General features: G+C 59.5%; 39 protein-coding genes and 1 pseudogene. 18 read left to right on the forward strand and 22 right to left on the reverse strand.

Translation table 11 applies throughout. From position 1 onward, the window contains the following. Positions 1-409: pseudogene (locus ABJP42_RS17460) on the forward strand (methyl-accepting chemotaxis protein); the annotation flags it as partial. A 138-nt stretch (positions 410-547) separates the two neighbouring features. Here the strand turns inward: ABJP42_RS17460 and ABJP42_RS17465 are convergent. Next, positions 548-2,761 (reverse strand): NADP-dependent isocitrate dehydrogenase, encoded by a 2,214-nt coding sequence (locus ABJP42_RS17465; RefSeq protein ID WP_348342639.1) that lies wholly within the window; start codon positions 2,759-2,761, stop codon positions 548-550. Between the two features lie 367 nt (positions 2,762-3,128). Between ABJP42_RS17465 and ABJP42_RS17470 the strand changes: the two genes are divergently transcribed. Continuing rightward, a complete protein-coding gene (locus ABJP42_RS17470; protein WP_348342641.1) occupies positions 3,129-4,448 on the forward strand; it encodes a glycosyltransferase in 1,320 nt (439 codons plus the stop codon). Positions 4,449-4,497: 49 nt separating this feature from the next. Here the strand turns inward: ABJP42_RS17470 and ABJP42_RS17475 are convergent, their stop codons facing one another. From ABJP42_RS17475 to ABJP42_RS17490, 4 genes are all read right to left on the reverse strand, one after another. Further along, complete coding sequence (locus ABJP42_RS17475) at positions 4,498-5,325, reverse strand: ABC transporter permease (protein ID WP_348342644.1); 828 nt, start codon at positions 5,323-5,325, stop codon at positions 4,498-4,500. Next, the gene (locus ABJP42_RS17480) at positions 5,318-6,085 is read right to left on the reverse strand and encodes an ABC transporter ATP-binding protein (protein WP_348342646.1); all 768 of its coding nucleotides are present in this window, start codon (positions 6,083-6,085) and stop codon (positions 5,318-5,320) included. The genes ABJP42_RS17475 and ABJP42_RS17480 overlap by 8 nt, the downstream gene beginning before the upstream one ends. A 79-nt stretch (positions 6,086-6,164) precedes the next feature. Then, positions 6,165-7,184, reverse strand: coding sequence for an ABC transporter substrate-binding protein (locus tag ABJP42_RS17485; RefSeq protein WP_348342648.1), 1,020 nt, complete (start codon positions 7,182-7,184; stop codon positions 6,165-6,167). A 43-nt stretch (positions 7,185-7,227) separates the two neighbouring features. After that, entirely contained in the window at positions 7,228-7,893 is a 666-nt protein-coding gene (locus ABJP42_RS17490; RefSeq protein WP_348342650.1) for an FCD domain-containing protein, read from the reverse strand. 177 nt (positions 7,894-8,070) lie between these two features. On the opposite strand from ABJP42_RS17490, the gene ABJP42_RS17495 reads away from it, so the two are divergent. Continuing rightward, positions 8,071-9,234, forward strand: a complete 1,164-nt coding sequence (locus ABJP42_RS17495; RefSeq protein ID WP_348342652.1) for a metallophosphoesterase family protein — start codon at positions 8,071-8,073, stop codon at positions 9,232-9,234. Further along, the gene (locus ABJP42_RS17500) at positions 9,231-11,843 is read left to right on the forward strand and encodes an AAA family ATPase (RefSeq protein ID WP_348342654.1); all 2,613 of its coding nucleotides are present in this window, start codon (positions 9,231-9,233) and stop codon (positions 11,841-11,843) included. Before ABJP42_RS17495 ends, ABJP42_RS17500 begins: the two co-directional genes overlap by 4 nt. A 48-nt stretch (positions 11,844-11,891) precedes the next feature. Here the strand turns inward: ABJP42_RS17500 and ABJP42_RS17505 are convergent, their stop codons facing one another. Then, positions 11,892-12,344, reverse strand: coding sequence for an SH3 domain-containing protein (locus ABJP42_RS17505; protein ID WP_348342716.1), 453 nt, complete (start codon positions 12,342-12,344; stop codon positions 11,892-11,894). 261 nt (positions 12,345-12,605) lie between these two features. Between ABJP42_RS17505 and ABJP42_RS17510 the strand changes: the two genes are divergently transcribed. The 7 genes from ABJP42_RS17510 (at position 12,606) to ABJP42_RS17540 (ending at position 22,255) form a co-directional block, all read left to right on the forward strand. Then, on the forward strand, positions 12,606-13,592 hold the full coding sequence (locus ABJP42_RS17510; protein ID WP_348342656.1) for a 2-hydroxyacid dehydrogenase: 987 nt from the start codon (positions 12,606-12,608) through the stop codon (positions 13,590-13,592). 169 nt (positions 13,593-13,761) lie between these two features. Next, the gene (locus ABJP42_RS17515) at positions 13,762-14,526 is read left to right on the forward strand and encodes a hypothetical protein (protein ID WP_348342658.1); all 765 of its coding nucleotides are present in this window, start codon (positions 13,762-13,764) and stop codon (positions 14,524-14,526) included. Between the two features lie 81 nt (positions 14,527-14,607). Next, a complete protein-coding gene (gene ggt / locus ABJP42_RS17520; RefSeq protein ID WP_348342660.1) occupies positions 14,608-16,407 on the forward strand; it encodes a gamma-glutamyltransferase in 1,800 nt (599 codons plus the stop codon). Positions 16,408-16,578: 171 nt separating this feature from the next. Continuing rightward, positions 16,579-17,982 (forward strand): FAD-binding oxidoreductase, encoded by a 1,404-nt coding sequence (locus ABJP42_RS17525; RefSeq protein WP_348342662.1) that lies wholly within the window; start codon positions 16,579-16,581, stop codon positions 17,980-17,982. 94 nt (positions 17,983-18,076) lie between these two features. Then, the gene (locus ABJP42_RS17530) at positions 18,077-19,123 is read left to right on the forward strand and encodes a VOC family protein (RefSeq protein WP_348342664.1); all 1,047 of its coding nucleotides are present in this window, start codon (positions 18,077-18,079) and stop codon (positions 19,121-19,123) included. A 108-nt stretch (positions 19,124-19,231) separates the two neighbouring features. Further along, the gene (locus tag ABJP42_RS17535) at positions 19,232-19,537 is read left to right on the forward strand and encodes a hypothetical protein (protein ID WP_348342666.1); all 306 of its coding nucleotides are present in this window, start codon (positions 19,232-19,234) and stop codon (positions 19,535-19,537) included. 207 nt (positions 19,538-19,744) lie between these two features. Further along, a complete protein-coding gene (locus ABJP42_RS17540; protein ID WP_348342668.1) occupies positions 19,745-22,255 on the forward strand; it encodes a GcvT family protein in 2,511 nt (836 codons plus the stop codon). Positions 22,256-22,334: 79 nt separating this feature from the next. Here the strand turns inward: ABJP42_RS17540 and ABJP42_RS17545 are convergent, their stop codons facing one another. The 13 genes from ABJP42_RS17545 to xdhA form a co-directional block, all read right to left on the reverse strand. Then, positions 22,335-22,673 (reverse strand): carboxymuconolactone decarboxylase family protein, encoded by a 339-nt coding sequence (locus ABJP42_RS17545; protein ID WP_348342670.1) that lies wholly within the window; start codon positions 22,671-22,673, stop codon positions 22,335-22,337. Positions 22,674-22,761: 88 nt separating this feature from the next. Then, on the reverse strand, positions 22,762-23,421 hold the full coding sequence (locus ABJP42_RS17550) for a DUF938 domain-containing protein (RefSeq protein WP_348342672.1): 660 nt from the start codon (positions 23,419-23,421) through the stop codon (positions 22,762-22,764). Next, positions 23,421-24,500 carry an NAD(P)/FAD-dependent oxidoreductase gene (locus ABJP42_RS17555; protein ID WP_348342674.1) on the reverse strand — a complete coding sequence of 360 codons (1,080 nt, stop codon included), beginning with the start codon at positions 24,498-24,500 and terminating at the stop codon, positions 23,421-23,423. The genes ABJP42_RS17550 and ABJP42_RS17555 overlap by 1 nt, the downstream gene beginning before the upstream one ends. Continuing rightward, positions 24,497-25,444 carry an aldo/keto reductase gene (locus tag ABJP42_RS17560; protein ID WP_348342676.1) on the reverse strand — a complete coding sequence of 316 codons (948 nt, stop codon included), beginning with the start codon at positions 25,442-25,444 and terminating at the stop codon, positions 24,497-24,499. Before ABJP42_RS17560 ends, ABJP42_RS17555 begins: the two co-directional genes overlap by 4 nt. Before the next feature lie 162 nt (positions 25,445-25,606). Then, positions 25,607-25,798: a hypothetical protein gene (locus ABJP42_RS17565; protein WP_348342678.1), complete on the reverse strand. Its 192-nt coding sequence runs from the start codon at positions 25,796-25,798 to the stop codon at positions 25,607-25,609. 100 nt (positions 25,799-25,898) lie between these two features. Continuing rightward, positions 25,899-26,090, reverse strand: a complete 192-nt coding sequence (locus ABJP42_RS17570) for a hypothetical protein (RefSeq protein ID WP_348342680.1) — start codon at positions 26,088-26,090, stop codon at positions 25,899-25,901. 98 nt (positions 26,091-26,188) lie between these two features. After that, entirely contained in the window at positions 26,189-27,262 is a 1,074-nt protein-coding gene (locus tag ABJP42_RS17575; RefSeq protein WP_348342682.1) for a BMP family ABC transporter substrate-binding protein, read from the reverse strand. 79 nt (positions 27,263-27,341) lie between these two features. Beyond that, entirely contained in the window at positions 27,342-28,262 is a 921-nt protein-coding gene (locus ABJP42_RS17580; protein ID WP_348342684.1) for an ABC transporter permease, read from the reverse strand. Continuing rightward, a complete protein-coding gene (locus ABJP42_RS17585; RefSeq protein ID WP_348342686.1) occupies positions 28,262-29,341 on the reverse strand; it encodes an ABC transporter permease in 1,080 nt (359 codons plus the stop codon). Before ABJP42_RS17585 ends, ABJP42_RS17580 begins: the two co-directional genes overlap by 1 nt. 66 nt (positions 29,342-29,407) lie before the next feature. Beyond that, positions 29,408-30,925, reverse strand: a complete 1,518-nt coding sequence (locus ABJP42_RS17590) for an ABC transporter ATP-binding protein (protein ID WP_348342688.1) — start codon at positions 30,923-30,925, stop codon at positions 29,408-29,410. Then, on the reverse strand, positions 30,922-31,884 hold the full coding sequence (xdhC, locus tag ABJP42_RS17595) for a xanthine dehydrogenase accessory protein XdhC (RefSeq protein WP_348342690.1): 963 nt from the start codon (positions 31,882-31,884) through the stop codon (positions 30,922-30,924). The genes ABJP42_RS17590 and xdhC overlap by 4 nt, the downstream gene beginning before the upstream one ends. Positions 31,885-31,886: 2 nt before the next feature. Beyond that, a complete protein-coding gene (gene xdhB, locus ABJP42_RS17600; RefSeq protein ID WP_348342692.1) occupies positions 31,887-34,244 on the reverse strand; it encodes a xanthine dehydrogenase molybdopterin binding subunit in 2,358 nt (785 codons plus the stop codon). Continuing rightward, entirely contained in the window at positions 34,241-35,602 is a 1,362-nt protein-coding gene (xdhA, locus tag ABJP42_RS17605) for a xanthine dehydrogenase small subunit (protein WP_348342694.1), read from the reverse strand. Before xdhA ends, xdhB begins: the two co-directional genes overlap by 4 nt. A 116-nt stretch (positions 35,603-35,718) precedes the next feature. On the opposite strand from xdhA, the gene ABJP42_RS17610 reads away from it, so the two are divergent. Both ABJP42_RS17610 and dnaE read left to right on the forward strand, forming a co-directional pair. After that, complete coding sequence (locus tag ABJP42_RS17610) at positions 35,719-35,904, forward strand: hypothetical protein (RefSeq protein WP_348342696.1); 186 nt, start codon at positions 35,719-35,721, stop codon at positions 35,902-35,904. Between the two features lie 135 nt (positions 35,905-36,039). Beyond that, on the forward strand, positions 36,040-39,552 hold the full coding sequence (dnaE, locus tag ABJP42_RS17615) for a DNA polymerase III subunit alpha (protein WP_348342698.1): 3,513 nt from the start codon (positions 36,040-36,042) through the stop codon (positions 39,550-39,552). Positions 39,553-39,671: 119 nt separating this feature from the next. Here dnaE and ABJP42_RS17620 read toward each other — a convergent pair whose 3' ends face one another. Continuing rightward, positions 39,672-40,301, reverse strand: a complete 630-nt coding sequence (locus tag ABJP42_RS17620; protein ID WP_348342700.1) for a hypothetical protein — start codon at positions 40,299-40,301, stop codon at positions 39,672-39,674. A 144-nt stretch (positions 40,302-40,445) separates the two neighbouring features. Next, entirely contained in the window at positions 40,446-40,640 is a 195-nt protein-coding gene (locus ABJP42_RS17625) for a SlyX family protein (protein ID WP_348342702.1), read from the reverse strand. A gap of 113 nt (positions 40,641-40,753) precedes the next feature. On the opposite strand from ABJP42_RS17625, the gene ABJP42_RS17630 reads away from it, so the two are divergent. From ABJP42_RS17630 to hisG, 4 genes are all read left to right on the forward strand, one after another. Beyond that, the gene (locus tag ABJP42_RS17630) at positions 40,754-41,581 is read left to right on the forward strand and encodes a crotonase/enoyl-CoA hydratase family protein (protein ID WP_348342704.1); all 828 of its coding nucleotides are present in this window, start codon (positions 40,754-40,756) and stop codon (positions 41,579-41,581) included. Positions 41,582-41,774: 193 nt separating this feature from the next. Continuing rightward, the gene (gene hisS, locus ABJP42_RS17635; protein ID WP_348342706.1) at positions 41,775-43,274 is read left to right on the forward strand and encodes a histidine--tRNA ligase; all 1,500 of its coding nucleotides are present in this window, start codon (positions 41,775-41,777) and stop codon (positions 43,272-43,274) included. 4 nt (positions 43,275-43,278) lie between these two features. After that, entirely contained in the window at positions 43,279-44,367 is a 1,089-nt protein-coding gene (locus tag ABJP42_RS17640) for an ATP phosphoribosyltransferase regulatory subunit (RefSeq protein WP_348342708.1), read from the forward strand. After that, positions 44,364-45,056 carry an ATP phosphoribosyltransferase gene (hisG, locus tag ABJP42_RS17645; RefSeq protein WP_348342710.1) on the forward strand — a complete coding sequence of 231 codons (693 nt, stop codon included), beginning with the start codon at positions 44,364-44,366 and terminating at the stop codon, positions 45,054-45,056. The genes ABJP42_RS17640 and hisG overlap by 4 nt, the downstream gene beginning before the upstream one ends. 136 nt (positions 45,057-45,192) lie before the next feature. Here the strand turns inward: hisG and ABJP42_RS17650 are convergent, their stop codons facing one another. Continuing rightward, positions 45,193-45,624: a DUF1489 family protein gene (locus ABJP42_RS17650; RefSeq protein WP_348342712.1), complete on the reverse strand. Its 432-nt coding sequence runs from the start codon at positions 45,622-45,624 to the stop codon at positions 45,193-45,195. A 189-nt stretch (positions 45,625-45,813) separates the two neighbouring features. On the opposite strand from ABJP42_RS17650, the gene ABJP42_RS17655 reads away from it, so the two are divergent. Beyond that, on the forward strand, positions 45,814-48,108 hold the full coding sequence (locus ABJP42_RS17655) for an adenosylcobalamin-dependent ribonucleoside-diphosphate reductase (RefSeq protein WP_348342714.1): 2,295 nt from the start codon (positions 45,814-45,816) through the stop codon (positions 48,106-48,108). Positions 48,109-48,433: the final 325 nt, after the last annotated feature.

The raw sequence follows: 48,433 nt of genomic DNA on the forward strand, positions 1-48,433 counted from the left end.
CGAGGCCCTCGACAGCATTGTCGGCCAGGTCAGCCATATCTCGAAACTGGTCTCCGGCATTGCCGAAGGCGCGGTGGAGCAGTCCACTGGCCTGAACGAGATCAACACCGGCGTCACCCAGCTCGACCAGGTGACCCAGCAGAACGCGGCCATGGTGGAAGAAGCCACTGCCGCCGGCCATATGCTGAACACCGACTCGTCCAAACTGGCAGAGCTGATCGCGGTGTTCAAAGTGGACGGCAGCGCACCAATGGCGCAGATGCCAACCGCCTCGGCCCCAGAAGCTCCGGCCGCCGCGCCATCTGCCCATGGGGATGACAGCTGGGAGATCGAGGAAGCAACGCCAACCCCAGCGCCAGTCGCCAGCGCCGATGGCAATGCGGCCAAGGACATGTGGCAGGACTTCTGATCCCGCCCGTCATCATTTTTCCCAAAATATTCCGGGGGAGCGCCCCTTAGGGGCGCGGGGGCAGCGCCCCAAAACAAGCACAAAAAAGCGCCCGGCAGTTCTGCCGGGCGCTTTTTCGTTTCTATCTCATGGGACGCTTTACCCGATAATGGCGTTCAACGTTGCCGAAGGGCGCATAACCTTAGCTTTCAGCTCCACAGAGGGGCGGAAATAGCCACCGATCTCAGCTGCTGGGCCCTGGGCCGCAGCCAGTTCCGCGAGGATTGCCGCTTCACCTTCGGTCAGAGCTTTGGCAATAGGGGCAAATTCGGTAGCCAGATCGGCATCATCGCTCTGCGCTGCCAGCGCTTCGGCCCAGAAACGGGCAAACCAGTAGTGGCTGTCGCGGTTGTCTGGCTCGCCGACCTTGCGCGAGGGCGATTTGTTCTGGTCCAGAATGCCCTGGGTTGCGACCTCTGCCGCAGCGCCCAGCACACCAGCCTTGGCATTGCCCTTGCTGTCAGCCAGGAAGTTCAGGCTTTCGCCAAGGGCGCAGAATTCACCCATCGAGTCCCAGCGCAGGTGGTTTTGCTCCACCAGTTGCTGCACGTGCTTGGGGGCAGATCCACCGGCACCGGTTTCAAACAAGCCGCCACCCTTCATCAGCTTCACGATCGACAGCATCTTGGCAGAGGTGCCAAGTTCCAGGATCGGGAACAGATCGGTCAGGTAGTCGCGCAGCACGTTGCCGGTGATGGCAATGCTGTCCTTGCCTGCGGTGATGGTCTTCAGCGATTGGGCTGTTGCTTCGCGTGGGGCCATGATCTGGAAGAGATCTGTCTTGCCAGCAGCTTCCAGCGCCGGGGTGACATATTTGATCAGCTCTGCATCATGGCCACGGTTGGCGTCCAGCCAGAAAATCGCTTCCGTCCCGGTCAGACGCTGGCGGTCCAGAGCCAGTTCGATCCAGTTCTCGATTGGCGCTTGTTTGGCGGTGCAGGAACGCCAAATGTCGCCAGCTTCGACCTCGTGAGAATGCAGGGTTTCACCATTGGCCAGAACCACACGAATGGTGCCATCGGCTGGCGCCTCAAAGGTGGTGGGGTGCGAGCCGTATTCTTCGGCTTTTTGTGCCATCAGACCAACATTGGCGACAGAACCAGCAGTGGTCACATCCAGGGCGCCATTGGCTTTGAAGAAGTTGATGGTCTCATCATAGATGGTGGCATAGCAGCGGTCAGGGATGACGCAATTGGTGTCACCCTTGTTGCCAGCTGCATCCCAGCCCTTGCCGCCTGCGCGGATCACGGCCGGCATCGAAGCGTCGATAATGACGTCCGAGGGCACGTGCAGGTTGGTGATGCCCTTGTCGCTGTCGACCATATACATGGCAGGGCGTTCAGCCGTGATGGCCTCAATCGCTGCCATGATATCGGCGTTGCCGGAAACGCGGTCCAGCAGATCGCCCATGCCGGAGTTGGCATTGACACCCAAAGCGTCCATCTCAGCGCTGAACTTGTCGAATACAGGGGCCAGCCAGGCTTTGACCGCGTGGCCAAAGATGATCGGGTCAGAGACCTTCATCATGGTGGCCTTCATGTGCAGCGAGAACATGGTGCCATCTGCTTTGGTGTCCTCAATGGCCTCGGCTAGGAAAGCACCCAGAGCCTTGGCGGACATGAAGGTCGCGTCGGCAATGGTGCCAGCTTCCAGGGGCCAGCTGTCCTTCAGCACGGTGGTTGCGCCATCTGCACCAACAAATTCGATCTTTGCGTCACCTGCCTGCGCGGCGGTGATTGTTGCGGAGACTTCGTTGGCATAGAAATCATTGCCAGGCATCGACGACACCTTGGTCTTACTGTCAGCACCCCAGGCCCCCATCGAATGCGGGTTGTTCTGGGCGTAGTTCTTCACAGCACGCGCGGCACGGCGGTCCGAGTTGCCTTCGCGCAGAACCGGGTTCACCGCCGATCCTTTCAGACCATCGTAACGCGCGCGGGCGTCTTTTTCGGCATCTGTTGTGGGCTCTTCAGGATAAGACGGAATGTCATAGCCCTGGGCCTGCAGCTCTTCGATGGCGGCAACCAGCTGCGGCACCGAGGCCGAGATATTGGGCAGTTTGATGACATTGGCATCAGGGGTTTTGACCAGTTTGCCCAGCTCGGCCAGATCGTCTGTCTGACGTTGGTCTGCACTCAGCTTCTCTGGGAAGGCAGAGATGATGCGGCCAGCCAGGGAAATATCCTTGGTGCCAACGCTGACATCGGCTGCGGCAGCGAACTTGCGGATGATGGGCAGAAAGGACGCCGAGGCGAGCTCGGGGGCTTCGTCTACGATGGTATACAGAATGTCGGGGTTTGATTTTTCTGTCATGTTTCTCAACCTTTCAGCGATAACGGAAGCTTTGGTAACTTGCAGTAGCGGCGCTACATCTCATACGAGATCGAATTGAACTGGGCCACAGATCACAACAAAAGAGATTCCGGGCCACAGAGGATTATGGCCCTCATGTAGAGCAGGAGCGGCTCTGGTGCAATCACCTGCTTGCGCATTTGGCTCGGCAGATTGACGCGGCGCAGCATTTTGCAGCAATTCTGGGGGTATCCCTATCCTTTTGGCTCAGGATTGGATGCTTTTGCCACCCTGCTCTCTGCCAAGGCGGCTTTGGGGATTCTGGTAAAGGGCTCTTAACCTTGAAGCCAAGGAGGCAGTGTGACCTTCGCAGACAAGGAGATCCACGATGCCTCTTACTGAAAATCTGCCCAGCCTGCTGATCTACGCCCCCGTGCCGCTGCATCTACACGACGGAGAATTCTTTATTGAGCGACAGGCCGTCAACGGGTTGCGCCTTTGGGCGCAGCATTTTGGGGCGGTAACTGTGATGATGCCGGTGAGCGGGGAAGCCCCCCCGGCGGGATGGGTTCCCATTGGGGCGCACCTAAAGGACCTCGCTCGCGTTGCCATCGAACCGCTGCCAATGGCCTATCGTCCAGACCAGTTTCTGCGGGCCTTGCCGCAAACTCTGCGTCGGATCCGGGCCTTGATCGCGCAGTCTGATTACCTCAGCTTTGCAATTGGCGGGCTATTTGGTGACTGGGGTTCGGTTTCTTGTTTGACGGCTAATCAGATGCGGCGGCCCTTTGCTGTCTGGACCGATCGGGTGGAATCCGAGGTGATGCGGCTGTCACAGCAGGCAGATGCCGACAATGATCAGGGCCAGGGCAACTGGCGTAGTCGCCTGCGTGGCCGGTTGTATCACCGGCCCATGGCGGCCTTAGAGCGGGCTGTCATACGCCGCGCCAACCTTGGCCTGTTTCATGGTGCAGAGACCTTTGCAGCCTACCAAGGCTTTTGCAAAAACCCACAGCTAGTGCATGACATTCATATCGCCGAAAGCGATCACATCAGTGATTTCGAGCTGAGTCAGAAAATGCGTCGGGTGTCTCAAAAGGCGCCCTTGCGCCTAGTCTATACCGGGCGGGCGGAGGCGATGAAGGGGCCAATTGACTGGACCACAGTTCTGGAGCGGCTCAAGGTTTTAGGTGTGGATTTCCAAGCCACCTGGCTGGGGGATGGCGCCGCCTTACCGCAGATGAAGTCTCGTATTAAACGGGCAGGTCTGGCGGATTGCGTTGATTTTCCTGGCTTTGTTGAGGATCGCAGCGAGGTTCTGCGCTGCCTGTGCCGGGCGGATGTCTTTATGTTCTGCCACAAAACACCGGAATCGCCGCGTTGCCTCATCGAGGCCTTGACCTGCGGCACGCCGATTTTAGGCTATGGCGGCGCCTATGCGCGGGACCTGATCTCGGGCCATGGCGGCGGAGCCTTGGTGCAGCGCGGTGATACCGAAGCCCTGGCGCAGCAGCTTGCCTTGCTTGACGCTGATCGCAGCAGGCTTGCCGAGATGATCCAGCAGGCCTGCGCCGACGGCATGCCCTTTAGCGATACTCAGGTCTTTGCCCATCGGGCGCAGGTCCTGAAGCAAAATCTCCCAGGGCGGCGACAGCCTGTACAATCCAACCCTGGGCTTGGCGCGGGCCAGACCTTGTTCGATGGCTAGGGGGCTGGACCCTGGGCCAGGGGAGTTGGGCAGAGCAGTGGCGACCTTTCTATTGGCGCCAGTTCAGTACCCGGCGTTCAATGAGGCCAATTACGGCGCTTAGGGTTACTCCCAGTAGCGACAGAATGGCGACACCGGCAAACAGGCGCTCCAGATCATAAAGAGAGCCAGCCTCGAGTATATAGGCACCTATGCCGTATTCCGCGCCAAGCATTTCGGCGGCAACCAGCAGGATGATGGCAATGGCCAGGCTGATGCGCAGGCCTGACAGGATGCCGGGCATGGCGCCGGGCAGGACAATTTTGCGCACGATTGAGATCCAGGACAGGTTGAAGCTTTGCCCCATACGGATCAGGCTGCGGTCTACATTGTCCACCGCGCCATAGGTGGCCACCACTGTGGGGGTGAAGGTGCCAAAGGCAATGAGCGCATATTTTGATCCTTCATCTATGCCAAACCAGATCACAAACAGCGGCAAAAGCGCAATTTTGGGAATAGGAAACAGCGCGGCCGTCAGTGGTACCAACCCGGCGCGCACGTAGGAAAACAAGCCGATCAACACGCCAACAGCCACGCCCAGGCTAGCACCAAGGGCGGCTCCGACAAACAGTCGCGTCAAGGAAACGCTCAGATGTTCCCACAAAAGACCCGAGGCATAAAGCTCGCCAAAGGTTGCCAGAACATCGCTGGGTAGTGGCAGGGTCAGCGGTGAAATCCAGCCTTGACGGGTGCCAAGCTCTGCCAGGGTCAGAAGAACGATAAAAACTGCGACCCCAATCCAGCGATGGCTAGCCGGGGCAAAGCCGCCACCGCGAAAGACAACCTGCTGGGCGGCGGGCGGCGCGGGGCGGGACGCAGGGGCGTTCAAATCAGACATGCATCAGCTCCGCATCTGCAGCCCGCGCTTCTTCGCGCATCAACTGCCACAGGTATTTTTGTTGTTCTTCCAAATCACTGTCGCCGTATTGGCGTTGATCCAGCGGTTTCTCCAGGTGCACCACTTCGCGGATCTCTCCGGGGCGGCGCGACATCACCACGATCGAATGGCCCAGACGCACGGCCTCGGCCAGATTATGGGTCACATAGACGGCGGTAAAAGGCGTGCGGGTCCAGAGGCTGATCAGATCATCCATCAGCAACTCGCGGGTCTGGCTGTCCAGCGCCGATAGCGGCTCATCCATCAACATCACAGCCGGGTTCACCGCCAATGCGCGGGCAATGGCCACCCGTTGTTTCATGCCGCCAGACAATTGCTTGGGCAGGGCCTTGGCAAAATCGCTGAGTTTGGTGCGGGCGAGAACATCGGTGATGATCGCATCTGCACGCGCTCCGCGAATGCCGTGGTCCTCAAGCACCAAGGAAATATTGCCGCGCACCGAGCGCCAGGGCAGCAGGGCAAAGTCCTGAAAGATATAGGTCAGTGGGTTGAGGCAATCCTTTGGCGGGGTGCCGATCTGCAGAACCTCGCCCTTTGTGGGTTTTTCCAGGCCGCCGATAAACCGCAAAAGGGTGGATTTCCCACAGCCGGAGGGGCCAACGATACAGACGATCTTGCCGGAAGGGATCTCCAGCGAAATATCGCGGAGCACCTCAAAATCGTCATAGGAATGGCTGACGCCAGAGAGGCGAATATCCATAGGGAACTCCAAAACTGGCTGGCAGGTGGTTTTCTTTGGGGCGCAGTCTGTGCTGCGCCCCAAGATTGAGCAGGGGGGGTTACCCGTTGGTCTGCACGTAGCTCGGGTCGATCACGGTTTCCAGGCTGATGCCCTGATCCACCAGACCTTCGGACTGGAACCAGCTCAACTGATCCTGCAACGAAGCAGTGTTCATCGCCGCACCTTCATTCAGGCGCATGGTGCCGTTGATGATCGACTTGGCTGCCTTTTCGCGCGGGCGATCCGCATAGACATATTTATGGATCAGATCAACCAGCTCCTGCACACCTGCATCGCCCTTAGCCTTGTCGATCATGGTGCTGTTATACTCGCTGACGCCTTTGGAGTAACCGGCCAGGAAATCGCGGGTCATTTGCTGCTCGCCAGAGGCGTTCTTGGCCGAGGTGAAGACCGTGGTGACCTGGTAGTCAGGCAGGTAGTCCGAGACATTGCCGATGATATGCACCTTGCCGGAACCGGCCAGTGGCTTGGCGAGATGGGGTACGATGGACCAGGCGTCGATCTGGCCGGATTTGAGCGCGCCGATGATGGCGCCGACCTTTTGCAGCGGCTTGAACTTCAGTTCGATGCCTTCAGCCTGGGCCATTTTTGATCCCATGTAGTGGAAGGAAGAGCCCGCCGAGGTGATGCCGTAGCTTTTTCCTGCCAGCTGCGCCGGGGTGGTGATGCCGGCCTGATAGGCGGCGTCAGAGACCAGATACTTCTGGCCGTCGATGCCCGCCTCTTCGGACAAGGCGCCACCGATGACTTTGACCGCGCCTTTGTCCGCCAGGGAAACCAGACCACCGGACATCGCCGTCACGGCGTAGTCCACGTCGCCAGAGGCAATGGCAACCGCCATTGGTGTGGCCGCCTGAAAGAATTTGAATTCAACGTCGAGGCCGGCCTCGGCAAAATAGCCGCGCTCAAATCCGATGAAGCTGCCAGAGTGGCTGGTAAAGCGCAAAGCCCCCACGGTGATCTTGCGGTTCGAGGCCAGGGCTGGGCTGGCCAATCCGGCAGCAGCGGCGCTGCCCCCCAAAAGAGCCAAGGCCTTGCGGCGGGTAAATACAGTCATGTTCATTCCTCCCTAGTTTTAGCAGTAGGCCTGTTCTTATCCCTCAGGCCTGCATCTCCGTTGTGATTAGAACCTCCAGCCCGCCCAACGCAGTGCAGATATCGCGGGCCAGAACGGCCTCGAGCAGGGCGTGGTGTTGAGCGGCCCGGTCTTGGAAATCCAGCCGTCCTTCGCGCAGCAGCGTCAGCCGAAACCGCCGGGATTGGTCGTAAAACTTCTGCTGCGTATCCAGCAGACGCGGCGAACCTGAGGCCTCGCAAAGGCTGTAGAAAAAGCCGCGACAGGCATTGTCCCACTCCAATGCGGCAAGGTCGCTCAGGTCATTCTGCACAACTGTCTCGCAGTGACGCATGGCATGATGCGCAGCCAGAACGCGTCCCTCCCAGGCAACGTCCCCCAGCTGGAGCGCCTTTTCCAGCGCCATTTTTTCCACCTGAATTCGCATGAACAGAATGTCCTGCAGGTCCGCCTCGGTGGCCGAGGTGACGCGAAAACCACGCTGCGCGGTTGCTGCCACCAGCCCCTCGGCGCTGAGTAGGCGCAGAGTTTCACGCATCGAATGGTTCGAGCCGCCATAGCGTTGCCGCAGGGCGTTTAGCTTCAGCTTTTCATCGGGCCTGAGCAAGCCAAAAGAGATGTCGCGACGCAGAACCGAGGCCAGCATGGCCACCACGGTTTCGTCTTCATCCTGTTTTGAACCAAATATCATTTGAACCCGATTTTCAAAAATGTTGGATATTTCTGCCGCAGCGCCCTCTCCCTGTCAATCACCAGTCTGAGCCGGGTGTCGCGTTGACCCTTCCGCGCGGCTCTGCCACTCATGGCAGGGCAAGTGATGCTGTCCTCTTGACGGAGAGGGTGGCCAATGGACTGACCCGGAGCTTTGATGACCCCCTTTCGCTTTCTTCACACTTCGGATCTGCATCTTGGCAAACGGTTTGGGCAGATGTCGGAAGAGACGCGGGGGGACCTGCAGCAGGCCCGGCAACAAATCCTGGGGAGGCTTGTGGAGGTGGCGCGGGCCAATGATGCACAGCATGTGCTGATTGCTGGCGATATGTTTGACACGCAAACCCCGTCAGAGCGGCTGTGGCGGCAGGCTTTGGCCTCCATGGGGGCGGCTCCAGATCTGCAATGGTGGATCATTCCAGGCAATCACGACAGCGCGGCCGCGGAAACCCTTTGGGCGGGCATGGCAGCGCATGCCTCTGACAATACCCATCTTTTGATGCAGCCCGCGCCTGTTCTGATGGCACAGGGCGTGCATCTGCTGCCCGCACCCTGTTTGCACCGGTTTGCCGGGCGGGATCTGACCGCCTGGATGGATGGCTGCGAAACACCTGAGGGCGATCTGCGCATTGGTCTGGCGCATGGGGGCGTGCTGGAGTTTGGCAGCGATGAGGCGGGTAGCGAAGTGATCTCCCCCAAGCGTGCTGAGATGGCGAGACTGGACTATCTGGCGCTGGGCGATTGGCATGGCGCCTTTTCGCTGGGCGCACGCAGCCGCTATAGCGGCACCCCCGAAACGGATCGGTTCAAACATGCAGGTCGCGGCCAGTGCTTGCTGGTTGAGATCAATCCAGGCGCAGAGCAGCCGGTAGTCACCCCGGTTGAAACTGGCAGCTACCATTGGCAGGAACTAACTTTGCAGTTGACACCTGCCTCAGATGTGTCGGCGTTGTTGAAGGACATTCTGCCGACAGAGCGAGCTGATTGGCCTCAGCATTTGATACGGATCAGGGCCGGGGGCTGGATCACCGCGCCGCAGCGATTGAGGCTTCAGCGGGCGGTGGCGGAAGTTGCCCCGGAATTTTGTTTTTGTGCCTTGGATGAGGCTGATCTGCGCAGCGAGCATCAGGTCGCTGACCTGGACCTCATTGCAACCACTGGCGCGCTGCGGGCAGCGGCCGAAGAGTTGATGCATTCTGCCGAAGATAGCGCCTTGGCACAGGGCGACCGGGAGATCGCATCGGCGGCTTTGAACCGGCTGTTTGCCTATGCACAGGAGCTGTCCCCAGTCGAGTATGCGCAGCCGGAGGGCGCGCCATGAAGATCAACGCCATTCGTCTGGAAAATGTCCGACGGTTTGTCGACCCGGTTGAAATCACCGGTATCGGCGGCGGGTTGAATGTGCTGGCTGCGCCAAATGAGCAGGGGAAATCCACCATATTTGATGCGCTGCACGCGCTGTTCTTCAAGGACGTGAAATCCTGGGACAAGGACATTCGCGCTTTGGCACCTCGTGTTGGTGGCGAGCCCCGTGTCGAGGTGGAGATCGAGCGGGACGGGCAGGCCTACCGGGTGGCTAAACAGTTCCAAAGGGCCTCGGGCAAGGGGGATGTTCGCATCTGGCAGGGCGAGACCCTGTTTCTGCAATCGGATGCGGCAGAATCCTGGCTGCAGGACCTGATCAAATCCCCAAAACAAGGCGGACCTGCCGGATTGTTGTGGGTGCGTCAGGGTCTCACCAATTTTGCCGATGCCAAAGAAACTCTGGCAGCACGTCAGGATCTGATGTCCTCGGTTGCGGGCGAGGTGGACATGATCACCGGCGGGCAGCGCATGGATGCAATCCGTCGCGATGTGCGTCAGGCCCTGGACCGGCAGGTGACCACGCGAGGCGCTAAAAAAGGTGGCCCTCTCGATCAGGCGATCGCGACAGTGGCGGCACTGCAGGAGCGCGAGCAGCAGCTGGCAGCCAAGGTTCAAGAATTGCGCGCCCAACTGGATCAGCGTCAAGACCTGCGCCGGGCGCTCGCTGAACTCCAAGACCCGGAGGCACAACGCGATTTGGAAGCCCAGCTGCGTCAAAGTCAGCAGGATCTCGCTCTGGCAGAGCGATATCAGGAAAAACTGAACGCAGCGCAGCAGGCAGAGCAGAATGCAGACCTGTTGCTGACCGCCCACAATGGCACCCTCGCGGCTTTTATCGCCCGGCAGCAAGATCATGCAGAGGCGCGGCAGATCTGCGTTGAGGCTGCGGACAGGCTAAGTCGGATCACTCAGGATCTGGACTCCAGTCGTGCCCGGTTGGAACAAGTCGACGCTGAATTTGAAATGTCCAGGGCTAAGGTGAAATCTGCAGAAACGCGGCTGACGCGGCTCCAGCGCCATGAACGGCAGGCGCAGGCGGCAGGGCAAAGGCAGGCTTTGCAAAAGACCCTTGCGCAGGCCCGTGAGGTGATGCAGCAGATTGCGGACCTGAAAGAGCAGGCCCAAAGCGGCCCAAACCAGGCGGCTCTGGAGAAGATCGAGGGGGCGCGGGATGCGCATGCCCTGGCAGTGCAGGCGCAGCAGTTGGCGGCCTTTGCTCTGACAGTCACCTATGACGTGGGCCAAGAGGGGCAGCTGCGGCTGGATGGCAGCGCCATTGAAGCGGGCAAACGGATCGCCCTTCCCCAGGGTGGCCGGATTGAGGCGCCAGGGATCGGCCATATTGATTTGCATCCAGGCGCAGGGGCTGGCGAGGATCAGCTGAAGGCGGCCAAGCAGGCTTTGGCAGCGGCACTGGAGGCCGCAGGTTGCGAGGAGGTTGCGCAGGCGCGTTTGGCGCATCGCAGATGCCAGGACGCTGCCATTCGCCTCCAGGAGGCGGAGGTCCAGTTGCGGGTGCTGGCCCCCGGCGGGGTCATGGCATTGATGCAGCAGCTGGATGCCCTGCCAGAGATGAGTTCTGGAGAGGAAGAACCCTCAGAACCTCTCAGCGTTGAAGCCCTGGAGGACGCACTTGCTGGTAGCCGGTCCAGATTGGATCATGTGACGGCCAAGCTGGAAGCCGCAAAACAGCATGAAGCTCAGCTCCGGCTTGGGTTCGAACGGGAAAATGTGCAGCATCAGGCGGCGGTCCAGCGGTTAGAACGCGCCGAGGCTGATCTGTCAGGGCAGGGGGACGAGACCGAGCAACGCGCAGCTTTGAAGCTGCGTCAGACTGAATTGCAGCAGGGGCTCGCCACCGCAAAAACGCTACATCAGAGCCTGCAGCAGGCGGCTCCGGATCTAGATGCTGCGCGGGCGCGATCAGCGCGGGGCAAATCGCAGCAATTGGCCGTGCGGGAAGGGGTACAAGCCCATGTCCGGGACCTGGCAGTGCTGGACAGCCGGATTGCAGTGACCGCCGGCGCGGCAGTGGAAGAAGAACTGGCAGAGGTGCGCGACCAGCTTACTGCCGCCGACAAACGCCTGGCGGCGGTAGAGTTTGAAGTCGCCGTGCTGCGGCGTCTTGATCTGGCGCTGGACCAAGCCCGCAGCGCGGCACAAGAGGCCTATGTCGGACCGGTTTTGAAAGAGTTGCAGCCGCTTTTGCGCCTGCTCTGGCCCGAAGCGCGTCTGGGACTGGATGCGGGGCAGGTGCTGCCAGAGCATCTGCAGCGCGAGGGCAGCGCAGAGGCGTTTGACAGCCTGTCGGGGGGGACACAGGAACAGATCGCTCTCTTGGTACGGTTGGCTTTTGCCCGGCTTTTGGCCCGTGCGGGTCAGGCCGCACCGATCATTCTGGATGACGCCATTGTTTACACGGATGATGCCCGGATCGAAAAGATTTTTGACGCTCTCACCCTGCAGGCCGATGAGATGCAGATCCTGGTCTTTACCTGCCGTCAAAAGAGCTTCCGCAGCCTTGGGGGTACGCAGTTGCAGATCCGGCAGGCTACCGGAGTTTGACCCCCATGGGGGCCGGGGCATCGAACCTCTAGCGTCCTTCGTTGTAGCCTAGTCGCGGATTTCTTCGGGCATCACACCCCAGAGCTTGACCTTGGGGGCCCAGCCGCTGAACCCGCCAGCGGTGACTTCGCACCAGGCTGGGGAGCATTCTCCCAAACGCGCCACCACACCGTATTCCAGCGCCGCAGTGACTGGCGCTTTGTCATCGGCCTGGGCATGCAGGGTCAGCATGTCTTCCTGTACCAGAACCGTGCGTGACCCAGAGAGCAGCGCATAATGGACCCATCCGCCGGCGCCGTCCTGATCACGGACCCGACGCCAATGGCCAAATTCGGCGGTGATTTCCAGTGGCATGCCGCGCCGCTTGAAGACCCAATCGATCCGATGGGTGAGCGAGGGGCCGCGCCGGACATTGCCCTCGGCTGCCTTCATCGAGACATAGCGGGGCAGCGGCAGATTGGTGACTGGCCCACGTTCTGCGGCCTCTGCCAGAGAGGTCATCAATGTGGCACCAAAAACCACACAAAACGCCGCCGCAAGGCCACGCCATCCCACAATTGTTTTAATCACTGCCTGCTCACTTCTGCTCGCGGTTAAGCCTGCCCAAACTTTGCTCCGAAATCCTGCGTGGTTTTGACCTCTCAAGAGGCAAAAAGCCGCGTCACTTGTTCCGGTTCTGGCGGATCGGTTCTTGTGCCCGGTTCCGTCCTGCGCCACCATGCCATCAAGGCAAGTAGATTGAAAAGCCAGGGGAGAGCGAAAGTGGCAAGAGAACGTCTGAGTGTTGTTGTTACGCGACGGTTGCCAGAGCCGGTAGAGACACGGTTGAGCGAGCTGTTTGATGTGCGTCTGCGCAGCGATGATACACCGATGAGCCGCCAAGAGCTGGCTGCAGCCCTAAAAGAAGCGGATGTGCTGGTGCCGACGGTCACTGATACCATTGATGCGGCCCTGTTGGGGCAGGCCGGTGAAAAGTTGAAGCTGATTGCAAACTATGGCGCCGGTGTGGACCACATCGATGTGGCCACCGCCCGCCAGCGCGGTATTCTGGTGTCCAATACGCCGGGGGTGTTGACCGATGATACCGCCGATATGGCGATGGCGCTGATCATGGCGGTGGTGCGCCGTATCCCTGAAGGTCTGGCAGTGATGCAAAAGGGCGACTGGCAGGGCTGGGCGCCCACCGCGATGCTGGGTGGACGTCTAGCCGGGCGCCGGTTGGGTATTTTGGGCATGGGGCAGATTGGCCAGGCCGTGGCCCGACGGGCGCGGGCCTTTGGCATGCAAATCCATTACAACAACCGCCGCCGCCTGCGTCCCGAAATCGAAGCCGATCTGGAAGCCACCTATTGGGAGAGCCTGGATCAGATGGTGGCGCGGATGGATGTGATTTCGGTAAACTGTCCCTCCACACCTTCGACCTTTCATCTGCTGAATGCACGCCGGTTGAAGCTGCTGAAACCTTCGGCAGTCTTGGTGAATACTTCGCGGGGCGAAGTGATCGACGAACACGCGCTCACCCGGATGCTGCGCAACGATGAGATCGCCGGGGCAGGCCTGGACGTCTATGAAAAGGGCACCGATATCAACCCACGCCTGCGCGAGCTGCCAAATGTCGTGCTTTTGCCCCATATGGGCTCGGCGACGCTTGAAGGGCGGATCGAAATGGGAGAGAAGGTGCTCCTCAATATCAAGACATTTGAGGACGGCCACCGACCACCGGATCAGGTTGTTCCCGCAATGCTCTGATATCAACAACCAGATTTTCGGAGCCTTTATGCGCGGCCTTTTCAACTTAGTTCCTTTTGTGCTGGCGGCTCCTGTCGCCGCGCAGGACCTTCCCTTTGCAGCCGAGCTGGATCTTTCGCTGTCCCAAAACTCCCGCAGTGGCAGTGCTGTCAACAGCTCCTTTGGGCCGATGGCTGAGATTGAAGATTTCAACCTGACTAGGCTGAATGGTCGAATTGCGGTGCCGACCCCGGGTGGGACCCGTCTGGAACTGGGCGTTCTACATGACGGAAGCGATGCAGAAACCGAGATTGGCGGCGCCCCCAGCGATGACACCTACCGCGCGGCCCGCCAGTATTCGCTGCAGTTTGGCATGGTCAACGAAGCCCGCTATCTCGGCCTCTTTGCTGCCGATGGGGACGTGCGGTTCAACCCTTCAGATGCGGATCAGGATGCTGACTTTTCCGCCTGGGGGCTGACAGGCCAGTGGCAGTTGGGAGACTTCAGTCTTGGCGGCCAGGCCGGGCTTTTGGATACCCAGGCGGACAATCCAGAAACCCTGTCAGACGCTGGGTTTATCGCTGCAAACCTGTCCTATTTCCTCGATGAAAAGACCCGTTTTTCCGCCCGGGCGGCCTATGCCTCGGGGGATCAGGATACGGACAGCAGCTCTGCTCCGGATCCGATTGATCTGGTCGCCTTTGGGCTAGAGGTTGAGCGCAGTTTTGCCCTTGGTTCGGGGCGCCATGCTGCAAGCATTTATGGTACAGTGGATTGGATCAATGTGCGCGAAGGCAGCAGTTTCGGCTCGGTGGACGAGGTTTCGGATCTGGCGATAGGGGTTGGCATCCGTATTGTTTTTGGCGCCGGGTCAAGCCGTGACAGCGAAAGGGCCTTTGCGCCGCGCCTGCCGCAGTTCACCCGCTGGATCGGAGCAGTTCCCGCCGTCGACTGATCCGCGAGCGGGGGGTTTCCAAATCAACTTCCAGGAGGCAGAGTTCCGGGACACAATTTTCGATGTTCTAGAGGACGTGTCATGAGACTGGATCTACCCTGCCTTGCCCTGCTGATCAGCACAGCATCCTCCCCCGTAATCGCGCAGGAGGCGGCTGATGCTGTCGCCCCGGAAGGCGCAAGTTCCGGTCAGGTTGCAGCGCTTTCTGAGGCGGTTGCCGCTGCCCTTGCCGCCAAAGAGGCCGGAACGCCGGTTGAGGCTGAAAACTGGATGGTCGCTGCCGCCAACCCGATTGCGGTTGAGGCCGGAGCTGAGGTGCTGCGTGAGGGCGGTACGGCAGCAGATGCCATGGTGGCAGTTCAGACCGTCCTGGGGCTGGTGGAGCCGCAATCCTCGGGTCTTGGCGGTGGCGCCTTTCTGGTCTGGTACGATGCAAAGTCCGGTGAGATCACAACATTGGATGCGCGGGAAACCGCGCCTTTGGCTGCAACGCCGCGATTGTTTCAGGACGAGGCTGGTGAGCCACTGAAGTTCTTTGACGCCGTGGTTGGCGGCCGATCTGTGGGCACCCCCGGTACGCCCGCATTGTTGGAAGCTGCCCATCGCAAATGGGGGCGGGCCAATTGGGGATCCCTCTTTGACGCGGGCATTTCATTGGCCGAAGAGGGCTTTGCGGTTTCCCCGCGCATGGCGGGATCCATTGCAAGTGATGCAGAACGCCTAGGGCGTTTTGCGGCAACGGCCGAGTATTTCCTACCCGGTGGGGTACCGCTGGAGGCGGGTTCGATCCTGACCAACTCCGCCTATGCGGATGTGCTGCGGACCCTCGCCGCCGAGGGCGCCGAAGGTTTTTATACCGGGCCAATCGCTGCCGATATCGTGCGGGTGGTGACCGGGGCCGAGGGCAACCCCGGTGTTCTGTCTGAATTCGACTTGGCGCTCTATCAGGTCAAGGAACGCCCGGCGAGCTGCGCCAGCTATCGTGCCTTTGAGGTCTGCGGCATGGGGCCGCCGTCGTCAGGCGCGCTTACAGTTGGACAGATCCTTGGCATGTTGGGGGGCTATGATCTGGCGGCCTTGGGCGCGGAAAACCCCGAGGCCTGGCGGCTGATCGGCGATGCCTCGCGGCTCGCCTTTGCCGATCGTAGCCGCTACATGGCCGACAGCGACTTTGTGCCTGTTCCCGCCAAAGGACTGGTGGATGCCGATTACCTGGCAGCGCGCGCAGAGCTGTTGGGCGGAGAGACTGCTCTGGCCGAAGTCGCCCCGGGCAAGCCTGAATTTGACCATGCAGGTCTGCCTCCCCGCTGGGCCGACGATGCCTCGATTGAGTTCCCCTCGACTTCGCACCTGTCCATCGTCGATCAATATGGCAATGTGCTGTCGATGACCACGACCATTGAAAATGGTTTTGGCTCACGTCTGATGAGCAATGGGTTTTTGCTCAACAACGAGCTGACGGATTTCTCCTTTCGCAGCCATCGTGATGGGGTGCCAATCGCCAACAGATTGGAGCCCGGCAAGCGGCCGCGCTCGTCAATGGCGCCATCCATTGTCCTCAAAGACGGCGCGCCAGTTCTGGCCATTGGTTCACCAGGGGGCAGCCGGATCATTGGCTATGTGGCCTCGGCGATTGTGGCCTGGGCGGATTGGGGCATGGATGTTCAGCAGGCGCTGGACCTGCCGCATGCGGTCAATCGTTTTGGCACCTATGATCTGGAGGCAGAGACAGCAGCAACCGGCATGGAGGCCACGCTTACTGAGATGGGATATAAGGTCAATATCCGCGATCTGAATTCCGGCCTGCATGCCATTGAGATTGGCGAGACCTTGAAGGGCGGCGCTGATCCGCGCCGCGAGGGCATCGCTCTTGGTGAGTGATATCTGCAAGATCGGTTTGGTCTGATGCAACTATGTGAAGCAAAGGTGGAGGACGGAGGCATCACTTGCTTGCGCCCCTTTTTTGCGCGATAAGTTTAATCGTGTTGTCATGACAACACGGAAGAAGCGCCGGTGCTATCCGGCGTCGCAGGCAAGCAAGAGGATAGAGAAATGGTGCAAGCAACAGCATTGCCACGCAATGAGGCGGGGATTGAGGCGGCAATTGGCGTCTTGAAGCAGCAGTTTGGAGAGCAGCTGCAGACCGGTCAGGCGATCCGTGAACAGCATGGCCATACCACTACCTGGATTGACAATCAGGCCCCGGATGCGGTGGTTTTCCCGACCTCGACCGCTGAGGTTGCCAGCATCGTAAAGACCTGCGCCGAATATGGCGTTCCGGTCATTCCCTTTGGCACCGGTACCTCCCTGGAGGGGCATGTCAACGCCCCGGCCGGCGGCATCTGCGTTGACATGATGCGGATGGATCAGATCTTGGCCGTCCATGCCGAGGATCTGGATGTTGTGGTGCAGCCTGGTGTCACGCGTGAACAGCTCAATACCTTCCTGCGCGATCAGGGGTTGTTCTTCCCGATTGACCCTGGCGCCAATGCCTCGCTTGGCGGCATGGCCGCAACCCGCGCGTCCGGAACCAATGCGGTGCGCTATGGTACCATGAAGGACAATGTCCTGGCGCTGGAAGTTGTGATGGCGGATGGCGAAGTTGTCCGCACCGCACAGCGGGCCAAGAAATCCTCGGCTGGCTATGATCTTACGCGTCTGATGGTCGGCTCTGAGGGCACATTGGGCCTGATCACCGAAATCACCCTGCGCCTGCAAGGTATCCCAGAAGCAATCCGGTCCTCCCGCTGTTCCTTCCGCACTGTAGATGATGCCTGTCGCGCAGTGATGATGACCATTCAATATGGTATTCCAGTTGCCCGCATGGAGCTGCTGGACGAGATGAGCGTCGCGGCGGCCAATAACTATTCCAAACTGACCCTGCCAGAAACACCGCTTTTGCTGCTGGAGTTCCATGGCTCGGACGCCGGTGTATTGGAACAGAGTGAGACTTTTGCCGCCATCGCGGATGAATTTGGTGGCTTCGATATCGAGGCGACCTCGACGGCGGAGGAGCGCAACAAGCTCTGGCAGGCACGCCATGATATGTACTGGGCCTGCATGCAGATCCGTCCCAGCGCCAAGGGCATTTCGACCGATGTCTGCGTGCCAATCTCCAGACTGGCGGAATGTGTCGGGACCACCCAGGCCAAGGCCGAAGAGCTGGGGCTGGTTGCGCCCATCGTTGGCCATGTGGGGGACGGGAATTTCCACTCTTTGGTGCTGGTCGACATGGAGAATGCCGAGGAGCGCCAAAAGGCCGATGAATTTATCAGCTGGCTGAACGAGATGGCGATTTCGATGGATGGGACCTGCACTGGTGAACATGGCATAGGCCAGGGCAAACGTCCCTATCTGGTGCAGGAACTGGGCGCCACGACCCGTTACATGGCGGCTATCAAGGCGGCGCTGGACCCGGAAAACATCCTCAACCCTGGCAAAATTCTCGAGATTTGACAGGGCCGACGAAAATTCCGCAAGAAATGTCCGTTTCTGTTGGGCTGGAGCGTGCCTAGATCTAAGCTACCATCAGCAACAGGACGTTTATCTTATGACCATTGGCCATTTTATCTGGACGGATCTCTCAACTTTTGACATGGCACTGGCGCGCAAAACCTACGCGGCGCTATTCGACTGGGGGTTCACCAAAGATTCGGATTATGATTTTGCCTCGGATCACGCTGGGGAAGGGGATCAGGTGGCGGCGGTCTTTCCGATGCCCTCCTTCCTGGTCAAGATCAACATGCCATCCTTCTGGATGTCCTACGTCCATGTGGAGGATCTGGATGACAAGGTCGCAAAGGCTCGTGCCCATGAAGGCGTGATCATCGAGATCGAACCTCAGGATTTTGGCAAGGGCAACCGCATCGCACTGGTCCGCGACCCTTCCGGGGCGGGGTTGACCATGGTCGAAGGTGGCGGCATCACGCCGCCCTCTGATCCGGTGCAGCCGGGGCATGTCTTGCAACGCTATCATCACCTGCCGGACATCGAGATGATCCGCAGTTTTTACCAGGATCTATTTGGCTGGCATTTTGAAAAGCGGCGCGAAACACCCTGGCATTGCTACGATATCCTACACCCCGATGGCAGTCTGGTCGCCAAGGTCGAAGAGGTCCCTGAAACCGTGCGGGGCAAGTTTCGCTATTGGGTACCTTGCTTTGCCGTGGGTTCGATGCCGGAAACACTGGCCAGTCTGCAGGCACTCGGCGGTGAAATGGCGACCGATTTGGGGGATGGCCGTCAAATCCTTATGGATCCGCAGGGAGCTGCTCTGATGGTGCAAGAATGCGAGAGCTTGGCAATACCCGAAACGCCCCTCACGGCACAGACCGAAGGTAGACCGGTGCCGTGGAAGGCAGGCCTAGGGCTGGCCTGCATCTGGCTGGCCGTCGTGTTGGATGCAAAACTGTTCTGGGGCGTCTTGTTTCTGATGTGGAGCTGGCCTGCCCTGCGGACCGGGCGGGTGGATTTTGTCGAACCCGTCTACCGCGATTTGCATCCGCTGTTCTACTGGGGGCTTGTGGGGACTTGGATGGGTCTCAGCCTTTGGGTGATGGGAGAAGCGCTGGGCCTGCTCGGCGCTTATTCTGGCTGATAGGGCCGCAGGAGCTGGTGCCGCCAATTTCCCTTGAGGCCCCAATTTTGCCACCATGACCTGCTAGCTCCTGACTTGGCTCGAAAGGGTATTCTAGGGGAGTTGCAGGTGGTCATACGCAAAGTCATTGGAATTCTGTTCCTATCTGTCCAGGCTGTTGTTGGGGCAGATTATTACTTTCAGACACGTGACGCCGGGCTGCAATGGGGCGAGATGAGTGCCGCTGACTATGCTCAAATCATCCAGCGCCGTTTTGATAAGGCACATAAAGCCAGCGAGCATGGGGTTGGGGAGCAAGTGGCATTGGGTGGGGGCACTCAGCTAGCGCAACCCAGCTATCGGGAAGACGAGAGCCAAGAGAGCCAGGCCGCAAAGATCTGCGTTCGGCGCGGGACTGCCCTGAACTGCCAGTAGTCAACGTCTCGCCCGGTTCGGGCCTTGATTGCAGAGCAGGAGCCTTGATCCAAGGCCAAAGCGGGGACCTTCCTCAGAGATTTGCAATGCAGCGGTGAAAAAAGGTCGGTTTTGACTTTTTTTGGGTCGGATGGATTTAGCCTGATTTCCTGGGGGTTGGGCATAACCATTGCAGAAACCGAGTCACTTGTTCCGGAGAACGGCCTCATGAAAACCCAAGTCAAAGCATTGGTCGTCGGCGGCGGCGCCGTTGGCACTTCAATTGCCTATCACCTCGCCAAAGCAGGCTGGGACGATGTCATGCTGATCGAGCGTGACGAGCTGACCTCCGGCTCCACATGGCATGCGGCGGGACTTTTGCCGCTGTTCAACATGTCCTACGCGACAACCCATATCCACAAATACTCGGTTGATTTCTACAAGTCGCTTGAGGCCGAAACCGGTTTGAACGCTGGTTTTGCGGTGGTCGGCAACCTGCGCATGGCCCAGACCGAAGAGCGCATGGATGAGTATAAGCTCTATGCATCAACTGCGGAAACCTGCGATGTCGATTATGAATGGCTGTCTCCGGATCAGATCAAAGAGCGTTGGCCGCTGATTGAAACCGGTGACCTCAAAGGCGCGATCTACCATACCGAAGACGGCTATATTAACCCCGCAGACGTGACCCAGGCCATGGCCAAGGGAGCCCGCCAACGCGGCGTTGAAATCCACCGCAAGATGCAGGCTGATGCCTTTCACTGGACCGGAACCCACTGGGAAGTCACCTGCACCAAGATGGTCGAAAAAGGCGGCAATCTGGTGCCTTCGGACGAGCAGGTGGTGATTACGGCTGAACATGTTGTGACCGCTTCAGGCAACCACGCGCAGCGCACCGCCAAGATGCTGGGCATCAAGATGCCGGCGATCCCGGTCGAGCATACATTCATCGTCATGGACAAAGACCCAGAGCTGGTCAAATGGCGCGAAGCAGGCAACCCCGAGCACCCCGTTGTGCGCGACGCCGACAATGAATCTTATGCCCGCGAAGAGCGTGGCGGCTGGATCCTCGGCATCTATGAGCGTGGCGCCCCTGCGCAGTTCGAACACGGTGTGCCTGACAGTTTCCGCGCTGACCTGTTCCCGCTGGATCTGGACCGCATCGCTGAACAGTATATGGCGATGGCAGAGCGGGTGCCCTCCTGTGCAGACTCTGGTCTCAAGGATGATTTTAACGGCCCGATCTGCTACACCCCCGATGGCAACCCGTTGGTGGGTCCCGCACCGGGGCTGCGCAATATGTGGCTGGCCGAGGGCTTTTCTTTCGGCATCACTGCTGCAGGTGGCACCGGCTATTATCTGGCGCAGATGATGGCCGATGGCGAAGCCGAGATCGACATGGCTTCGCTCGACCCGAAGCGCTATTCCTCCAATTGGATGACCACCGAATTCGCGGCCCGCAAGAACGAAGAATGCTACGAGCACGTCTACATCCTGCACCACCCGGATGAGGAACGTCCCGCCGCGCGTCCGCTGCGCTGCTCGCCTGCTTTTGATCGTCAAAAAGAGCGCGGTGCGCAATTTGGCTGGGTCAACGGCTGGGAACGCCCCAACTACTATGGCCCACTGGATGCGCCTGAAACCTTTGACCACGACGCGCGCTCCTTCCGCCGTGGTGGCTGGTGGAACTATGCGGTTGAAGAAGCCAAGGCGATCCGCGAAGGCGTGGGCCTGGTAGATGCAACCGCCTTTACCAAACATGTGGTCAAGGGCCCCGGTGCCACCCAGTTCCTGGATTGGTTCACCTGCAACAAACTGCCCAAGATCGGCCGCATCAACCTGACCTATGCGTTGACCTCGGCGGGCACCACCCGCACCGAATACACCATCGTGCGCAATGGCGAGAACAACTACTATCTGGTCTCTGCCGGGGCCTGGACGGAATATGATGCAGACTTCCTGCGCAAAGCCGCCGAAGACAAGATGGAAGAGTTCGGCTACATCGAGATCCAGGATGTCACCACCCAGTGGGGCGTCTTTGCCATCGCCGGGCCGAAATCCCGCGATGTTCTGAAAGAGGTGATCAATGACGCCGACCCGGAAACCGCGCTGAGCAACAAGCGTTTCCCCTGGCTGTCGGCGCGCCAGATCGAACTGGGCATGTGCCCGGTCAATGCAATCCGTGTGGCCTACACTGGTGAGTTGGGCTGGGAGCTGCATCACCCGATCGAGATGCAGAACTACCTGTTTGATCTGCTTGAAAAAGCTGGTGAGAAACACGGCATGAAACTGGTTGGTGCCCGGGCACAGAACTGGCTGCGTCAGGAAAAGAGCTACCGCGCCTTCGGCACCGAGCTGGGTCGGGATGCAACCCCGGCAGAGGCCGATCTGCCGCGCTTTATCGATCTGGAAAAGGACTTCCACGGCAAAGAGGCCATGATCAAGACCGGTGTGCGCGTCAAATGCTGCACCCTGCTGATTGACGGTCCTGATGATGCGGACCCTTGGGGGCGTGAGGTAATCTATGCTGAGGATGGCACAACCCGTTTGGGGCGTCTGACTTCGGGTGGCTATTCTGTTGCCTTCGAGAAGAGCATCGGCATGGGCTATCTGCCGCCAGAACTGGCGATTGAGGGCACCAAGGTGAAGGTGAAAATGCAGGACAAACTTTGGGATGCCACCGTCACCTGCGACAGCCCCTATGATCCGACCAACGCCACCATTCGCCAAAACGGCTAAGGCCCAAGACGCAGGCACTCAAAAAGCCCCGGTCGCAGGATCGGGGCTTTTTGTCTTTCAGGAGGGAAAGAAACCGTCGTTAGGCAGCGGTCAGCTCATCGTAGCAGGTCAACGCCTTGGCGGCATACATCATCGCCGGGCCACCGCCCATCTGGATCGACATGGCCAACACATCCGACAGTTCCTCGCGGGAGGCTCCGGCTTTGACCAGAGCCTCGACATGCAAGCCGATACAATCATCACAGCGCACCGCCACGGCGATGCCGAGGGCGACAAACTCCTTGTGTTTGAATTCCAGAACGCCGCCTTGCTTCACTGATTTCCCAAGCGCGCCAAAGGCCTGGGCCGTTTCAGGGATTGCCTTGTTGAGATTGCGCAGCCCCTGGCGAGTAGATTCCAGTTTGTTGGTCCAGGTCATGTGACGTCCTTCAGTAAATATTCCATTTACCGAAGATGTATGAGCCTTTTGCGGAGCGAACCTTGATCTAAGTCATCTGCCGAGGGCGTCAGAGAGTGGGATGCGAAAGCACCAGCGCCAGATTATTGGCGGGCATTTCTATGACCTCCACCGGGTCCAAACCGGCTCGAGCGGCCCAGTCCAGCACATCAAAATCATCTTTGTAGCCTATTTCAGGGTCATGCGCCGTCAGGGAAGCATGAAAGCGCTCGTCGCCAGGGCTGGTGAGCTCTCCACCTCGTGAAAAAGGACCATAGATCACCAGACGCCCCTTAGGGGCCAAGGCAGTGGCAGATTCGCGGATCAGGCATTGGGCCTCGGCGGTGCTGATGAGATGCAGCAGGTTTGACAGCACAATCAGGTCTTGCGGCTTTTGAGTGGCCCCCCAGCCACTGGCTGTTGCATCCAAGGCTGTGGCGGGCTGCACATTTGGCAACCGGGCTTCCGCGGCATAGGCATCGATGCTCTGCAATCGGCTCGGTTCTGCCTCGGTGGGTTGCCAGCTGTAGCCGGAGAGGCGCGCAGCATAGCCCACCACGTGTTGCCCGGTGCCGCTGGCAAGTTCCAATGCTCGGGTTCCGTCTGCGTGCACGACCTGTTCCAACAGATCGCAAAGCACATCCAGATTGCGCGCCGCCGAGGGTGCAAAGAGCTTGCCACCTTCGGGATTGGCAATCGAGGCGCTGCCGGGCACAGAACGGACAGGCATCAGCGCAGCCTCGCTGGCGATAGGGCCGCGCGGGTTTCGGCCTCCAGTTCTGAAGTGCTACCGCCGACCATATCCGCCAGCAAGCGTGAGGCGGCAGGGGCGGTTTGGAAGCCATAGCCGCCCTGCGCTGCGCACCAGATGAAATCGCTTTGATCAGGGTCTGGCCCCAGCACGAGGGTGCCATCGGGGGCAAAACTGCGCAGGCCCGCCCAGTTGCTCTCAACCCGGGTCACGGGGGTGGTCACCATCTCCTCATAGCGGGCCAGCCCCTCGGCCAGCACCATGTCATCCGCATAGGCATCATGGGGCGTGACCAGATCTGCCTCTGCTGGAGAGACCAGCAGTTTGCCCGCATCGGGTTTGGCGTACCAGGTCTCGCCAACTCCCATCAGCATTGGCCAGGTGGTAACATCATGCCCGCCGGGGGCCGGCAGCCGTGCCATGGAGCGGCGTTTGGGTTGAATGCCAATGGGGGCAACCCCGGCCAGGGCAGCAATTTCATCCACCCAGGCCCCGGCGGCATTGACCAGCTGTTTGGCGCTGTAGCTTTCGCCGCCTGCCTCAACCTGCCAGCCCTTGGCATCGTGATGGATCGCCGTGACCTTGGCGCGGGTGATGACCTTGCCGCTATTGCTGCGGGCCGCCTTGGCAAAATCCTGCACCATGCGGTCGGTGTCGAGATCCTGCGCCGCCTCGTGCAGCCCAGCATGGGTAACGGTCTTGGGGTTCAGGATCGGCACCCGGCCTTGGGCCTCGGCAAAGCTGATCTCGTCGAGGTGCAACTCCTTGATGTCGTCCCGGAACTGCTGCTCTTGACCGGGACCGGAGATCATCATGAAACCGCGGGGCGTCAGGTAGCCGCCATTGGCATTGTGGTGATAGTCAGCGCTGGCGCGATTGAGGGCCACAACCGAAGGGGGGCCATAGTTCTCTTCAAACATCGCCGCAGAGCGCCCCGAGGCGTGGTAGCCAAGCGCCTCTTCCATCTCCAGCAGGATAACATGCCCCAGTTCAGACAGGCGGGCAGCGGCGCTGGCGCCAGCGATGCCACCGCCAATGATCAGAAAATCACATGTCATGCGCCCAGCTCCTGTTCTTCCAAGCGGTCTGTTGCGGGGGCAGGGCGCGGGCTGAGCGCCGAAATCTGCTCATAAAGCGCAGCATCCATCTTGAAGTCCAGCGCCGCCAGCGAGGGGGCGACTTGCGCGGCTGTGCGTCCCGAAATGATCGGCATCGGCGCCGAGGGATGCGCCGCTGCCCAGGCCACAGCCAGTGTCGCGGGGGAGACGCCGCGCTCTTGCGCCAATACGCTGAGCCCCTTGGCGGTGTCATGCATCCAGGTCTGGCCATAGCGGCTGTTGTAACGGGCATCTTCGCTGAGACGGCCTTCTCCACCGGAGATGTATTTCCCGGTGAGCAGCCCGCCACCCAGCGGAGAATAGGGGGCAATGGCGATATTCTGATCCATGCACATGGGCAGAATCTCGACCTCGGCCTGGCGTTTCACCAGAGAATACATCGGCTGCAGGATATCCACCTGAACCCCCAGATTGCGTCCCAGCATCTGCGTCTTCATCACCTGCCAGGCGGCAAAGTTGGACAGGCCGATGTAGCGAATGTCGCCTGCTTGTTTGCGGGCGGCAAACCACTCCAGCGTGACGCGCAGATCGGTGTCGGCGTCAAAGCGGTGCAGATAGAGAATATCGATACAATCGAGCCCCAGTCGGGAGCGGCTGGTGTCAAACTGCGCCTGCATATTGTCCGGCCCGGCGCCGCCAGTATAGCCCACCTTGCTGGCGATGATCAGTTGATCGCGCTCACCCTTGATGAGGTCGCCCAGGATCTTTTCGCTGCGGCCATCCGTGTAGACCCAGGCGGTGTCAAAATGGGTGAGACCCGCCGCCCGGCAGGCGGCATAGATCTCGGCGGATTGTGCCGCATCCGCACGGCCGCCAAACTGCATGGTGCCAAAGGCAAAGCCGCTGGCCGGGGTTCCATCGGGAGAGGTAAAAATACGTGTCATCTGGGCAACCTGCCACGCGATTGTCAGGGGGGGAAGAGCCAAGGTGGTCTCAAAGGGGCTTTAGGCGTAAAGAGTTGAGCACCGGGTTTATAGCCCGCTGAAGCAGATGATTGCTTTGAGCCCTTCGTTGCCAACCGTCACTTCGGTTTTTCATCTGCAAAATCAGGGTATTTGGCGCAAATCGTCATAGACGAAATCGTGTTCTATGTTCCCGATCAGTTCGGCGTATTTCTTTCTGAATACACGTTTCTCGCCAGCATCTTCGATGGCATCAATCGCCATAATTAGTTGGGATGAAGCGCCCCAAATGGTGTCTACGGCTTTGAATATACTCTTTGCGTCGTCACGTTTCATATTGCTCTCACTGTGCCACGAATGGTCGAAATCAAGTCAGAAATATCATCCACACACTTTGGGTGCTAGTGAAACAGTCGGTTTGCCCGCCTAACGAGCTTCAAGGGTCGACATAGTCAAGTGTTTCGCAATTGCCAAAGCGCTGCTTTGGCAGCGCCCGAACCGCCCCCACGGGGCGGGCGCTTTGCTGCCCACCCCTCGGTTCGGGCGCGGTGGCTGTTTGAAGCGACGCAAGGGTAGTAAATTGCACTGGATGGACATTGGGCAGGTCTTCCAGTGTCAGCGTGGCCATGCTCTCAGTCTTGAAGGGGGATGAAAGCAACGGATGACACCTCAGCAAAAAGGCCCGCCAATTGGCGGGCCTTTCTGTACTTCTAGCAAGGCCGCAGCTTACTGTGGGATGTCGCCTTCGATGCCTTCAACAAAGAAGTTCATGCCCGCCAGGGTGCCGTCATCGGCAACTTCGCCATCCGCCAGCCAGGCAGAGCCGTCCTGTTTGTTGATGGGGCCGGTGAAGGCGTGGTAGGAGCCATCCGCCAGGGCGGCTTTCATCGCCAGGGCGGCTTCTTTCACGTCGGCTGGAACCGCGTCGGAGATTTCACCGATGCCAACCATGCCAGCGCCAATGCCGTCCCAGGTGTTGCCGCTGGTCCAGGTGCCGTCCATAACCGCTTTGGTGCGGGCGATGTAGTAAGGGGCCCAGTCATCAATGATCGAGGAAACCCGTGGCAGGGGGCCATACTCGGCCATATCAGAGGCCTGACCAAAGGTGATGACGTTGCCTGCAGCCTGAGCAGCGGCCTGAGGCGCGGTGGAATCGGTGTGCTGCAGGATCACGTCAGCGCCCTGTTCGATCAGAACCTTGGCGGCATCAGCTTCCTTGGCGGGGTCAAACCAGGTGAAGGCCCAGACGATTTTGAACTCAACGTCAGGGTTCACTTTCTTGGCGTGAATATAGGCAGAGTTGATGCCGCGGATCACTTCGGGGATGGGGTAGGAGCCGATGTAGCCGACAATGTTGCTCTTGGTCATATTGCCGGCGATGGTGCCTTGAACGGCGCGGCCTTCATAGAAACGCGCGGAATAGGTCGCGACATTGTCGGCCTGCTTGTAACCGGTGGCGTGCTCAAACCGCACGTCAGGGAATTTGGCCGCGACGTTGATGGTGGGGTCCATGTAGCCAAAGGAGGTGGTGAAGATCAGGTCGGCCCCCTGCAGCGCCATCTGAGTGATCACGCGCTCGGCATCGGGGCCTTCGGCGACGTTTTCAACATAGACGGTTTCGACCTTGTCACCAAATTCGGCAACAACCGCCTTGCGGCCCTGGTCGTGCTCATAGGTCCAGCCGCCGTCACCCACGGGGCCAACATATACAAAGCCAACCTTGGTTGGGTCGTCCGCAAGGGCGGCAGTTGCGAGACCAAAGGCCATAGCGGCGCTGGTCATGAGGTTTGTCAGTTTCATCAAAGGGATCCCCCGTGTTGGTTTTAGTTGTGCCCAGGGGCCGCGCCCCCGGACAAGTCGTATGCCGCCTGCTTTTACATCAGCGGGCGGCGTGGAAATTGCGACCCAAAGCAGCAGGTGCGCTGCTCTTATCGGCCGATAGAATGACGAGCACCAGAATGGTGATCAGATAGGGCGACATTGCCAGATACTCTACTGGGATGGCAACGCCGGCAGCCTGAAGATTAAGCTGAACAACGGTCACACCGCCAAAAAGATAGGCACCCAGCAGCACCCGCCAGGGTTTCCAGCTGGCAAAGACCACCAGAGCCAGGGCAATCCAGCCGATTCCCGCGGTCATGCCCTCGGTCCATTGCGGCACCCGAATGAGGCTGATGTAGGCGCCGCCAAGCCCCGCACAGGCGCCGCCAAAGAGGATTGCCATGATGCGAATGCGCACCACCTTGTACCCCAGCGCATGGGCAGCATCGTGGTTTTCACCTACCGCACGTAGCACCAGACCAATCCGGCTGAATTTGATCACCGCCCAGACTGCGGCGATCACCGCAATCGCCACATAAAGCATCGGGTCATGACCAAAAAGGATCGGCCCAATCACTGGCAGATCGCTCAGCACCGGAATGTCCAGTTTTTGCATCTGTGGCGGTTTGATCCCCACGTAAGACTGCCCCATCAGCGCCGACAGGCCGAGGCCAAACAGCGTCAGCGACAGGCCAGAGGCCACCTGATTGGCCTGGGCATATTGCGTCAGAATGGCAAAGAGGACTGACAGCGCCGCGCCAGCCCCGGCAGCGGCGACAAAACCTAAGAGAGGCGAGCCAGTTTCAACGGCGGTGGCAAACCCGGCCACCGCACCGATGATCATCATGCCCTCAACGCCGAGGTTCAGCACCCCGGATTTCTCCACCACCAACTCGCCAATGGCGGCAAACAACAGCGGTGTTGCCGCCACCATCAGTGAGGCAATGAGCAGGACGGGATTGATTGCAGAAAGATCCATTATGCGACCTCCGGTTTGCCAAGCGAGATGCGGAAATTGGTCAGAAGGTCAAAAGCCAAAAGGAAGAACAGGAGCATCCCCTGGAAGACCTGAATCGCGGCAGAGGGCAGCTGCAGGTTCGACTGGGCAATATCGCCGCCAATATAGGTCAGTGCCATCAACCCGCCTGCCAGCAGGATCCCCACAGGATGCAACCGCCCCAGAAAGGCAACGATGATGGCGGTAAAGCCATAGCCGACGTTGAAATCAATCGAGACTTGGCCCGAGGGACCAGCAACCTCGAACAATCCGGCCAGTCCGGCCAGCATGCCCGAGGTGCCAAGGCAGAACAGGATCAGCCGGGCCGGGTTCACCCCGGCAAACTTTGCCGCTCGTGGCGCTTCGCCCGTGAGGCGGATGTGATAGCCCACCATATGGCGATTGAGCAGCACATAGGCAAAGATCACCGCAATCAACGCCGCGACCACGCCCCAATGCATCCCAGCATTTTCATTGATCCAGCTGCTTGCGCCTTCATAGCTGTTGAAATTGCGCGAGCCGGGGAAGCCATGCCCTTCGGGATTGCGCATTAATCCCAATGACATGGAGGCAAGGAACTGCTCGGCAACATAGACCAGCATCAGTGAGACCAGGATCTCATTGGTGCCAAATCGGGTCTTTAGATAGGCCGGGATCATCGCCCAGAGCCAGCCGCCAAAGGCACCGCCAATCACCATCAGCGGAAACACATACCAGGCCTCCAACGGATAAAAGGCGAGGCCAATGCCAGCCCCAACCAGGGCCCCGATGATATATTGCCCTTCGGCACCGATGTTCCAGATACCCGCCTTGAACCCCAGGGACAGGCCAATGGCGATCAGCACCAGGGGCGCGCCTTTGACCAAAAGCTGTGGCCGGTAATAAAAGGCAAACTCGCCAAACAGCGGCTCCCAAAAAATGGTGCGGATGGCCTCCACCGGGTCCTTGCCTAGAATGCCAAAAAGCATGCCGCCTGCAATCATCGTGGCCAGCACTGCCACAACGGGCGTGGCCAAGGACCAGGCGCGGGACGGCTGCGGTCGTTTCTCTAGCCGGATCATTGCGCGGCCCCCTGTATCATCTTTCCCCAAGTATTCTCGCCGAAGGCGAAACCCCTACGCGCGGTATCAAACATGCGCCACCTCCATGCCATGCGCACCGCCCATCATCAGGCCGATCTCCTCCACAGTCAGTCCAGCGGCAGGGCGCGGCGCGGAGAGGCGCCCCTCGTTGAGGGCTGCAAAACTGTCAGAGATCTCCATCAGCTCATCCAGATCCTGGCTGATGCAGATCACCGCCGCACCGCCAGCGGCCAGATCCAACAGCGATTGCCGGATGGCCGCCGCAGCAGAGGCATCAACCCCCCAGGTCGGCTGGTTGACCACCAGCACTTCAGGACGCTGCAAGACCTCGCGACCAATGACAAATTTCTGCAGATTGCCCCCCGACAAAGAGCGCGCAGCATTCTCCGGCCCCGGCGTGCGCACATCAAACTCCTTGATGATACGCTGGGCAAATTCTTTGGCGGCGGTCCACTTCAGAAAACCGTTTTTGACCAATCCCTCACGTGTGGCCCCGGTGAGCATGGCATTTTCCGTCAGGCTCATGTCAGGTGCGGCGGCATGGCCCAGCCGTTCTTCCGGCGCGGCCAGCACACCCAAGGCGCGGCGCGCCACTGGCCCCATGCGCCCGATAGGATCCTTGCCCAGCTTCACCGCATCGGCCTCGGTCAGGGTCTCGCCAGACAGGACCGAGAGCAGCTCGTCCTGGCCATTGCCCGCGACGCCGCCGATGCCAAGGATTTCCCCCTTGCGCACCGTCAGATGCACATTGCGCAACGCGGTGCCAAAGGCAGAGGGCGCAGGCACCGACAGACCTGAAATATCCAGCGCCACGGCGCCAAAATCACGATCCCCACGTTCCGGCGGTGTCAGCGCAGAACCAACCATCAGTTCCGCCATTTCACTGGCCGAGGTCTCGGCAGGGATACATTCGCCAACGTTTTTGCCCAGACGCAGGATGGTGGCATGATCGCAAAGGGTGCGGATCTCTTCCAGCTTGTGCGAAATATAAAGGATTGAAGTGCCTTCCGCGCGGAGCTTCTCCAGCGTCTGAAACAGGATTTCAACCTCCTGCGGGGTCAGAACCGAGGTTGGCTCATCCATGATCAAGAGCTTGGGGTCCTGCAGCAGGCAACGAATGATCTCCACCCGCTGGCGCTCCCCGGCAGACAGATCGCCAACTGTGCGGAACGGATCCAGCGGCAGCCCGTAGGTTTCCGAAACTTCCCGGATTTTTGAGGCCAGGTCACGCAGTTTGGGCGGGTTCTCCATGCCAAGGGCGATGTTTTCCGCCACATTCAACGCATCAAACAGGGAAAAATGCTGGAACACCATGGCGATGCCATCAGCGCGGGCCTGGCGCGGTTCGCCCGGGGCAAAGATCTCACCGCGCAGGCGCATCTCGCCGCTGTCAGGTTTGACAAGCCCGTAGATCATTTTCACCAGCGTCGATTTCCCGGCGCCGTTTTCTCCCAACAAGGCATGCACTTCGCCTTGGCCAATATCAAAGGACACAGCATCGTTGGCCACCACGCCGGGGTAGGCTTTGGTCAGCCGCTTCAGGCTCAATAATACCTCAGTCACGCGCAGCGCTCCTTTTTCAACGTCGTCTTCTGTTCTGCGGCGCGTGCCAGCAGATCTGTCGCAACACCCACCGCAATCATCTGCGGATGCTTGCCCAGGCTGGGCCTGCCAATCGGGCAGGTGATCCGGGCGATCTCTGCCGTGGAATGGCCCAGGGCAGCCAGCCGACTGCGAAACCGCGCCCATTTTGTGGCCGAGCCAATGAGCCCAGCAAAAGCAAACCCATGCAACAGCAGAGCGTGGCATAGCGTCAGATCCAACTCATGGGAATAGGTGAGGACCAGATGTTGGGCATTTACCGGCGCATGACGTACCAAAAGGGCAGGTTCTGCAGCGGGAAGCCGGCGTACGCCGGGGGGACTATGCTCTGGGAACCGCTCAATCCCGGTATCAATCCAGGTGATTGCCAGATCGGGAAGCGGCGCCAGAACATCCGCCAGGGCCCGTCCCACATGGCCGGCGCCCCAGATCCACAGATCTGTCTGGGGGTGATGAACCGGTTCCAGCATCCAGCCATCAATCAGCTGCGGTGCCGGGCTTTGCCCCTGTCCTCGCAGCTGTGCCAAAAGGCGCTTTGCCGAAAGCGGGGGCTCCGGCTCTTTTACCTGGTCTTCGGAGACCTTGGTGGGACGCAGGATCACATCCTCCTCAAGCTCTGCCAGATCGGCCAATGTGTAGATCTCGCTCAGCAAGGTGACTGATCCACCACAGCACTGGCCCAGATCAGGCCCCAGCGCATGGGTGCTGAGATGCGACCTGACCTGCTGTTTTCGGGCGCTCTCAGCAGCCTCGAACTCAAGTGCGCCACCGCCAATGGTGCCGCTTTGACCACCTTCCCAGACCAGCATGGCTGCGCCCACCTCGCGCGGCGAAGAACCGCGAATGCCAGCAATCACCACGCGTGTCACCGCCCCATGCGCGGCCATATGTGCCCGTAGATTCTCAAGATCAAATCCCATGATCAAACTCCATGGCTCAGCCTCCGGGCGGCGCGCCAGATCTCTTCCGAAGTGGCCGGGGCATCCAAACCGGGATAGCCGTCGCCAAACTGGGCCACCGCATTGCTCAGGGCCAGCCAGGCCGAAATCCCCAACATAAAAGGCGGCTCACCCACGGCTTTGGAGCGGTAAATGCTGTCCTCGCGGTTCTCGCCCTTATAGAGCGCAACATTGAAGATATCGGGCCGGTCGGGACAGGCCGGAATCTTATAGGTGGAGGGCGCATGGGTGCGCAGGTTGCCCTTTTGATCCCAGATCAGCTCTTCTGTGGTCAGCCAGCCTGCGCCCTGCACATAGCCGCCTTCAACCTGGCCAATATCCAGATCCGGGTTCAATGAGGCGCCGGCATCGTGCAGGATATCTGTGCGCAGAATGCGGTTCTCTCCTGATCGGCGGTCCACCACCACTTCGGTGATTGACGCCCCATAGGCAAAATAGAAAAACGGTCGCCCCTGGCCTTTGATCCGGTCCCACTCCAGGCTGGGTGTCTTGTAGAACCCGGTAGCCGACAGGCTGATACGGCCTTCATAACATTGCTTGGCAGCGGCAGCGAAAGAGATTTCTTCCGTGCCGATGCGCACCTGATCTGCGGCAAAAACCACATCTTCAAGGCCACACTGGTGGCGTTGCGCCAAAAACGCAGCCATACGGTCGCGAATGGTGTCACAGGCCGCTTTGACCGCCATCCCATTCAGATCCGAACCAGAGGAGGCCGCCGTGGCCGAGGTGTTGGGCACCTTGGCGGTATCGGTGGCAGTGATCTTTACCTGTTGCATGGAGATGCCAAACCGGCTGGCCGCAACCTGGGCCACCTTCTGGAACAGCCCTTGCCCCATTTCGGTACCACCATGGTTCAGATGTACCGAGCCATCCTGATAGACATGTACCAAGGCTCCAGCCTGGTTGAGATGGGTCAGGGTAAAAGAAATGCCAAATTTCACCGGCGCAAAGGCCAGCCCCCTTTTAAGATCCCCCTGGGTTTTGTTCCAGGCCGCAATCTCGGCCTTGCGCGCTGAATACTTCGCGCTTTGCAGCAATTGATCCGTCAAGGCATGCAGTTCAAAATCGGTCACCTCCATCCCATAGGGCGTGGTGTTGTCCCGGGATATCATCTTTCCTGAAATATTCCGGGGGGAGGTCGCAGACCGGGGGGCAGCGCCCCCATGAGACATCTCCTCAGGCGCGTCGTAATAATTTCTCCGCCGCAACTCCACGGGATCAATTTTGAGATCAAAGGCGATATGATCGATCAGCCGCTCGATGCCTACCATGCCCTGTGGCCCGCCAAAGCCGCGGTAGGCGGTGGCGCTTTGCAGGTTGGTCTTCAATCGGTGGCTTTCAATGCGGATCGCCGGAATGGCATAGGCATTGTCACTGTGCAGCATGGCCCGATCCGCTACCGGCAGCGACAGATCCTGCGCCCAGCCACAATTGACCAGATGGATGAATTCCACCCCGGCCAGGCGACCTTCCTGATCATATCCGGCCCGGTAGGAGATCCGGAAGGCATGGCGTTTTCCAGTGATCACCATGTCATCATCGCGGTCATAGCGCATCTTGCAGGGCTTGCCTGTCTGGCGCGCGGCGATGGCGCAGGCCACGGCCAGGGCATTGCCCTGGCTTTCCTTCCCACCAAAGCCCCCGCCCATGCGGCGGATCTCAACCCGCACAGAATGCATCGGCAGACCAATGGCCTCGGCCACCTTGTGCTGGATCTCGGTGGGGTGCTGGGTCGAGGAATTCACCAGCATGGCACCATCTTCCTGCGGCAAGGCCAGGGCGGCCTGACCCTCCAGATAGAAATGCTCCTGACCGCCCAGCTCAAACTGCCCCTCGATCTGATGCGGAGCCGCAGCGATAGCCGCTGCCGCATCGCCTTTCTGATAGATCCTCGGGCCGTCTTCAAACCGGCTGTCAGTGGCAAGGGCCGCATCCAGGGTCAGCAATGCCTCTTCTTCTGTATAGGAAACTTCGCCCCGACGTGCTGCAACGCGGGCAGCGCGGTGGCTGCTGGCCACCACCAGAAACAATGGCTGGCCAAGGTAATGCACACTGCCGTCCGACAGGAGCGGCTCATCATGGATGGAGGGGGAGACATCATTGGCGAAGGGTAGGTCATCTGCGGTCAAAACCGCCACGACGCCCGGGCTGGATTTGACCGCCTCCAGATCCATTGAGGTGATGCGCCCCTTGGCAATGGAAGACAGGCCAAAGGCCAGATGCAGCGCATCGCGGGGCAGGGGCGCGTCATCCACATAGCGCGCCTTGCCTGTGACATGCAGTTTAGCCGCGTCGTGGGGCAGGGGTTTTGCAACGCTCATGCCTGCACCTCCAGAACCGATTGGCTGTTGCCACTGATGTCACTGAAATAGCGTATCAACATATTGCGCGCGGATTCCAGCCGGTATTCCGCCGAGGCCCGCATGTCCGTCATTGGGGTGAAATCCTTACCCATCTCAGCTACAGCTGCAGTAATAGAGGATTGCGACCAAGGTTGGCCCAGCAGTGCCGCCTCAACATGAGAGGCCCGTTTGGGCGTGCCTGCAAGGCCGCCAAAGGCGATGCGGGCCGTCGCAACCTGCCCCCCGGTCACAGTGACATTAAAGGCTCCCAGCACCGCCGAGATATCCTGATCAAAGCGTTTGGAAAGCTTGTAAACCCGCAGGCTGTCCTCTTGGCGGGGGAGGCTGACGGCTTCGACAAATTCGCCGGGGCGGCGGTCTTGTTTGCCATAGTCGACAAAGAAATCTTCCAAAGCGATGTCGCGGCGCTTGTCGGCCTGACGCAGATGCAGCCGTGCGCCCAGCGCAATAAGCGCAGGAGGATTGTCGCCAATGGGGGAGCCATTGGCGATATTGCCGCCAACCGTGGCGGCGGCCCGCACCTGCTGGCTGGCAAAGCGGCGGATCATTTCCCCGTAGGAGGGATGCAGCGGTGTAATCGCCTCTCGCATACGGTTCATATCCACCATGGCGCCAAAGCGAATCTCATCGTCTGTGATCTCGATCTGTTTCAGGTCGTCACAGCCCTCCAGAAAGATCATCTCCCCCAGGTCGCGCAGCCCTTTGGTAACCCAAAGGCCAAGATCGGTGGCCCCTGCCACCAATCGGGCTTCTGGTTTGGCAGCATAAAGTGCCGCCAATTCATCCGAAGAGCCGGGCATATTGCCGGCCGAAGTTGCTGCAGGCAAAGACTCTTTGCTGATCCACTGCGGCACTGGTGCCTCGGCGGCGGCCTCGGCTGCGCGAATGATCGGGGCATAGCCGGTGCAGCGGCACAGGTTACCAGCGAGCTGCACATCGTGATCCGTCGCGCCGTTCTTATGGGCGGTGACCATCGACATGACAAAACCGGGGGTGCAAAAACCGCACTGGCTGCCGTGATGGGTGATCATGGCCTCCTGGACGGGATGTAGGGTGCCATCATTGTCTGCAGCGCCTTCCACCGTGCGAATGGACTTGCCGTTCAGCTGCGGCAGGAACAGGATGCAGGAATTCAGGGGTTTGGCGCCGGTCTTGTCAGTCACCATCACTGTACAGGCGCCACAGTCGCCTTCGTTGCAGCCTTCCTTGGTTCCCGTCAGCCCGCGCTCTTCGCGCAGAAAATCAAGCAGTGTGGCCGAAGGATCCTGATCCTTGAGCACAACCTCTTCACCGTTCAGATGAAAGGTGATTGTCATCGTGTGAAACCCGTCGCCTTACGTGAACCACCCCTGATGCCATGCTTTCGATGCGACGTAGAAAACCTGGCGGGCCTTTGCATATGCTTGCTGCGGATAACCTAGGGAGCCGCCTCTTGTTCTGGCAAGAAAAAGTGACTCTGCTTTGCAGCATTCTACCGCGCAAGATTATTGCCGTATGCAGGGGCATGCCGTTAGTTTTAAAGCACTTCCCCGCAAGGGGCGACCTGAAAATGGGCCAAAGCGCAAAAGACTTTCAAGCCTGGTTTGAAAATGGCGCAGGTTTTACGCTATCTGCCTGATGAAAAAAGGGACCCTCAAGGTGGGCGGTGATCATTTTTGCAGCACATGGAAAAGATCTTGCGGTCTCAGCCTTTTACCTCCGAGGCTAAGATCGGCACTTATCCTAGCGCTGGGGATCAGCTAGCTTGGCGCTTATGACAAATGCACCTCGATTCATTCACCTGCGCTCGCATACGGAATACTCCCTTCTCGAAGGCGCGTTGCGCCTGAAAAAGCTGCCGGACCTGTGCAAAAAGCACGAGATGCCAGCGATTGCGGTGACCGATAGCAACAACCTGTTTTCGGCGCTGGAGTTCTCTGTCTCTGCCAGCAACGCAGGGGTGCAGCCAATCATTGGCTGTCAGATGGACCTTCGCTTTATCGACCCCGCACCGGGAGAGCGCCCGCAACCGCCCGCGCCCCTGGTTCTGTTGGCGCAGAGCGAGGCTGGATACGAGCACCTGATGAAGCTGAACTCCTGCCTCTATCTGCGCCAGGGCAGCGAGCTGCCCTATGTGACGCTGGAAGAGCTGGCAGAAAATGCAGGCGATGTGATCTGCCTAACCGGTGGGCCGGACGGGCCGGTGGGTCGTCTATTGCGGCAAGGGCAGCGCCCCGCCGCCGAAGAGCTGGTGCAACGGCTCAAGGCCATCTTTGCAGATCGACTGTATGTTGAGCTGCAACGCCATCCCGGCGAAGATGGTCAGCCCGAGGCGGAACGTCTCAGTGAGCGGGGCCATGTGGAAATGGCCTATGCCATGGAGCTGCCATTGGTCGCCACCAATGACGTCTATTTCCCCAACACGGAAATGTATGAGGCCCATGATGCGATGATCTGCATCGCCGAGGGTGCCTATGTGGATCAGTCCGAACCGCGCCGCCGGTTGACCGCGCAGCATTACTTCAAGGGCCAGGAAGAAATGGTGGCGCTGTTTGCCGATCTGCCCGAGGCGCTTGAGAATACAGTCGAGATTGCCAAACGCTGCGCCTTCAAGGCTTACCTGCGCGATCCGATCCTGCCCAAATTTGCCGATGATGAGGTGGCAGAGCTGCGCCGTATCGCCAATGAGGGCCTGCAGCAACGCCTGGCCGTGATCCCCCATGCGGTCACCATCGAGCAATACCAGGAACGTCTGGATTTTGAGCTTGGCATTATCGAGGGCATGGGCTTCCCCGGCTACTTCCTGATCGTTGCCGATTTCATCCAATGGGCAAAGGATCATGATATTCCAGTGGGACCAGGGCGGGGCTCGGGTGCGGGCTCTTTGGTGGCCTATGCGCTGACCATCACCGACCTTGACCCGCTACGCTATTCGCTGCTGTTTGAGCGATTTCTGAACCCGGAACGGGTCTCGATGCCGGACTTCGACATCGACTTTTGCATGGATCGCCGCGAAGAGGTGATCAAATACGTGCAAGAGAAATATGGCCGCGACAAGGTTGGCCAGATCATCACCTTTGGCGCGCTCCTCTCCAAGGCGGCGGTGCGCGACATGGGGCGGGTTTTGCAGATGCCCTATGGCCAGGTGGACCGGCTGTCCAAGCTGATCCCGGTTGAAGGCGTCAAGCCGATGTCCATCGTCGACAGTCTCAAGGAAGAGCCGCGCTTGGCCGAAGAGGCCAAAAACGAGCCGGTGGTGGACCGGCTTTTGAAATACGGCATGCAGGTCGAGGGGCTTTTGCGCTCTGCCGGCACCCACGCGGCGGGGGTTGTGATTGGCGACCGGCCCTTGGATGCGCTGGTGCCACTTTACCGCGATCCGCGCTCTGACATGCCCGCGACCCAGTTCAACATGAAATGGGTGGAACAGGCCGGGCTGGTCAAATTCGACTTTCTGGGCCTGAAAACCCTCACTGTTATTCAAAACGCGGTGGATCTGATCAAACAGTCAGGCCGGGATCTGCACACGGCGGCTGATGGCACCACGCTTTATGAGCCGCCGACCGGCGCGGTGAACGAGATCAACGCCATTCCGCTGGATGATGAGCCCACCTACAAGCTTTATTCCTCGGCCAAGACCGTGGCGGTGTTCCAGGTGGAATCCACCGGCATGATGGATGCGCTTAAGCGCATGAAACCCACCTGTATCGAAGACATTGTTGCGCTGGTGGCGCTTTATCGTCCGGGTCCGATGGAGAATATCCCGACCTATTGCGAGGTAAAGAACGGCCTCAAAAAGATTGAGTCTGTGCATCCGCTGATCGACCATATCCTTGAGGAAACTCAAGGCATTATCGTTTATCAGGAACAGGTGATGCAGATCGCCCAGGTAATGGCGGGCTATAGTCTCGGCGGTGCTGACCTGCTGCGCCGCGCCATGGGTAAAAAGATCAAAGAGGCGATGGACGCCGAACGGCCCAAGTTTGAAAAGGGCGCTGGCGAGAATGGCGTGCCAGCCAAGAAGGCCTCGGAGGTGTTTGACCTCTTGGAGAAATTCGCCAACTACGGTTTCAACAAATCCCACGCGGCAGCCTATGCGGTGGTCTCTTACCAGACGGGCTGGCTCAAGGCGAACCACCCGGTGGAGTTCATGGCCGGGGTGATGAACTGCGATATCCATCTGACGGATAAGCTGTCGATCTATTTTGAAGAGGTCAAAAAAGGCCTTGGCCTGCCCTATGTGCCGCCCTGCGTGAACCGTTCCTTGGCAACCTTCAATGTGGTCAACGGTGAGCTGGTCTATGCGCTGGGCGCGCTGAAAAACGTCGGCATGGATGTGATGCGACTGGTGGCCGAGGCGAGGCGTGAACACGGGCACGAGCAGCCCTTTGTAAATGTCTTCGACTTTGCCCGCCGGGTGAACCTGAAAAAGATCGGCAAGCGCCCCTTGGAGATGTTGGCCCGCGCCGGCGCCTTTGACCAGCTGGACCGCAACCGCCGCCGGGTGTTTGACAGCCTCGAAGGGCTGGTGAACTACTCCAATGCGATCCACGAACAAAAGAACTCCAACCAAGTCTCCCTTTTTGGTGAGGCCGGCGATGACCTGCCCGAACCCCGCCTGGCCAATACGCCGGATTGGCTGCCAGCCGAGCGGCTGTCGGAAGAGTTCAAGGCGATCGGGTTTTATCTCTCGGGTCATCCGCTGGACGACTATATGCCCGCCCTGAAACGCAAGGACGTGATGACGCTGGATGAGGTCATGGCTAAGGCCGAGCGCGGGCCTTTCATGGCCAAAATGGCCGGGGTGGTTGCCGGGCGGCAGGAGCGTAAATCAGCCCGCGGCAACCGTTTTGCCTTTGCTCAGCTCTCTGACACCACCGGGGGCTACGAGGTGACGATTTTCTCGGATGTTCTGGAGAAGGCTCGCGAATACCTTGATACGGGGTCCAAGGTGGTGATCACCGCCGAGGCCACGATGGAGAGTGATCAGTTGAAGTTGCTAATGCGCTCTGCCGGGCCGGTGGATGCGGCGGTGGCCGATGCCGGGCGCTCCTCTTTGCGGATCTATCTGGATGATGCAACGGCGATCAGCACGGTGGCGACGGTATTGGAAGACGCCAAAAAGGCCGCCCGCAGCGCCAGCCCCGGCGAAATCTACCTCTACCTACAGGATTCCGATCTGCCGGGAGATGTGGAAATGAACCTAGGCCAGATGTTCCCCATCAACCCGCAGATCAAAGGCGCGCTGAAGTCACTGGAAGGGGTTATGGAGGTCGAGGAGATTTGACGCAGTCAGGTCAGAGGAAGCGCTTGCCAGGACCCACGGGGAGTTCCTGACCCTGGGTGGGTGCGAAGCGCCCTTCCGTGGGGAGGGTCGGGCGCTGCCCTGGCGGTTTTTAAGGAGGGTTACCCCGGCTTTGGTACCGGCATTTTGGCGACATAGCGGCCGAGCTGGATCGCCTCTTTGCGCTCTTTGACAAAGGCCTTGAGCCCCTGTTTCAGGTGGCGCCCTGTGTTGCGCGTCATCATGGCGATGCCTTTGATCAGGGCACTGATCCAGTTGAACAGGAAACTCAGAACCGAGTTGAAGGTGTCTAGCACAGCAACAGCGGCATCCAGAATGCTGATCTGTTTTCCCAGATCCGCGATCATTGCCCAGACCTGCTTGATGAACTCGACATATTTGCGGACCACGGTTTTCAGAAATCGGATTGCTTTGACCTGATCTTTTGCCTTGCGCAGGGTGGCCAGAATGCGTTTGCCCAGCAGGATGATGGACTTCAGCATTTTCTCCAGCCGGTTCAACAGGTCCAGTATGGCGCGTATCGCACTGGTGAGCTTGTTGATGACGGCCTTGCCAACGGTTTTGATCAGGGTCTTTGCAGCAGCGAGCAGATCCTTGAGAAACTTCTTCAGCGGCGCCAGAACGGATTTGATCCGCTTCCACAGGGTTTTGTAGAATTTTTGCACCCGCTCCTGGTGCCGCAGAATTGCATCTTCAACAAATTTCACCGGGTCATCTTTGGTCTCGGCCACGGGTCCGCTCCCTCAAACATATACACTGACTAAAAACTGGGCCGACCGCAGGGCCAGCAAAATATGAGGGTGAGCCTGACGTGCGTTTTACAAATAGACAAGCAGAAACCGTGGGAAGCGGCACCCGCCTTGGGTGCGCGCACTTTAGTAGTGCGGCGGGCGCTCGTCGCCAAAGACATGTGCCCCACCGCTGCCTTGTTCGCGCCCGGCTTCGCGCTCCATCAACATGCGTACCCGTTTGGACAGGCGGTCGATCTCCGTCTGTTGGCTGGCGACAACGTCGCTCAGCTCTTCGACGCTGCGGGTCAGGTGGGCGATCTGTTCTTCCAAGGCTTGCATGAGACTCTCCATAGCTGCGCAACGTCATATGCGGCTTATCCTTGCCGGTCCATGGGCAACAGGCGCAGGCTGGTCGCAAAGAATGCGATCTGACCGCGAAGGAGGGAATGCCCATGGCCGCGACTGGTTTTGAAAAGTCACTGGTAGAGACACATCAACAGGATGGCGTCATGACAGTGACCATCTGCCGCCCCGAAATGCGCAATGCGGTGAACCCGGCCACTGCGCGGGCGCTCTACGCTGCTTTCCTCCAGTTCGAGGCAGATGAGACGGCTCAGGTGGCGGTGCTGACCGGGGAGGGCGGCTATTTCTGCTCCGGCTTTGATCTCAAGGCCGCAGGCGCTGGCGGGTCCGATGACTGGCTGGCAGAGCTGGAGATCGAGGCGCATTGGCGCGATCCGGTGGTGGACCCTCGACCCGGCCCCATGGGGCCGTCGCGGTTGATGCTGTCGAAACCGGTGATTGCTGCGATCGAAGGCCCGGCTGTGGCGGGGGGCATGGAGCTGGCCGCCTGGTGCGATATGCGGGTGATGGCAGAGGATGCCTTTGCCGGCGTCTATTGTCGCCGCTGGGGGGTGCCGCTGATCGATGGCGGTACCCTGCGGTTGCCACGCATTCTGGGTCAGGGCCGGGCCAATGATCTGATCCTGACCGGCCGTACCCTGCCTGCAGAAGAGGCGCATCGCATTGGCTTTGCGGATCGTTTGTCGCCAAGCGGGGAGGCGCTGGAGCTGGCCCAGGCGCTGGCGCAGGATCTTACTCGGTTTCCGCAGGCCTGTATGCGGGCCGACCACCTCTCGGCGCGGATGCCCTCGCAGGATCTGGCCGAGGCACTGCGGCGCGAATGGCGCTCTGCCTCGGCCTTTCTGGCAGAGGGGCGCGCCGGGGCGCAGCGTTTTGCCAAGGGCTTGGGGCGGTCTGGGGATTTCTCCAAGATCTGAGGCCTGCGTAACGCGGCGCTTTTCGGCAGGTTCGGCCTGTCGTGGTTGTGTCATGCAGTTTGGCTAGTCAGCGCCAGATTGCCGACCTGCGTCAGGGCGGCGGTTGAACCTGTCGCCTTGCTCACAGGGGCGGGTTGGGCTAGACCGCGCGGCGAGTAAATGACCCAAACCCACCCGTGAGGAGGCCTTATTCATGGCCAAGATCAAGAAACAGCCCCGTCCCAAGGCCGTAACGCCCAAAGGATTTCGTGACTATTTCGGCGAAGAGGTGACCCAGCGTTCTGAAATGCTGCGCTCCATCGCGGGTGTTTATCATCATTACGGGTTTGAGGCGCTGGAAAGCGCGGCGGTAGAAACCGTCGAAGCACTGGGCAAATTTCTGCCCGATGTGGAGCGTCCCAACGCCGGTGTTTTTGCCTGGCAGGAGGTCGACGAGAACGATCCCGACAGCAACAAGGGCGACTGGATGGCGCTGCGCTATGACCTGACAGCGCCGCTGGCGCGGGTCTATGCCCAGCACCGCAATGATCTGCCCACCCCCTATCGCCGCTATGCGATGGGACCGGTCTGGCGCAACGAAAAGCCAGGGCCTGGCCGCTATCGCCAGTTCTATCAATGTGATGCCGATACCGTCGGCACCGCCTCGATGGCGGCAGATGCCGAGATCTGCATGATGCTGTCTGACACGCTGGAAACCGTTGGTATTCCGCGCGGGGATTATCTGGTGCGGGTCAATAACCGCAAGGTGATGAACGGCGTGCTGGAGGTCATGGGCCTGGGCGATGATCAGGCGGCAAAGGACAACGTGTTGCGCACCATCGATAAATTCGACAAAGTGGGCGAAGTTGGCGTGCGTGAGCTGCTGACCAAGGGCCGTCTCGATGCTTCGGGCGCTTACATTGATGGTGTCGGTCTCAGCCTGGATCAGGTGGAGCCGGTTCTGGCCTTCCTGACCTCCAAGGCGGAGACCGCCGCCAAAACATTCCAGAACCTGCGCGCCGCCGTGGGCGCGTCCAAGGTTGGTGCCGAAGGCATTGGTGAGCTGGAACAGATCGGCGATCTGATGGCTGCCGGGGGCTACGGCTCTGATCGCATCGAGATTGATCCCTCGATTGTCCGTGGCTTGGGCTATTACACCGGCCCGGTCTATGAGGCAGAGCTGACCTTTGACATTCTCGACGATAAGGGCCGCAAGCGACAGTTCGGCTCGGTCTCGGGCGGCGGACGCTATGATGACCTGGTGAAGCGTTTCACCGGCCAGGAAGTGCCTGCGACGGGCCTGTCGATTGGCGTTGATCGCCTGCTGGCGGCGCTGCGCGAAAAGGGCCGGCTCAGTTCCACGCCCAAGGGGCCAGTTGTGGTCACGGTGATGGATAAGGCACGTATGGCCGACTACCAGACCATGGTGGCGGAACTGCGCAATGCAGGCATCCGGGCCGAGGTCTATCTGGGCAACCCGAAGAATTTTGGCAACCAGCTGAAATACGCAGATCGGCGCAACTCTCCGGTGGCGGTGATCGAAGGCGGTGACGAAAAGGCGGCTGGTGTCATCCAGATCAAAGATCTGATCCTGGGTGCAAAAATTGCTGAGAGCGCAACGCTGGAAGAATGGAAAGAACGCCCTAGCCAGTTTGAAGTGCCCCGTGGTGAACTGGTCGCCAAGGTGCGTGAAATTCTCGAGAGTCAGGACTGAACATATGTCAGATCGCTCTAAAACACTGGCGCGCGCCGCGCGCCTGCGGATGAATTTTGAGGCGGCCGGCGCCCAGGTGGTGGACCCGCCGTTGCTGCAGCCCGCCGGCACGCTGCTGGATCTCTATGGTGAGGACATTCGCGCCCGCGCCTATGTGACCTCGGACGCGGTGCGCGGGGAGCAGATGCTGCGCCCCGACTTCACCCTGCCGGTGGTGCAAATGCATATGAGCGAAGGAGCTGAACCGGCGCGCTATACCTATGCCGGCGAGGTGTTTCGCCGCCAGGAACATGATCCGGACCGCTCAAACGAGTATCTACAGGTGGGCTACGAGGTGTTTGACCGCGCCGATTCCGCTGGATCCGATGCCGAAGTCTTTGCCTTGATCGCCCTGCAGTTGCGCGGGCTGCCGCTGCGGGCCGCGACAGGTGACATCGGTATTTTGATGGCGGCTGTTGAAGGCCTCAACACCACCGAGTTGCGCAAATCAGCCTTGATGCGCCATATCTGGCGGCCCCGCCGGTTCCGCTCCTTGCTGGACCGCTATGCCGGGCGCAGCGCCGTGCCGGACAGCAGGTTGAAACTACTGTCTTCCGAGGGAGCGCTGACCGGATCTGCAACGGTTCTGGGCAAGCGCCGCGAGGCCGAGGTAGACGCGCGGGTGGAAGCCCTGCGGGCAGATGCGGCGGCACCGCCGATTGCGGAGAATGAACTTCTGGCGCTGGAAGCACTGATGGCGGTACGCGAAACGGTGCCCTTTGCGCTGGAGCAGATGCGCGACATTGCCGTGGATCTGCCGGCGATCAACCCGGCGCTGGATCACCTGGACGCGCGGGTCGCAGCGCTGAAGGCGCGCGGCATCGATATTGATACCCTCGACTTTGAAGCCTCCTATGGGCGCACCTCGATGGAGTATTACGACGGGTTTGTCTTTGGCTTTTATGCCGAGGCACGGCCGGACCTGCCGCCCATCGCCAGCGGCGGGCGCTATGATGCGCTGACCCGGCAATTGGGGCAGGGGGCGGAAATCCCGGCTGTGGGGGGCGTGCTGCGCCCCGATTTGATGCTGATGCTCGAGGAGGGTCAGTCATGAGCCTGAAACTGGGAGTGCCGTCCAAGGGGCGGCTGATGGAAAAGACCTTTGATTGGTTTGCCAAACGGGGCCTGACCCTGTCGCGTACCGGCTCTGAGCGTGAATATGCCGGCGCCATCGAAGGGGTGGAGGGCATGGAGCTGGTCTTGCTCTCGGCGGGGGAAATCCCGCGCGAGCTGGCGGCAGGGCGCATTCACCTCGGGGTCACGGGAACCGATCTCATCCAGGAAAAACTGCCGCTCTGGGAGCAGCAGCTGGAAGAGATTCAGCCCTTAGGTTTTGGCCATGCAGATCTGATCCTGGCGGTACCACAGTGCTGGATCGATGTGGATACATTGGATGACCTGGATGCGGTCGCGGCCTCCTTCCGCAAGACTCATGGCCATAGGCTGCGGATTGCAACCAAATACCACCGTCTGGTGCGTGAATTCCTGACCGAGGCCGGGGTGGCGGATTATCAGCTGGTGGACAGCCAGGGCGCCACCGAGGGCACCGTCAAGAACGAAACCGCCGAGATGGTGGCCGATATCACCTCAACCGGGGAAACCCTGCGGGCAAATCACCTGAAACTGCTGTCGGATGGTCTGGTGTTGCAAAGCCAGGCAACGCTTTGGCGAAGCCGGGTGGCGGAGTATTCGGAATCGGAACGCCAGGCGCTGAAGGCGCTGACGGATTTGATCCACGGCTGATATGCTGGGCTCAAAGCGGGGGGCTCCCGCCCGTCGCCCATGCAATAAATTGCACGCGGCTCCCGTTGGGCCCGGCGCCGCGCTTTGCGCGGCGTTGTGCCGTCCTTTTGCGGCCTTGCAGACGCGCGCTGGCGGTTTAGATCACGCCAATCTCAGCCAGGGCCTGTGATAGCTCCAGCGGCAGCGGTTCTTCGGCCCGGCGTCCTTCGGGCATATCGGCGGGGCTGTCTTCGGGCTTCAAGTAGCGCCAGCCCTGAAAGGGGCGTTTGATTGCCGTATGCGTCCGATACAACGTCGGATCCAGGATGATGGCGCAACGGCGAATGCCATCTTCGCCAATGACCTCATCCATGCGCAGAATGCGCTGGCGACACTGGATCTGCCCCTTGATGACCCAATAGATTGATCCGCCTGCCAGAATCTCCGCCTCGCGTTTGGGCCACATGCGGGTGACATGACGGGGCAGGGTTTCGGGAAGGCGCTGGCGGGTCATTTCCTGCCAGTCCTGCAGGCCTTCGACGCTTTCTGTTCCCACAGAGAGCTTCACCAGATTGACGTAGTTATCCACAGCTTCCCCACAGAGTCGTCCAGAGCCGGACCTTTATATAGTGTTTCTCGGTTTGTTGCGAGCCAGATATTGTGGTACACTGAGTAATTATTTCTCAAGGATCTGTACTTTCGACGTTGAGGATTTCCATCAGCCTGTAGTATCGAAACCGTCACTCACTCCGATACAAGACCAATAGGGAATCACTATATGAGCCGCTTTGCTGCCCCCATCGCCGCACAGATCTGGGATATGAAATACCGTTTCAAGGAAGCGGATGGCACGCCCATCGATGTGACCGTGGAGGACAGCTGGCGCCGGATCGCACGGGATCTGGCCCGGGCTGAGACCAAGCCTGAGGTCTGGGAAGAGAAATTCTACGACGCCCTAGAAGATTTTAAATACCTGCCAGCCGGGCGCATCACCGCCGGGGCGGGCACCGCGCGCCAGGTGACCCTGTTCAACTGCTTTGTTATGGGCACTGTACCGGACAGTATGTCGGGCATTTTTGACATGTTGAAAGAAGCCGCACTGACCATGCAACAGGGGGGTGGCATTGGCTATGATTTTTCCACCATCCGCCCGCGCGGTGCCGATGTCAAAGGTGTCGCTGCCGATGCTTCTGGGCCGTTGTCCTTCATGGATGTCTGGGATGCCATGTGTCGCACCATCATGTCGGCGGGCTCGCGTCGCGGCGCGATGATGGCGACCATGCGCTGCGATCACCCGGATGTAGAGGCCTTCATCACCGCCAAATCCGACTCGGCGCGGCTGCGCATGTTCAATATGTCGGTGTTGATCAGTGATGACTTCATGGAGGCGGTCAAGGCCGACGGATCCTGGGAATTGCAGTTCGATGGCAAGATCTACCACACAGTGCAGGCGCGCGATCTGTGGAACAAGATCATGCAGGCCACCTATGACTATGCCGAACCGGGGGTGATCTTTATTGATCGCATCAACAAGGCCAACAACCTGAGCTATGTGGAAGAGATCTGCGCCACCAACCCCTGCGGTGAGCAGCCCCTGCCGCCCTATGGCGCCTGTCTGTTGGGCTCGATCAACATGGCGCGGCTGGTGTCCAACCCGTTTGAGGCCAATGCCGAGCTGAACCAGGCCGCGATGCAGGAACTGGTGGCCACAGCCGTGCGGATGATGGACAATGTTGTCGATGTCTCCAAATTCCCGCTGGAGGCTCAGGCAGCTGAGGCCCAGGCCAAACGCCGGATTGGGCTTGGGGTCACGGGGCTTGCGGATGCGCTGCTGATGCTGGGGCTGGAATATGGCACCGAGGCAGCGGCGCGTCAGACCGACCGCTGGCTGCACGCGATCGCCCGCGCCGCCTATCTGGCCTCGGTGGATCTTGCCAAAGAGAAGGGCGCCTTCCCGCTATTTGATGCCGAAGCCTATCTGGCCTCGGGCAATATGATGAATATGGACGAGGATGTGCGCGAGGCTATTCGCGAACACGGCATCCGCAATGCGCTGCTGACCTCGATTGCCCCCACTGGCACCATCAGCCTTTATGCGGGCAATGTCTCCTCGGGGATCGAGCCGGTCTTTGCCTATGCCTATACTCGTAAGGTATTGCAGAAGGACGGCAGCCGGACCGAAGAGGAAGTGGTCGACTACGCGGTGCAGATGTGGCGCGATAAGTTTGGCGACACGCCGCTGCCCGACTATTTTGTCAATGCCCAAACCCTCTCCCCTGCTGCCCATGTCAAAATGCAGGCGGCAGCGCAGAAATGGATCGACAGCTCGATCTCCAAGACCATCAACTGCCCGGAAGACATCTCCTTTGATGATTTCAAAGATGTCTACATGCAGGCCTGGGATCAAGGCTGCAAAGGCTGTACCACCTATCGCCCCAATGATGTAACCGGATCTGTTCTGTCTGTGAGCGAAAGCGCTGACACTGCCCCGGGAGAGACCGCAGGCGCCCCACATGAGAGCGACATCGGCGAAAATGGCGCTGAAGTGGTCTATATGTCCGAACCGCTGGATCGCCCGCAGAGCCTGGAAGGTCATACCTACAAGCTGAAATGGCCGGACTCTGAGCATGCGATCTATCTGACCATCAACGACATCATCATTTCTGATCATCGGCGTCCCTTTGAGGTCTTCATCAACTCCAAAAACATGGAGCACTATGCCTGGACGCTGGCGCTGACCCGGATGATCTCGGCTGTGTTCCGTCGTGGCGGTGATGTGTCGTTCGTTGTTGAGGAGCTGAAAGCGGTGTTTGATCCGCGTGGTGGTGCCTGGGTGCAGGGGAAATACATCCCGTCGATCCTGGCGGCCATCGGTGGCGTGATCGAGACCCATATGGTCAAGACCGGTTTTTTGGAAGGCGAAGGCATGGGGTTGAAATCTGACCCGCAGGCAGAAGTGGTGAACCTGAACGCACCACGCGGCAAAGCCTGCCCTAGCTGTGGCCAGTTTGACCTGCAAATGGTTGAAGGCTGCATGACTTGCCGCAGTTGCGGTCATTCCAAATGCGGCTAAGGAAGGCCGGAATGGAGTTTTTGTGAAACCATGTGTGAAAGCCAGCAACAGTTTGCAATTTGACCAGTTCATCGCGCTGGCTTGATGCGTCGTTCAGCATCGACATCGCCACGGAGAGAACATTTTCAGTTGGTGTCATGGCGCTCAGAACCTGCTCAAATCCAGCTTCAACTTTCTCAGCGCGGATGAGCTTCCCCCTTTGAAGTGGTCCGCCCCTATAGTTAGGAAAGCGGAGGACCAAGTATGGCCATTAAGAGACCCAAGCCGGAAGAGATCGTCGTGAAGTTACGGCAGGTTGAAGTACTGATGGGACAAGGCATGCCCC

The organism is Pseudophaeobacter sp., from assembly GCF_039971195.1.
In the GTDB taxonomy this organism is placed as follows: domain Bacteria; phylum Pseudomonadota; class Alphaproteobacteria; order Rhodobacterales; family Rhodobacteraceae; genus Pseudophaeobacter.

Coding starts and splice junctions, on each gene's coding strand:
- ABJP42_RS17465 (WP_348342639.1), bottom strand. CDS start 2,761: ATGACAGAAAAATCAAACCCCGACATTCTGTATACCATCGTAGACGAA.
- ABJP42_RS17470 (WP_348342641.1), top strand. CDS start 3,129: ATGCCTCTTACTGAAAATCTGCCCAGCCTGCTGATCTACGCCCCCGTG.
- ABJP42_RS17475 (WP_348342644.1), bottom strand. CDS start 5,325: ATGTCTGATTTGAACGCCCCTGCGTCCCGCCCCGCGCCGCCCGCCGCC.
- ABJP42_RS17480 (WP_348342646.1), bottom strand. CDS start 6,085: ATGGATATTCGCCTCTCTGGCGTCAGCCATTCCTATGACGATTTTGAG.
- ABJP42_RS17485 (WP_348342648.1), bottom strand. CDS start 7,184: ATGACTGTATTTACCCGCCGCAAGGCCTTGGCTCTTTTGGGGGGCAGC.
- ABJP42_RS17490 (WP_348342650.1), bottom strand. CDS start 7,893: ATGATATTTGGTTCAAAACAGGATGAAGACGAAACCGTGGTGGCCATG.
- ABJP42_RS17495 (WP_348342652.1), top strand. CDS start 8,071: ATGACCCCCTTTCGCTTTCTTCACACTTCGGATCTGCATCTTGGCAAA.
- ABJP42_RS17500 (WP_348342654.1), top strand. CDS start 9,231: ATGAAGATCAACGCCATTCGTCTGGAAAATGTCCGACGGTTTGTCGAC.
- ABJP42_RS17505 (WP_348342716.1), bottom strand. CDS start 12,344: ATGACCTCTCTGGCAGAGGCCGCAGAACGTGGGCCAGTCACCAATCTG.
- ABJP42_RS17515 (WP_348342658.1), top strand. CDS start 13,762: ATGGCTGAGATTGAAGATTTCAACCTGACTAGGCTGAATGGTCGAATT.
- ggt (WP_348342660.1), top strand. CDS start 14,608: ATGAGACTGGATCTACCCTGCCTTGCCCTGCTGATCAGCACAGCATCC.
- ABJP42_RS17525 (WP_348342662.1), top strand. CDS start 16,579: ATGGTGCAAGCAACAGCATTGCCACGCAATGAGGCGGGGATTGAGGCG.
- ABJP42_RS17530 (WP_348342664.1), top strand. CDS start 18,077: ATGACCATTGGCCATTTTATCTGGACGGATCTCTCAACTTTTGACATG.
- ABJP42_RS17540 (WP_348342668.1), top strand. CDS start 19,745: ATGAAAACCCAAGTCAAAGCATTGGTCGTCGGCGGCGGCGCCGTTGGC.
- ABJP42_RS17545 (WP_348342670.1), bottom strand. CDS start 22,673: ATGACCTGGACCAACAAACTGGAATCTACTCGCCAGGGGCTGCGCAAT.
- ABJP42_RS17550 (WP_348342672.1), bottom strand. CDS start 23,421: ATGCCTGTCCGTTCTGTGCCCGGCAGCGCCTCGATTGCCAATCCCGAA.
- ABJP42_RS17555 (WP_348342674.1), bottom strand. CDS start 24,500: ATGACATGTGATTTTCTGATCATTGGCGGTGGCATCGCTGGCGCCAGC.
- ABJP42_RS17560 (WP_348342676.1), bottom strand. CDS start 25,444: ATGACACGTATTTTTACCTCTCCCGATGGAACCCCGGCCAGCGGCTTT.
- ABJP42_RS17565 (WP_348342678.1), bottom strand. CDS start 25,798: ATGAAACGTGACGACGCAAAGAGTATATTCAAAGCCGTAGACACCATT.
- ABJP42_RS17570 (WP_348342680.1), bottom strand. CDS start 26,090: ATGGCCACGCTGACACTGGAAGACCTGCCCAATGTCCATCCAGTGCAA.
- ABJP42_RS17575 (WP_348342682.1), bottom strand. CDS start 27,262: ATGAAACTGACAAACCTCATGACCAGCGCCGCTATGGCCTTTGGTCTC.
- ABJP42_RS17580 (WP_348342684.1), bottom strand. CDS start 28,262: ATGGATCTTTCTGCAATCAATCCCGTCCTGCTCATTGCCTCACTGATG.
- ABJP42_RS17585 (WP_348342686.1), bottom strand. CDS start 29,341: ATGATCCGGCTAGAGAAACGACCGCAGCCGTCCCGCGCCTGGTCCTTG.
- xdhC (WP_348342690.1), bottom strand. CDS start 31,884: ATGGGATTTGATCTTGAGAATCTACGGGCACATATGGCCGCGCATGGG.
- xdhB (WP_348342692.1), bottom strand. CDS start 34,244: ATGAGCGTTGCAAAACCCCTGCCCCACGACGCGGCTAAACTGCATGTC.
- xdhA (WP_348342694.1), bottom strand. CDS start 35,602: ATGACAATCACCTTTCATCTGAACGGTGAAGAGGTTGTGCTCAAGGAT.
- dnaE (WP_348342698.1), top strand. CDS start 36,040: ATGACAAATGCACCTCGATTCATTCACCTGCGCTCGCATACGGAATAC.
- ABJP42_RS17625 (WP_348342702.1), bottom strand. CDS start 40,640: ATGCAAGCCTTGGAAGAACAGATCGCCCACCTGACCCGCAGCGTCGAA.
- ABJP42_RS17630 (WP_348342704.1), top strand. CDS start 40,754: ATGGCCGCGACTGGTTTTGAAAAGTCACTGGTAGAGACACATCAACAG.
- hisS (WP_348342706.1), top strand. CDS start 41,775: ATGGCCAAGATCAAGAAACAGCCCCGTCCCAAGGCCGTAACGCCCAAA.
- ABJP42_RS17640 (WP_348342708.1), top strand. CDS start 43,279: ATGTCAGATCGCTCTAAAACACTGGCGCGCGCCGCGCGCCTGCGGATG.
- hisG (WP_348342710.1), top strand. CDS start 44,364: ATGAGCCTGAAACTGGGAGTGCCGTCCAAGGGGCGGCTGATGGAAAAG.
- ABJP42_RS17655 (WP_348342714.1), top strand. CDS start 45,814: ATGAGCCGCTTTGCTGCCCCCATCGCCGCACAGATCTGGGATATGAAA.